The 55,530-nt window shown below is 71.7% G+C and carries 54 protein-coding genes and 1 riboswitch (1 of these 55 only partly in view); of the genes, 22 read left to right on the forward strand and 32 right to left on the reverse strand.

All coding sequences use genetic code 11. The features are described from left to right. Nucleotides 1-393, reverse strand: a 393-nt coding sequence (locus tag VF647_03540; protein HEX8451142.1) for a hypothetical protein, incomplete at its 3' end; no start/stop codon positions are given. A 196-nt stretch (nucleotides 394-589) separates the two neighbouring features. Here VF647_03540 and VF647_03545 point away from each other — a divergent pair. From VF647_03545 to VF647_03570, 6 genes are all read left to right on the forward strand, one after another. Beyond that, nucleotides 590-1,201 carry a hypothetical protein gene (locus tag VF647_03545; GenBank protein HEX8451143.1) on the forward strand — a complete coding sequence of 204 codons (612 nt, stop codon included), beginning with the start codon at nucleotides 590-592 and terminating at the stop codon, nucleotides 1,199-1,201. 32 nt (nucleotides 1,202-1,233) lie between these two features. Further along, nucleotides 1,234-1,878, forward strand: coding sequence for a hypothetical protein (locus tag VF647_03550; protein HEX8451144.1), 645 nt, complete (start codon nucleotides 1,234-1,236; stop codon nucleotides 1,876-1,878). Between the two features lie 133 nt (nucleotides 1,879-2,011). Continuing rightward, a complete protein-coding gene (gene modA, locus VF647_03555) occupies nucleotides 2,012-2,761 on the forward strand; it encodes a molybdate ABC transporter substrate-binding protein (protein HEX8451145.1) in 750 nt (249 codons plus the stop codon). Next, entirely contained in the window at nucleotides 2,758-3,450 is a 693-nt protein-coding gene (gene modB / locus VF647_03560; protein HEX8451146.1) for a molybdate ABC transporter permease subunit, read from the forward strand. Before modA ends, modB begins: the two co-directional genes overlap by 4 nt. A gap of 2 nt (nucleotides 3,451-3,452) precedes the next feature. Further along, nucleotides 3,453-4,094 carry an ATP-binding cassette domain-containing protein gene (locus VF647_03565; protein HEX8451147.1) on the forward strand — a complete coding sequence of 214 codons (642 nt, stop codon included), beginning with the start codon at nucleotides 3,453-3,455 and terminating at the stop codon, nucleotides 4,092-4,094. Between the two features lie 498 nt (nucleotides 4,095-4,592). After that, the gene (locus VF647_03570; GenBank protein ID HEX8451148.1) at nucleotides 4,593-5,003 is read left to right on the forward strand and encodes a hypothetical protein; all 411 of its coding nucleotides are present in this window, start codon (nucleotides 4,593-4,595) and stop codon (nucleotides 5,001-5,003) included. A gap of 570 nt (nucleotides 5,004-5,573) precedes the next feature. On the opposite strand, the gene VF647_03575 is transcribed toward VF647_03570, so the two are convergent. The 4 genes from VF647_03575 to VF647_03590 form a co-directional block, all read right to left on the reverse strand. Then, entirely contained in the window at nucleotides 5,574-6,731 is a 1,158-nt protein-coding gene (locus tag VF647_03575; GenBank protein HEX8451149.1) for a hypothetical protein, read from the reverse strand. 17 nt (nucleotides 6,732-6,748) lie between these two features. Next, on the reverse strand, nucleotides 6,749-7,963 hold the full coding sequence (locus tag VF647_03580) for an aminotransferase class I/II-fold pyridoxal phosphate-dependent enzyme (GenBank protein HEX8451150.1): 1,215 nt from the start codon (nucleotides 7,961-7,963) through the stop codon (nucleotides 6,749-6,751). Then, a complete protein-coding gene (locus tag VF647_03585; GenBank protein HEX8451151.1) occupies nucleotides 7,963-8,934 on the reverse strand; it encodes an NAD-dependent epimerase/dehydratase family protein in 972 nt (323 codons plus the stop codon). Before VF647_03585 ends, VF647_03580 begins: the two co-directional genes overlap by 1 nt. Nucleotides 8,935-9,346: 412 nt before the next feature. After that, nucleotides 9,347-10,501, reverse strand: coding sequence for a glycosyltransferase family 2 protein (locus VF647_03590; GenBank protein HEX8451152.1), 1,155 nt, complete (start codon nucleotides 10,499-10,501; stop codon nucleotides 9,347-9,349). Nucleotides 10,502-10,631: 130 nt separating this feature from the next. On the opposite strand from VF647_03590, the gene VF647_03595 reads away from it, so the two are divergent. Together VF647_03595 and infA are read left to right on the forward strand one after the other, a co-directional pair. Then, the gene (locus VF647_03595; protein HEX8451153.1) at nucleotides 10,632-10,802 is read left to right on the forward strand and encodes a hypothetical protein; all 171 of its coding nucleotides are present in this window, start codon (nucleotides 10,632-10,634) and stop codon (nucleotides 10,800-10,802) included. A 157-nt stretch (nucleotides 10,803-10,959) separates the two neighbouring features. After that, nucleotides 10,960-11,178: a translation initiation factor IF-1 gene (infA, locus tag VF647_03600; protein HEX8451154.1), complete on the forward strand. Its 219-nt coding sequence runs from the start codon at nucleotides 10,960-10,962 to the stop codon at nucleotides 11,176-11,178. Between the two features lie 662 nt (nucleotides 11,179-11,840). On the opposite strand, the gene VF647_03605 is transcribed toward infA, so the two are convergent. The 8 genes from VF647_03605 to VF647_03640 form a co-directional block, all read right to left on the reverse strand. Continuing rightward, nucleotides 11,841-12,422 carry a nucleotidyltransferase domain-containing protein gene (locus VF647_03605; protein HEX8451155.1) on the reverse strand — a complete coding sequence of 194 codons (582 nt, stop codon included), beginning with the start codon at nucleotides 12,420-12,422 and terminating at the stop codon, nucleotides 11,841-11,843. An 87-nt stretch (nucleotides 12,423-12,509) separates the two neighbouring features. Then, entirely contained in the window at nucleotides 12,510-13,202 is a 693-nt protein-coding gene (locus tag VF647_03610; protein HEX8451156.1) for a hypothetical protein, read from the reverse strand. Between the two features lie 49 nt (nucleotides 13,203-13,251). Beyond that, nucleotides 13,252-14,307 carry a hypothetical protein gene (locus tag VF647_03615; protein HEX8451157.1) on the reverse strand — a complete coding sequence of 352 codons (1,056 nt, stop codon included), beginning with the start codon at nucleotides 14,305-14,307 and terminating at the stop codon, nucleotides 13,252-13,254. Nucleotides 14,308-14,423: 116 nt separating this feature from the next. After that, nucleotides 14,424-15,509 (reverse strand): hypothetical protein, encoded by a 1,086-nt coding sequence (locus tag VF647_03620; GenBank protein ID HEX8451158.1) that lies wholly within the window; start codon nucleotides 15,507-15,509, stop codon nucleotides 14,424-14,426. Beyond that, nucleotides 15,506-17,599 (reverse strand): TonB-dependent receptor, encoded by a 2,094-nt coding sequence (locus VF647_03625; GenBank protein HEX8451159.1) that lies wholly within the window; start codon nucleotides 17,597-17,599, stop codon nucleotides 15,506-15,508. Before VF647_03625 ends, VF647_03620 begins: the two co-directional genes overlap by 4 nt. Before the next feature lie 379 nt (nucleotides 17,600-17,978). Continuing rightward, a complete protein-coding gene (locus tag VF647_03630; GenBank protein ID HEX8451160.1) occupies nucleotides 17,979-18,821 on the reverse strand; it encodes an ABC transporter ATP-binding protein in 843 nt (280 codons plus the stop codon). Next, nucleotides 18,818-19,804 carry an iron ABC transporter permease gene (locus tag VF647_03635; GenBank protein HEX8451161.1) on the reverse strand — a complete coding sequence of 329 codons (987 nt, stop codon included), beginning with the start codon at nucleotides 19,802-19,804 and terminating at the stop codon, nucleotides 18,818-18,820. The genes VF647_03630 and VF647_03635 overlap by 4 nt, the downstream gene beginning before the upstream one ends. After that, on the reverse strand, nucleotides 19,801-20,712 hold the full coding sequence (locus VF647_03640) for a helical backbone metal receptor (GenBank protein ID HEX8451162.1): 912 nt from the start codon (nucleotides 20,710-20,712) through the stop codon (nucleotides 19,801-19,803). Before VF647_03640 ends, VF647_03635 begins: the two co-directional genes overlap by 4 nt. Before the next feature lie 147 nt (nucleotides 20,713-20,859). Beyond that, a riboswitch (cobalamin riboswitch) is annotated at nucleotides 20,860-20,958 on the reverse strand. A 233-nt stretch (nucleotides 20,959-21,191) separates the two neighbouring features. Between VF647_03640 and VF647_03645 the strand changes: the two genes are divergently transcribed. Continuing rightward, entirely contained in the window at nucleotides 21,192-22,475 is a 1,284-nt protein-coding gene (locus VF647_03645; GenBank protein HEX8451163.1) for a winged helix DNA-binding protein, read from the forward strand. Nucleotides 22,476-22,778: 303 nt separating this feature from the next. On the opposite strand, the gene VF647_03650 is transcribed toward VF647_03645, so the two are convergent. The 3 genes from VF647_03650 to VF647_03660 are packed head-to-tail and all read right to left on the reverse strand — an operon-like array spanning nucleotide 22,779 to nucleotide 26,482. Next, nucleotides 22,779-23,543 carry a zf-HC2 domain-containing protein gene (locus VF647_03650; GenBank protein HEX8451164.1) on the reverse strand — a complete coding sequence of 255 codons (765 nt, stop codon included), beginning with the start codon at nucleotides 23,541-23,543 and terminating at the stop codon, nucleotides 22,779-22,781. Continuing rightward, entirely contained in the window at nucleotides 23,540-24,034 is a 495-nt protein-coding gene (locus VF647_03655) for a sigma-70 family RNA polymerase sigma factor (GenBank protein ID HEX8451165.1), read from the reverse strand. Before VF647_03655 ends, VF647_03650 begins: the two co-directional genes overlap by 4 nt. 3 nt (nucleotides 24,035-24,037) lie before the next feature. Then, nucleotides 24,038-26,482 (reverse strand): TonB-dependent receptor, encoded by a 2,445-nt coding sequence (locus VF647_03660; GenBank protein ID HEX8451166.1) that lies wholly within the window; start codon nucleotides 26,480-26,482, stop codon nucleotides 24,038-24,040. A gap of 201 nt (nucleotides 26,483-26,683) precedes the next feature. Here VF647_03660 and VF647_03665 point away from each other — a divergent pair, with 201 nt between their 5' ends. The 3 genes from VF647_03665 (at nucleotide 26,684) to VF647_03675 (ending at nucleotide 31,345) form a co-directional block, all read left to right on the forward strand. Continuing rightward, nucleotides 26,684-29,017, forward strand: a complete 2,334-nt coding sequence (locus VF647_03665) for a TonB-dependent receptor (GenBank protein ID HEX8451167.1) — start codon at nucleotides 26,684-26,686, stop codon at nucleotides 29,015-29,017. Next, the gene (locus VF647_03670) at nucleotides 29,017-29,952 is read left to right on the forward strand and encodes a hypothetical protein (GenBank protein HEX8451168.1); all 936 of its coding nucleotides are present in this window, start codon (nucleotides 29,017-29,019) and stop codon (nucleotides 29,950-29,952) included. Before VF647_03665 ends, VF647_03670 begins: the two co-directional genes overlap by 1 nt. Nucleotides 29,953-30,139: 187 nt before the next feature. Continuing rightward, nucleotides 30,140-31,345 carry a DUF2911 domain-containing protein gene (locus VF647_03675; GenBank protein HEX8451169.1) on the forward strand — a complete coding sequence of 402 codons (1,206 nt, stop codon included), beginning with the start codon at nucleotides 30,140-30,142 and terminating at the stop codon, nucleotides 31,343-31,345. Nucleotides 31,346-31,487: 142 nt separating this feature from the next. Here VF647_03675 and VF647_03680 read toward each other — a convergent pair whose 3' ends face one another. Continuing rightward, the gene (locus VF647_03680) at nucleotides 31,488-32,849 is read right to left on the reverse strand and encodes a diguanylate cyclase (protein ID HEX8451170.1); all 1,362 of its coding nucleotides are present in this window, start codon (nucleotides 32,847-32,849) and stop codon (nucleotides 31,488-31,490) included. A 215-nt stretch (nucleotides 32,850-33,064) separates the two neighbouring features. Continuing rightward, a complete protein-coding gene (locus VF647_03685; protein ID HEX8451171.1) occupies nucleotides 33,065-34,168 on the reverse strand; it encodes an ATP-dependent 6-phosphofructokinase in 1,104 nt (367 codons plus the stop codon). Nucleotides 34,169-34,355: 187 nt separating this feature from the next. Here VF647_03685 and VF647_03690 point away from each other — a divergent pair, with 187 nt between their 5' ends. Further along, complete coding sequence (locus VF647_03690) at nucleotides 34,356-34,652, forward strand: metal-sulfur cluster assembly factor (protein HEX8451172.1); 297 nt, start codon at nucleotides 34,356-34,358, stop codon at nucleotides 34,650-34,652. A gap of 118 nt (nucleotides 34,653-34,770) precedes the next feature. Here the strand turns inward: VF647_03690 and VF647_03695 are convergent, their stop codons facing one another. The 7 genes from VF647_03695 to mprF form a co-directional block, all read right to left on the reverse strand. Continuing rightward, a complete protein-coding gene (locus tag VF647_03695) occupies nucleotides 34,771-35,115 on the reverse strand; it encodes a hypothetical protein (protein ID HEX8451173.1) in 345 nt (114 codons plus the stop codon). Between the two features lie 57 nt (nucleotides 35,116-35,172). Continuing rightward, nucleotides 35,173-35,376, reverse strand: a complete 204-nt coding sequence (locus tag VF647_03700) for a hypothetical protein (GenBank protein HEX8451174.1) — start codon at nucleotides 35,374-35,376, stop codon at nucleotides 35,173-35,175. Next, nucleotides 35,373-35,813 (reverse strand): hypothetical protein, encoded by a 441-nt coding sequence (locus tag VF647_03705; protein ID HEX8451175.1) that lies wholly within the window; start codon nucleotides 35,811-35,813, stop codon nucleotides 35,373-35,375. The genes VF647_03700 and VF647_03705 overlap by 4 nt, the downstream gene beginning before the upstream one ends. A 79-nt stretch (nucleotides 35,814-35,892) precedes the next feature. Then, the gene (locus VF647_03710) at nucleotides 35,893-36,426 is read right to left on the reverse strand and encodes a metal-dependent hydrolase (protein HEX8451176.1); all 534 of its coding nucleotides are present in this window, start codon (nucleotides 36,424-36,426) and stop codon (nucleotides 35,893-35,895) included. 219 nt (nucleotides 36,427-36,645) lie between these two features. Next, nucleotides 36,646-36,954: a hypothetical protein gene (locus tag VF647_03715; GenBank protein HEX8451177.1), complete on the reverse strand. Its 309-nt coding sequence runs from the start codon at nucleotides 36,952-36,954 to the stop codon at nucleotides 36,646-36,648. Nucleotides 36,955-37,040: 86 nt separating this feature from the next. Beyond that, nucleotides 37,041-37,757 carry an AcvB/VirJ family lysyl-phosphatidylglycerol hydrolase gene (locus VF647_03720; protein ID HEX8451178.1) on the reverse strand — a complete coding sequence of 239 codons (717 nt, stop codon included), beginning with the start codon at nucleotides 37,755-37,757 and terminating at the stop codon, nucleotides 37,041-37,043. A 106-nt stretch (nucleotides 37,758-37,863) separates the two neighbouring features. Further along, a complete protein-coding gene (gene mprF, locus VF647_03725) occupies nucleotides 37,864-40,416 on the reverse strand; it encodes a bifunctional lysylphosphatidylglycerol flippase/synthetase MprF (GenBank protein ID HEX8451179.1) in 2,553 nt (850 codons plus the stop codon). 368 nt (nucleotides 40,417-40,784) lie between these two features. Here mprF and VF647_03730 point away from each other — a divergent pair, with 368 nt between their 5' ends. The 5 genes from VF647_03730 (at nucleotide 40,785) to VF647_03750 (ending at nucleotide 45,501) form a co-directional block, all read left to right on the forward strand. Next, nucleotides 40,785-41,909 carry a S8 family serine peptidase gene (locus VF647_03730; GenBank protein ID HEX8451180.1) on the forward strand — a complete coding sequence of 375 codons (1,125 nt, stop codon included), beginning with the start codon at nucleotides 40,785-40,787 and terminating at the stop codon, nucleotides 41,907-41,909. Between the two features lie 148 nt (nucleotides 41,910-42,057). Then, nucleotides 42,058-42,642, forward strand: coding sequence for a nucleotidyltransferase domain-containing protein (locus VF647_03735; protein ID HEX8451181.1), 585 nt, complete (start codon nucleotides 42,058-42,060; stop codon nucleotides 42,640-42,642). Nucleotides 42,643-42,884: 242 nt separating this feature from the next. Next, nucleotides 42,885-43,445 carry a sigma-70 family RNA polymerase sigma factor gene (locus VF647_03740; GenBank protein ID HEX8451182.1) on the forward strand — a complete coding sequence of 187 codons (561 nt, stop codon included), beginning with the start codon at nucleotides 42,885-42,887 and terminating at the stop codon, nucleotides 43,443-43,445. A gap of 2 nt (nucleotides 43,446-43,447) precedes the next feature. Then, on the forward strand, nucleotides 43,448-44,005 hold the full coding sequence (locus tag VF647_03745; protein HEX8451183.1) for a hypothetical protein: 558 nt from the start codon (nucleotides 43,448-43,450) through the stop codon (nucleotides 44,003-44,005). Between the two features lie 323 nt (nucleotides 44,006-44,328). Beyond that, nucleotides 44,329-45,501: a PDZ domain-containing protein gene (locus VF647_03750; protein ID HEX8451184.1), complete on the forward strand. Its 1,173-nt coding sequence runs from the start codon at nucleotides 44,329-44,331 to the stop codon at nucleotides 45,499-45,501. A gap of 270 nt (nucleotides 45,502-45,771) precedes the next feature. Here the strand turns inward: VF647_03750 and VF647_03755 are convergent, their stop codons facing one another. Next, entirely contained in the window at nucleotides 45,772-46,152 is a 381-nt protein-coding gene (locus VF647_03755; protein ID HEX8451185.1) for a hypothetical protein, read from the reverse strand. A 172-nt stretch (nucleotides 46,153-46,324) separates the two neighbouring features. On the opposite strand from VF647_03755, the gene VF647_03760 reads away from it, so the two are divergent. The 4 genes from VF647_03760 to VF647_03775 all read left to right on the forward strand — a co-directional run bounded on the left by VF647_03760 (nucleotide 46,325) and on the right by VF647_03775 (nucleotide 51,250). Continuing rightward, nucleotides 46,325-47,119 (forward strand): hypothetical protein, encoded by a 795-nt coding sequence (locus tag VF647_03760; GenBank protein ID HEX8451186.1) that lies wholly within the window; start codon nucleotides 46,325-46,327, stop codon nucleotides 47,117-47,119. After that, on the forward strand, nucleotides 47,116-50,034 hold the full coding sequence (locus VF647_03765; GenBank protein ID HEX8451187.1) for a glutamate-cysteine ligase family protein: 2,919 nt from the start codon (nucleotides 47,116-47,118) through the stop codon (nucleotides 50,032-50,034). The genes VF647_03760 and VF647_03765 overlap by 4 nt, the downstream gene beginning before the upstream one ends. Before the next feature lie 170 nt (nucleotides 50,035-50,204). Beyond that, the gene (locus VF647_03770; protein ID HEX8451188.1) at nucleotides 50,205-50,822 is read left to right on the forward strand and encodes a Uma2 family endonuclease; all 618 of its coding nucleotides are present in this window, start codon (nucleotides 50,205-50,207) and stop codon (nucleotides 50,820-50,822) included. 83 nt (nucleotides 50,823-50,905) lie between these two features. Next, entirely contained in the window at nucleotides 50,906-51,250 is a 345-nt protein-coding gene (locus tag VF647_03775) for a hypothetical protein (protein ID HEX8451189.1), read from the forward strand. A 93-nt stretch (nucleotides 51,251-51,343) separates the two neighbouring features. Here the strand turns inward: VF647_03775 and VF647_03780 are convergent, their stop codons facing one another. The 6 genes from VF647_03780 to VF647_03805 form a co-directional block, all read right to left on the reverse strand. Then, complete coding sequence (locus VF647_03780; GenBank protein ID HEX8451190.1) at nucleotides 51,344-51,922, reverse strand: DUF1003 domain-containing protein; 579 nt, start codon at nucleotides 51,920-51,922, stop codon at nucleotides 51,344-51,346. Further along, nucleotides 51,922-52,818 carry a cyanophycinase gene (locus tag VF647_03785; protein HEX8451191.1) on the reverse strand — a complete coding sequence of 299 codons (897 nt, stop codon included), beginning with the start codon at nucleotides 52,816-52,818 and terminating at the stop codon, nucleotides 51,922-51,924. The genes VF647_03780 and VF647_03785 overlap by 1 nt, the downstream gene beginning before the upstream one ends. A 68-nt stretch (nucleotides 52,819-52,886) precedes the next feature. Further along, on the reverse strand, nucleotides 52,887-53,759 hold the full coding sequence (locus VF647_03790; protein ID HEX8451192.1) for an SMP-30/gluconolactonase/LRE family protein: 873 nt from the start codon (nucleotides 53,757-53,759) through the stop codon (nucleotides 52,887-52,889). A gap of 167 nt (nucleotides 53,760-53,926) precedes the next feature. Further along, nucleotides 53,927-54,241 carry a hypothetical protein gene (locus VF647_03795; protein ID HEX8451193.1) on the reverse strand — a complete coding sequence of 105 codons (315 nt, stop codon included), beginning with the start codon at nucleotides 54,239-54,241 and terminating at the stop codon, nucleotides 53,927-53,929. A 79-nt stretch (nucleotides 54,242-54,320) separates the two neighbouring features. Beyond that, a complete protein-coding gene (locus VF647_03800) occupies nucleotides 54,321-54,662 on the reverse strand; it encodes a hypothetical protein (GenBank protein ID HEX8451194.1) in 342 nt (113 codons plus the stop codon). A gap of 23 nt (nucleotides 54,663-54,685) precedes the next feature. Beyond that, nucleotides 54,686-55,530, reverse strand: the 3' portion of a protein-coding gene (locus VF647_03805) for an amidohydrolase family protein (protein HEX8451195.1). 331 nt of this gene lie beyond the right edge of the window; only the last 845 of its 1,176 coding nucleotides appear in the window; the start codon falls outside the window, past its right edge; it ends in the stop codon at nucleotides 54,686-54,688.

The following is a 55,530-nucleotide window of genomic DNA, read 5'->3' on the forward strand; positions in this document are numbered from 1 at the left end:
CACCACCTCGTCATCGCCATCGGGGACATCCGGGAGCGGGATGGCATCCGCGCTTCCCTCGCCGGCACGGAGGACGCGCGCCACCTCGTCGGCGCGCAGCGGCAGCGTCAGCAGCTCCGCGGCGCCCAGCGACGGCGCGGCGAGCGCCATCCGCAGCGAGGGCGCGGCGGCGGCGAGTACGAGGGCGCCCGTCTTCGACTCGCGCGCCACGCGGCGGATCAGCTCGTCGTCGTCCGCGATCAGGTCGAGCGAGAGGATCGTGGCGGTCCACGGCCCTTCCGCCAGCGCCCGCAGCCCGGCCGCCAGCGTCGCTTCGGCGCGCGCCTCACCCGCCAGCCCGCGCACCGCGTCCGGCAGCGCGACCCCGATCGCCAGGAGGCGTATCCCTGCCATGCCGCCTTTTGCAAAATGTGACGAGCGCCCGATCCAATCTGCTGCAAATTGTAGCGCCGCAGCCTCTCCAAAGAAAGGGCAGAGGGCGAAAACCCAGCATCCATGCGGGTTTTCTCTGCGGCCCCGCCCGTGCCTTACCAGTCCCCGACGCCGACGAGCGGCGGACCACCAGAACGGACAACCGGGGGAGGCTACGATGAACGGCAAGGGACTCTGGATCGCGGCGGCGGCGCTGATGGTGGGTGCGTGCGACAACCCCACGGGTTCGGGCGACGAGGCGTGGATGGAAGTGGCGGCGGTCGGGGAGGACGGGGCCGCGTCGAGGAGCGTGTCGCCGAGTGAATCCGGGACGCGTTCGCAGCAGTCGAGCGCCTCGGGAACGGTGAGCTTCGACGCCCGCGTGTACGTGCAGACCTCGGCGGGCGCGTGGCTGGAGCTGACGGACGGCGCGGCGGAGTCGGTTTCGGTGGATGCGGCGGGGCAGAGCGAATCCCGCGCGTTCGCGTCGGAGCGGGTCGAGGCCGGCAGCTACAGCCGGGTGCGCGTGGTGTTCGAGGACGTGGACGCGCAGGTGAACGGCTCCATCCAGATCGGCACCGGGCTGCTTTCCGGGGCGGTGTCGGTGGACCTGCAGGGCGACAACCAGGTGGTGGTGGAGCGCGAGGTGAACGTGACCGCGCGCACGGCGGCCACCACGCGGCTCCTGGTGAACCTCAACGCGGACGCGTGGCTCAGCCGCGCCAACGCGCAGACGAAGACGGTGAGCGAGGCGGAGTTCGCCTCCGCCGTGGCGGTGACGGCGCGCTGAAGCGCCTCTCAACCTTTGAAGGAGATCTGACGATGAAGCTCGTGATGACGATGGCCGCCGTGGCGGCCCTGGCGATCCCCGCCGCGCTCGCGGCGCAGGTGGAAACGAAGGCGACCGTGGGCGCGCGGGTCGGGGTCGATGCGCCCGCCGCACAGACCGGGCTGAGCGCGGACGCGACGGTGCGCGCCACCGCCGACGCGGGGCTGCCGGACGCGCCGGTCCGCCGGGCCGTGGCGAGGTCGCGCTCCCGCGGCAACTCCGAGGCCGAGACGGCGCGGATCGCGGCGGAGGTGCAGGCGCGCCTCATCGCCTCCCGCGACGCGCTGAGCAACGGCGGCCGGCGCGTGGCGTCGAACGCCGAGATCACGGCCGGCGCCGACGCGATGGCCAAGGGCGCCACGCGCGCCGAGCTGGCCCTCCTTGCCCGCAGCGCCCCGCCCCGCCGCTCGCTGGTGGCGTCGGTGGATGCGCTCGCGCGGCTCGGCACCAGCAGTGGCGACTTCGCCCGCTCCGCGACGACCATCGCGGGCCGCCTGCAGGCCGGCGCCAGCGATCCGTCCATCACCCGGCTGGGCGTGGGCGCGCAGGCCGGCGCCGGGGTCAGCACCGCGACGGGCGGCGTGCTCCGCACCGGCACCTCGGTCACCGGCCGCGTGACGGGCAGCATCCTGCCCTGAACGGCAGGGTCTCACACAGAGACACAGAGCCACAGAGAGAACCGCAAAGGTTTTCTCTGTGGCTTTGCTGTTCCCTCTGTGTTCTCTGTGTGAGGCTTTTGCTGTTTGTTGCCCGCGCCCTCACATTGTCGCGATGCGCCCCTTCCTCCTGCTCGCCCTTGCACTCTCCGCGTGCGCGCCCGACCGCCGGGACGCGCCGGTCACCGTGTCCGCGGCGGCGTCGCTGCGGGAGGTGATGACGGAGCTGGAGGCGGAGTACGAAGCCGCGCACCCGGGCGTCGAAGTGAGGACCAACTTCGCGGCATCGGGGGCGCTGCGGCAGCAGATCGAGCAGGGCGCGCCCGTGGACCTGTTCGTCTCCGCCGCCGCCGCGCCCATGGATGCGCTGGCGAAGTCGGGGCGGGTGGATGCGGCCACGAGGCGGGTGCTGGCCGGTAACGAGCTGGTGCTGATCGTCCCGGCGCAGGGCTCGAGGGTGCACGCCTTCGCCGATCTCGCGCGGACGGAGGTGCGGCGGGTGGCGCTGGGGGCACCCGCATCCGTGCCCGCGGGCGAGTACGCGCAGGAGGTGCTGCGCGCGGCGGGAGTGCTGGAGGCGGTCCGAGCGAAGGCCGTGTACGCGCAGGACGTGCGGCAGGTGCTCGCCTTTGTATCCTCCGGCAATGCGGACGCCGGGATCGTGTACCGCACCGATGCGTCGGTTACGAAGCGCGTGCGCGTTGCGGCGGTGGCGCCAACGGGGTCGCACCGGGCCATCGAGTACCCCGTCGCGATCGTGAACGGCGGGCCGAACACGGAGGGAGCGCGCGCCTACCTCGCGTTCCTCCTGGGCCCGGCGGGACGCGCGGCGCTGCGGCGGCGAGGGTTTCGGGTGGAGGGGTGAGCGTGTTCGACTGGTCGCCGGTCTGGCTCTCGCTGCGGGTGGCGCTATCCGCGCTGGCCATCGTCTTCGTGCTGGGGACGCTGGCCGCGCGCTGGACCGCGCGCCACGCATTCCCCGGGCGCGACGTGGTGGACGGCCTCTTCCTGCTCCCCCTCGTCCTCCCGCCCGTGGTGACCGGCTTCGCGCTCCTGGTGCTCCTGGGGCGCAACGGGCCCGTGGGGCGCTTCCTGGAGTCGGCGTTCGGCGTGCGCGTCGTCTTCACCATCCACGCGGCAGTCCTGGCGGCGGCGGTGGTCGCATTCCCGCTGATGTACCAGAGCGCCAAGGCCGCCTTCCAATCCGTCGATCCACGGCTGGAGGACGCCGCGCGCACGCTGGGGGCCGGAGAGGCGCGCGTCTTTCTCGCCGTCACCCTCCCGCTCGCATGGCCCGGTGTCGTCGCGGGGATGGCGCTCGCGTTCGCCCGCTCCCTCGGCGAGTTCGGCGCGACCGCGATGGTGGCCGGCAACATCCCCGGCGAGACGACGACGGTGCCGCTCGCCATCTACTTCCTGGCCGACGCGGGGGAGCTGAGGACGGCGGGGCTCTATGCGCTGGGGATCAGCGCCATCAGCATGATCCTGGTGGTGGGGCTCAACGTGTGGACGCGCCGGCGCACCCCGCGCTGGCAGCGCAGGGCGGGGCGATAGCGGTGCTCGAAGTACGCGCGGCCAGGCGGCTCCCTGAGTTCACGCTGGAGGTGGACTTCCAGGTGCGCGACGAAGTGCTCGTCCTCTTCGGCCCATCGGGCGCGGGGAAGACGATGACGCTGCGCCTGGTGGCCGGCCTGGAGCGCCCCGACGAGGGAGAGATCCGGCTCGGGGGACGCGTGCTGGTGTCGCGAGAGGCGCGCGTGTGGGTGCCGCCGCGCGAGCGCCGCTGCGGGCTCGTCTTCCAGGACTCCGCCCTCTTCCCGCACCTCACCGTGTCCGGCAACGTCCTCTTCGGCGCGCGCACACCCGCTGCACGGGCGCGCCTTCCGCGCCTACTCGAATCCTTCCATCTCACCCACTTGGCCGCCCGCTACCCATCCGAGCTCTCCGGCGGCGAAACGCAGCGCGTGGCGCTCGCCCGCGCCCTCATGGCCGAGCCCGAAGCACTCCTCCTCGACGAGCCCTTTACCTCCCTGGACGAGGACGCGCGCCGCATCGCGCAGGCCGAGGTGCTGGCGGCGCACGCGGAGTGGCGCATCCCCTTCGTCTTCGTCACCCACGACCGCGCCGAGGCTGAGCGCATGGGCGATCGCATCCTCTTTCTGCGCGACGGGCGGCAGGTGGGGGAGGAAGTGCGTTAGTGCGTTAGTGCGTGCCAAGCCAGTGTCATCCTGAGAGAGCCGCCGACCCCATACTCTGCGGCGTACCCCGGCCTCCCCTGCGGCGAACGAAGGATCTAGCCGGCGCCGGGCCGGGCTTCGCGACTCACCGCCGTCCCCTCGTCACGCGCAGTAGATCCTTCGCTCCGCGCCAGAGATCCGCGAACGGTCGTGGACGGAGCGGCGCGTCGCTCAGGATGACAGGGGGAGGGGCAACGCACTCACGCACTCTACGCACTTTTTCATCCGTCCACGCCGCGCATATTCAGCCACCTGCGAGACAAAGTGGCCGCCCGCCGAAGCCGGTGCGGGGGGCCCACTTAGCGCGTGCGGAGCGGGGGCAAAGTGTCGCAAGTGCGCGCCCCGTGCACTTTTACGAGGTGCGCCAGGACCCTTGATTCGGATTTTCTTCGGTATTATACATCATTCAGCAGGACACGCCGAATTGAGCACCTGGACCGCAGCATGGAGGGAGCTGAGATGGATTTCCAGAGGACGCGGGACCCGCACGAAGCCAACATCCAGCACCTCCGCGACACGGCGTCCGCGCGGGTGGAGGGGACGTCGCTGCGGCGCGTGGCGCGGGAGATCGGGATGAGCCCCACGGGGCTCAAGAAGTTCCTCCTGGGAACGGCGCCGTACTCGCCCACCCTGCGGAGGCTGCGCAAGTGGTACCTGCAGTACGGTGGCTCGCACCCGGGCTCGGTGGGCGAGGAGGAGGTGGGCCACGCGCTCGCCCTGCTCACGCAGGACCTGCACCCCGGCGCCCGCCTCCAGACCACGGACCAGGTGCTGGAGTCGCTGGCCCGCGGCTACGACGCCAGCGGCCGCGAGCGCCCGCGCTGGGTCTCCGAGCTGCGCACCGGCTACCGCGCCCAGCGCTCGGCCTGACAGTGGGGGGTGGTGGGGTGGCCCCGGGCGAGTGAACTCGCTGCAACAACGGCACAAAGTCCGCCTGCGCGGACTCCCGGGCCAGATCCGTCCCCAGCCCGGGTTTTCGGTGCCGCCGCCCTGCCCCCCACGCCCGAACGCGGTAGGGGCGGACCTGCGTGTCCGCCCACCCTCGCCCCGACCCGGGTCCCGCTCCGCGCGCCGAAATCCGTAGGGGCCGCCCCGCGTGGCTGCCCGTGCCGTGCGATGCGCCGAGGCCCGCGTCCCGGGGCGAATGAATTCACCGCTGGAAACACGCGAAGTCCGCCTTCGCGGACTCCGGGTCTGATGCGCGTTGCTCGAGCCCACTTCAGTGGGCTTCGCGTGGTTCCAGCCGGGGGATTCATCCCCCGGCGACCGGGCGCGGACCTCGCACCGGCGACCCACGACCGGGCGCCGCCCCCGCCCCCGAGACCCCGCCGCCGGACCGGCCCTCAACGCCCGCACACCCCCGCTCGCCCGAAGCCTGCGAAGGCAGGCTTCCCGCCGTTGTTGCAGCGGTTTCAACCGCCGGACACCCTCAGCCCCCCCTCACAACCCCCGCTCGTACACCCGGTACGTCTTGTACAGCTCGAATCCCACCTTCTCCAGCGCCTGGCGCATGAGGAAGTTGTCCTCCAGGATCCATGACGCCTCGCCCTGCCTGTACCCGCGCTCGCCGGCCGCCTGAAAGGTGCGCAGGTACATCGCGGCGCCGATGCCGGACGACTTCTGGTACTCGGGGCGCAGGCCCAGCGTCATGATGCGGGCGGAACCGATCTTCCGCTTGTGCCAGAGGAACTTGAGAAAGCCGAACGGGAAGAGCTTGCCGTCGGGGATGTGCCGGATCGCCTCGTTCAGGTTGGGCAGCGAGATGGCGAAGCCCACGGGGACGCCCTCCTTCTCCGCGACGATGCAGAGCGCCGGGTCCACCACGGACTTCAGGTCCTTGGCCATGTACGCGAACTCCTCCGGCGTCATCGGCACGAAGCCCCAGTTGCGCGCCCAGGCGGAGTTGTAGATCTCCTGGATGATGGCCACCTCGTCCTGCAGGCGGCGCAGGTTGATGGAGCGCAGGGTGACCCCTTCGCGCCGCGTCATCCGCTCCACCCCGCGCACGAGCCGCTCCGGGGGAATGGGGCTGCCGATCCAGTAGGCGAGCAGGTCCTTGGCCTTCACCATCCCCACCCCTTCCAGCAGCGCGCCGTAGTAGGGCGGGTTGTGCGACATCGCGAAGGCGGGCGGCGTATCGAACCCGTCCACCAGCACCCCGGGCGACGCGATCTCCTCGTTGGTGGAGAGGTTCATGGGGCCGCGCATCGACTCCATCCCGCGCGCCTTGAGCCACCCCGCGGCCGCATCGGTGAGGGCGCGGGCCACGCGGGGATCGTCCACCGATTCGAAGAGGCCGAAGAAGCCGACCCGGTCCTCGTGGAACTCGTTGTGGCGGTGGTTGACGATGGCCGCGATGCGCCCCACCGTCTCCGCGCCGCGCTCGGCGACGAAGTAGGCGACGTCCGCGTGCTGGTGGAAGGGGTGCTTGGCGCGGTCCAGCGCCGGCTCCACGGCGACACGCAGCGGCGGCACCCACTTGGGGTCGCCAGCGTTGGCCGTCCAGGCGAAGTCGATGAAGGGGCGAAGCGACTCGCCCCGCGGGACCTCACGGACCCGCAGGGCGGTGGACGAAGCGGCGGTGACGGGAGCCGGCATCGGAGATGGAGAGGGGGTTAGCGGAGCCCGAGCTGGCGCCCCACGCGGCCGAAGGCGTCCAGCACGAAGTCGAGCTGGTCGGTGGTGTGCGTCGCCATCACCGAGGTGCGCAGCCGGCACGAATGCTCGGGCACGGCGGGCGGCAGCACCGGGTTGGTGAAGACTCCCGCGTCGAACAGCGCGCGCCAGAAGACGAAGGTCTGCTCGATGTTCCCCGAGGCCACGGGGATGATCGGCGTCTCCGAGGTCGCGGTGTCGAAGCCCAGCGACTGCAGGCCGCTGCGCAGGTAGTCGGCGTTCTGCCAGAGGCGGGCGCGGCGCTCGGGCTCGAGCGCCATCACGTCCAGGCAGGCCAGCACCGTGGCCACCGCGGAGGGCGGCATGCTGGCGCTGAAGATGAGCGGGCGCGCGTGGTGGCGCAGGTAGTGGATGACGTTCTCCGGCCCCGACACCGCGCCGCCGATGGATGCGAACGACTTGGAAAAGGTGACCATGGTGAGGTCCACCCGCTCCTGCATCCCAAAGTGCTCGGCCGTGCCGCCGCCGTTGGGCCCCAGCACGCCCACCGAGTGCGCGTCGTCCACCATCAGCCGCGCCCCGAACTCCTCCACCACGTCGGCGACGGCGGGGAGGTTGACGATGTTCCCCTCCATCGAGAAGACACCGTCCGTCACCACCAGCGCCCCGTTGGCCCCCGCGTTGCGCTCCAGCGCGCGGCGCAGCCCCTTGAGGTCGCCGTGCGGATAGCGCACCAGGTCGCCGGCCGCGAGCTGCGCGCCGTCCACCAGCGAGGCGTGGTTGAGCCGGTCCTGCACCACCACGCTGCCGCGCGTCACCAGCGCGGAGATGACGCCCAGGTTGGTCTGGTAGCCGGTGCTGAAGACGATCGCCGCCTCGGCGCCCATCAGGGCGGCCAGGCGGTGCTCCAGCTCCTCGTGCAGGTCCAGCGTGCCGTTCAGGAAGCGGCTCCCCGTGCAGCCGGTGCCGTAGCGGTACAGCGCCTCGCGCGCGCGCTCCAGCACGTACGGCTCGTGGGTGAGCCCCAGGTAGTTGTTGGAGCCCACCATGATCTTGCGCTCGCCGCGGATCACCACCTCCGTGTCTTCCGAGGCCTCGATGGCCTGGAAGTACGGATAGAGGCCGCTCCCCATCATCTCGCGCGCCGCGGTGTAGCGGCTGCACTTGTCGAAGAGGTCGCCCATGCGCCGCGAGGTCGTCGCCACAGTAGCCATCAAAGCCATCCCTGAGTTCGGTACCACCGGGCCGTCTCGGCCAGACCCCGGCCCAGCGGCATCGCTTCGTCGGCCGAAAGGAGGGCTTCGGAGCCGGAGAGGTCACACTCCCACGCCTCCGCCAGCACCTCCTCCGCCTTTTCGCGGTTGAACACCCCCGCCCCTCCCCACCGCCCCGCCAGCGTCCCCGCCGCCCGGAAGAGTGCCGGCGGGATCGGAATGCGCAGCGGAGTCGTCTCCAGCGCCGCGCCGATCCCGTCCAGCAGCTCGCGGAAGGGGTGGGCGCGGGGCCCCGCGACGGCGTACGTGCCGGGAGCCACGTCGGCGGCGCGGGCGAAGGCGCGCACCAGGTCCGCGACGTACACAAGCTGGGCACGCCGGGCGGCCCCCGCGGGGAGCGGGGCCAGGCGTCGCTTCACCAGCTTGAAGAGGGGGAGAAAGGAGGCACGGTCGCCGGGACCGTACACGGCGGGTACTCGCAGCACCACCACCTCAACCCCCTGCCCCTCCGCCGCGCGGACCTCGTCCTCGCCAGCCAGCTTGCTCCGGCCGTACGCCGAGATGGGCGCGGGCGTTTCGCCGATGCGGCGGGGGCGGCCGTCCACCGCGGGGCCGCAGGCGGCATACGAGCTTGCGTACACCAGGCGCCGCGGCTTCGCACCAGCCCGCAATACCCCGGTGACCACATTTCGGGTCCCTTGGGTGTTGGCGCGGCGAAACTCCGCCTCGGAGGGTGCCGTGGTGGCGCCGGCCAGGTGGAAGACCGTGTCGGCCCCGTCCGCGGCCTGGGCGATGGCGTCCGTGGCGTCCAGGTCGCCGGTGGCGAGCTCGGCTCCCAGGGCGCGCAGGGCGGACGTGTCGCTGGTGGGGCGGACGAGTGCGCGGACCTTCCACCCCTGCCCCGCGAGGTAGCCGGCCAGGTGCCCGCCCACGAAGCCCGTGGCCCCGGTGATCAGCGCGGTTCGGCTCATGGATGACCGGTGAAGATGCGCGCGCGCGGGCCGAAACGCAACGATTTCGGCCCTGGGGGGACAAGAGAGGGCGGGTGTGGGGGAAAGTCAACGGAGGGGGTGCGTGAGTGCGTTAGTGCGTTAGTGCGTTAGTGCGGAACTAGCCCCATCGCCCCCGCCCCGCTTGTCATCCTGAGAGAGCCGCCTGCGCCATACTCCGCGGCGCACACCGAACTCCCTGCGGCGAACGAAGGATCTAGCCGGCGCCGGGCCGGGAATCGCAACTCACCACGATCGCCTCGTAACGCACAGTAGATCCTTCGCTCCGCGCCAGAGATCTGCGACGGACAAAGGCCGGAGCAGCGCGTCGCTCAGGATGACAGAAAGGGGACAACGCACTCACGCACTAACGCACTCACGCACTGCTTTTTCCTCACACCCGGTTCGCGCGCAGCTCGTCCAGCGGATAGTGCGTGCCGCGCCACTCGATGCCGCGGTGGATGAGGGCGTAGAGGGTGGCGTTCCAGACGATGACGATGAAGAGGAGGCTGGCGAAGGGGACCGCGATGCCGCCCCAGACCGGCGCACGCTGCTCCCGCGCGGCGCCGCCGAACAGGCCCAGGATCATCGCGACCGAGAAGGCGTAGATCCAGCGTGTGGGGCCCACAGTCAGGAAGATGGCGATGAAGGGGAAGATCATGAATGCGAGCTGCGTCAGCGTGGCGAAGACCACCATCGAGACGCGGTAGTCGAGGCCCGCGAAACCGTTCTTCCGCAGCCCGCGCACCGCCTCGGGGATGCTGCGGTACCATTCGACGGAGACGTGGGTCACCGCCACGAGGAAGTCCTGCCGCTGGCCGTTCTTCTTCATCAGCTTCCCCAGCTTCATGTCGTCGTCCGGCCGCATGGCGATGGCCCGGTGGGTGCCGATGCTGCGGTACGACGACGCGCGCACCAGGTTGAACGCGCCGATGCCGATGTGGCTGGCCGATCGGGGGTCGCGCGCCTTCCACGGGCGCGAGAAGAGGAGGAAGCAGATCCCAAAGAGCACGCCGAACGCCTGCAGCAGGAAGCCGGGCATGTCGATGCGCGGCGCCATCGTCAGGTGGTCCAGCCGCTCGCGCTCCATGTAGCTCGCGGCCAGGCGCACGGTATCCGGCGCCATCACGATGTCCGCGTCGGTGAAGAGAATCAGCTCGCCCCGCGCATCCGCGGCGCCGAGGTCGAGGGCGTGGTTCTTCCCCAGCCACCCGGCCGGGAGCTCGCGCACGTGGACCACGCGCAGCCGCGGATCGGCGACGGCCATGCGGTCCAGGATCTCGCCCGTGCGGTCGGCGGAGCGGTCGTCCACCACCACCAGCTCGATATTGGCGAGGTCCTGCGCCAGGATGGAGCCCATCGCCTCCTCCACGTTGCGCTCCTCGTCGCGCGCGGCCACCACCACCGAGACCAGCGGCAGCTCGGATTGGGGGAGGGGCTCCACCGCGGCCAGGTAGCGCAGCTTCCCGCGCCCGCGCAGCAGCTCCACGGCGACCAGGAGAAACGACGCGACCGTGACGACCGCGAGCCAGAAGAGAAAGGTGTTCATCGCGCTCCAAGAGGGTTCACACGCCCGGCGGCGGTGAGTCTAGCGGGAGCGCGGCGGGGCGGCCAGCCGTGGCGGGCGCGGAGCTTGCTACCCGACGGACCTACGGAAAGGCGCAAACCAGGGAGGCAGCGTGGCCGATATCGACGTGGAGCGGAACAGGGGGAGCGTGTGGCCGTGGGTGATCGGCGGGCTTGCGGTGCTGCTGCTCGGGGTCGCGATCTGGAGCCTGCTGAACGGGGGCGGCGGAGAGGTGCGCGTCCGCCAGGCCACGCCGGAGACGGTGCCCGCGGCGGGAAGCTGATCGGGCCGCTTGTCTGGCGCCCGAGAGACGCTATATTCCCACGAAAACGCGTGCGGGCCCGCCGGGGCCCGGCACGGCCACTGCGTCGGCGCGCGGGGGGTGCCTCCGCGCGCCGACGCTCGTATCGGGCCCGGCGAACGCATCCACTGGAGGCTGAATGGCGAAGCAGGAAGGGTTCGAGGTCGAAGGCGTGGTGACGGAGGTGCTCCCCGACCGCAACTACCGCGTGAAGCTGGAGAACGGGCACCAGGTTCTGGCCTACGCGGCCGGCCGCATGTCCAAGAACAAGATCCGCGTGCTGGAGGGCGACCGCGTAACGCTCGCCATGTCGCCGTACGACCTCACCCGCGGGCGGATCACGTACCGCCACAAGTAGCCGAGGCTGGCGCCCGCGGGGCCCTCTCCCCCAGCGTCGCTCCGCGACGCATCCCCCTCCCCCAAAACTGCCTGGGGGAGGGGGTTTATTGCATGTATCCGCGCGGGGCGCGTGCCCGCCCCGCCACCGCCGCCCACCTCGCCGCACGATATCCGTAGGGGCAGACCTGCGTGTCTGCCCTCCCTCTCCCCCGCGCAGCTTTCGGACCGGTTGTTTGAGGGCCGGGCGCAATCGGCGAATCTCGTCCGCAAGGCCATTCAGGAGCGCACATACGCTGTCCCGCATCTCGCCTACCTTCGCCTCGGTGACAGTGCGATTCGCGCCGTACTCCAGATCGCGGCGAACGCCCTGCTCCGTCTGCATTGCCGCTATCGATCCGGTGAGCGCTTCAGGAGCCAGGACGGTGCCCGCGGCAAAGGTGTGCTCGTGGTGATTCGCCGCCCCCTTTGCGCGGTATCCATGCGCGGCGTTTAGGGCGACAACCCCCTGGCGCGCCGCATCGTAGAGAAGTTTGAACTGTCCCGTGCGGCTCAGCCGTGGGGTGGCGGCGTCGTCGTACGATTCGATGGCGCGCTGCCAGAACCCCAGAACCTCCGCGTCGTCGGCGTCGAGGCGCTCGACCCACTGGTTGGCGACCAGTTGCTCGATCGTCTGCCCGGTCATCAGGCGAATGCCTCCTCAGGAGTCCCCAGCGCCCACTGAGTCGCGCCGCCGATTGCACGCTTCAGATAGCTCGTTCCAGGCCGCGCGCGCTCTGCCTGCAACTCCGCGGGGGAATAGCGTTTGAGGTCGATCTCCCGGCCGAGGAGGAGACCGGCTTCGAGCGCAGCCATCCCAAGCGCACCCGGATCTGTTTCGTCGGCGATCACGAGCAGGTCGACGTCGCTGTCAGCGCGCATCCGCCCGCTTGCGGCCGAGCCGAAGACGAGGGCGCCCCGCACGCCGGGGAGATCCTGGAACAGGTCGCCGATCACCTCCACGGGCGTCGCAAAGGTACGGATCATCTCGCGGAGGGTGACCCACGCTTCCGGATTGGCCGCTTCGTACACGACGCGCCGCCGCTCGGCCGTTCGTGTTACCAACCCGAGCGCTTCCAACGTGTCGAGCGTATTTTTGAGTGACTGCCGCGCGAGTCCGAGACGACGCTCCAGTGCGCGGAAGTGGAGCCGCGACGCTGGGCGTGCCGCGAAGTGCACGAGCGCTCGACGCATGGCTGCGGAGCCGAGCAGTGACTGCAGTGCCATAGTCTGCACATGTTCCGGGTGAGCGATGTCCTAATATTTAGGACATTTTGAGGGCATGTCAATGGAGATCGCTCAGCATGCGGGCCCTCACCGGGCTGGCAGCGTGGCGGACACGGTGGAGGGGATGCCGCGCTCGGCGGCGGCGTCGGTGAGCGCGGCGAAGACCTCGTCGCGGTTGCGGATGGTGCGCAGGCGGAGGGTGTGCGTGCGGCCGTCGCTGAGGTGGATGTGGAGGGCGGTGCCGTCGCGGCGGATGGCGGCGATCTCGGTCCAGGCGGCGGCGAAGCGGCGGAACTTGCCCGGGCGGATGAACATGCCCTCGGAGTCCAGGCGGAGCACCTGCCGCTCGGCGCGCCGCCGCTTGAGGCGCGGGGTGAAGAAGGCGAGCACCAGGGTCGCGACGGCGCTCACCGCCGCGGGCCGGGGGACGCGGCCCCTGTCGTGGTAGCTCTGCACGCACTCGGCGATCAGCACCACGGCGGCGAAGAGGGTGACCCACGAGATTTTTCCCGCATCGTCGTCCACGCCGGCGCGCATCTCACGCAGCTCGCCCACGATGGCCAACAGCAGCGCGATGCCGGCCACCGCTTCGGCCGCCGCGATGATGGCGCCGGACGCGGTGGTCACCGGGAGTGCGCCCGAAGCCGCGGACAGCACCCCGAAGGCGGCGATCGCGTTGGTGCCGAGGTCCGACACGTTGGCGGCCATCGCGCGCCGGTCGTCCAGGCGGATGATGCGCGTTCCGGCGGTGGAGGCGGAGCTCGTGGAAGGGAGGTGCATCCCGAAAGAATGGGGTGGACGCACGCGGGCGTCCACCCCTGTCGGGCTGTCAGCGGGGCAGAAGAGAGGTGAACTCGACGTCGGCGGGGCAGATGCCGGTGAGGGCGCTGGCGGCGGGGGTGCCGTCCGGGTCGAGCCTCACCAGCGTGCCGGCCCGCTCGCACGCTCCCGGAAGGAGCGCGTAGACGAAGCCGGCCGGGTCCGACGCCACGCGCACGGCGTCGTCCATCCCCCCCAGCGGCAGCGGCGATCCGGCGCCGCGCAGGAAGATGCCCGTCACCGGGTTGAAGATCACCAGCCCCTGCTGCCGGACGGGGACGTAGAGGCCTCCGCGCGCATCGAAGGCCATGCTCTCGGGCGACTCGCCGAAGCCCGCGACGGACGACCTCTCGCGCATCGTCGCGACGTCGACCGCCGAGACCGAGCTGTTGGCCAGCGCCGGCTGGCCCGCCAGGAGCACGTACAGCAGATCGCCCCGCACGACCGCCGCGACCGGGTTCGTGCCGGAGAGCGGCGCGGAGCCCAGCGGGCGCAGCAGCGTGTCCAGCACGGTGACCATCCCGTTGGTCCGCGCCCCGGCCGCGCCGTTCAGCACGTAGACGCGGGGGCCGAAGCGCAGGACGTCCGACGGTGCCTCGCCGCCCGCGTTGGTCGGCGCGCCCACCCGCCCGGTCAGCGGGTTGAGCAGGGTGAGGGTGCCGCGCGCGGGGTTGGTCACCAACACCAGGGTGTCGCTGATGAAGGCGGCGCGGCGCGCATCCAGGCCGGGCGCCATCGCCACCATCCGCTCCACCGTGCCGGTGCGGAGGTTGACGATGGCCACGCCGCCCGCGCCGCCCATGGGGACCACGGCCAGCTCGCCGCGGACGGCCAGGTCCACGGGAGCCCCCGCGGCGCCCAGCGGGATCGTTCGAGACGTTTCGCGCGCGGCGAAAGGGATGACGGTGAGCGTCCGGTCGACGCGGTTCACCACCACCGCCACGCGGTCGACGGTGGGATTGCGGACGCCGTCGGGCGAGGTCAGGTCACCGGCGCACGCGGCGGCGGCGGTGGCCGCGAAGAGGACGGCGAGGGTGCGGCGCCAGCTGGATCGAAGCAATTGCATTCCCGGAAGGGTTGGTCACGTCCTCTGCGCGGGGGGACGCACGAGCGCATCCACCCCGCGGGGCACGATCGATGGTCACGTTCCTTCGTGCATCCACCCCCTACGGGCCGGCTCCGTCAGAAGCTGCGGACCTCGACGGCGCTGGGGCCGTTCACCGACGAGATGCTGTCGGCCAGGGCGAAGTCGCCGGGGCGGTACACGAATACCCGAGGCGCAAGGTTCTCCGCCGGGCTCCCGAAGAACGCCTGGTAGAGATTTCCTTGCACATCGGTGGTCGCATCGAACGCTCCGCGGCAGGCGCCGCTCGCCAGCTTCGCGCACACCGGGTTGTTCAGGCCGCGCACGAACGTACGGTTGCGCGTGTTCCAGACCAGCGTCCCGAAGCCGTAGCCGGAGACGTACGCCAGCCCCGCGGGATCGATGTGGATGCTCTGCGCGCCGGCGCCGAAGCCGCTGACGGTGGCCTCCGCCCGCATCGTCTGGGGGTTGACGATGGTGACGCTCGCGTCGGAGACGTAGTTCCCCGTGTTCAGCACGTAGAGGAGCCCGTCGGAGCCCAGCGCGGCGTCGGTGGAATTGGTGCCGCCCATCTGCACCACGCCCTGGACCTGGAGGGTACGCGGGTCGAGGAAGGTGACCACGCCGTTCCCCGCCGGGACGTAGTTCGCATCCAGGTTGCTGGAGATGATCGCCGCCCGTCCCGCGGCGATCACGATGGCGGTGGGCGCGGGGGCCACGTTCACCGTCTGGCGGATGCTGTCGCTCGCCTGCCCCAGGGTGGCACGGCCCACGTAGTCGTCGATGAAGTTGGCGGCCAGCAGCGTGGTGTCGTCCGCGAAGGCGGAGCCGGTGGCGTTGCCCTTGGGGAAGAGGAAGAAGCGCGTGACGCGCAGCGCCTCCAGGTCCACGAGCGCCACGCTGGCCGCATTCCCCAGCGGCACGGCGGCGCGGCGCCCCTGCACCGAGAGCCCCGTCGGCGTCACCGCCGCGGACGCGCCGAACGGGATCTGGCGCACCTGGGCCGCGTCACCGGCGCGGGCGAGGGTCAGCGAGCTGCCGAGCGAGTTGACCACGATAGCCACCGGCTCGTCGCCGTCCAGGATGAAGGGCTGCTCGTTGCCCGTGGAGTCGCCATCGCACGCGGCGAGGAGTGCGGCGGCGGCGGCGACGCCGAGGCGGCGCAGGATGATGCTGTGGTTCATCGGTCTGTCGATCCTGAGGATGATGATGTGTGGGGCGCGCCCCTGCGCAGGCGCACGCCCAGCGTCCAGGCACGGCCCGGATACGGATAGTCCACCAGCATGGCCGCATGCGTATCGGCCAGGTTCTCGATGGCGAAGGTGCCCTCGCCCGCCCACGCGCCCAGCGCGAAGGGGCGGGCGAGGCGCAGGTCGGCCATCGCGTAAGGCTCCAGCAGGTTGAGCGTGTCGCCCGCCACGGAGCGGCGCTCGCCCACCCATCGTCCCTGCAGCTCGGCCCGGATGCGGCCGGGGAGACGCGCCGCGGCCGCCGCGCTCGCCGTGTGGCGCGGGCGGAATGCCACCTGGCCGCTCAGCACCGGCCCCGTGTACTCCACCGCCGCGCGCGACGCGGTGCCGCGCAGCTCGGCATCCGCCCAGGGGAAGCGCACGCGGGCCTGCACGTCCGCGCCGGCGCGGCGCACGTCGAAGTTGCGCGGGCTCCACTGGAAGCGGTGGTCGGGGAACCAGAGGACCATGCCGTCCACGTCCGCGCGGTAGGCGGCGAGCTCGGCATCGATACGGAGCGCGCCGACGGCGGCGTCGCGAAGCTCCAGCGCACCCTCCACTTCGCCGCGCACGCGCTCGGGGCGGAGGTCGGGGTTGGGCTTGACGAGGACGCCCTCGTGGAAGAACTGGTCGGCGAGCGTGGGCGGCGAGAAGGCGTTGCCGATGGAGAGTCGCGCCGCCAGGGGTCCACGCGTGGCCGACGCGCCCATGCGCGGCGAGAGGGTGGTGCCGCGCACCCGCGTGCTCCAGTCCGCGCGCGCGGCGGGAAGGAGGTCGAGCGTCCACCCCGCGCCCACCGCGCGTCCCCACCGCCCCTGCAGCCAGACGGCGCCTAGCGACTGTCCGTCAGGCGCGTCTTCGAGGAGGGAGGTGGTGACGCCCAGCGTGCGCGCCTCCGCCCCGCCGACCACGTCCAGCGATCCCCGCCCCGCGCGCGCGGAGACGGCGGCGCCTGCGGCCCGGGCGCGAACCTCGTCGTCGTACGCGCCGCCGACGTTGGGCTCCGGATCACGGAAGCGGGCGTGCTGAAGCTGCGCGTCGAGCTCCATCCGCCACTCCACGCCAGCGGCCGGAAGGCGGGCGGAGAGCGCGGCGCCCGCGCGGTCCTGCTCCTGCCGCGCGCCGAGATCCGGCTGCGCTGTCCCGCCCGGCATCCCGCGCCGCGTGGCGAAGCCGTCCACCCGCACCCCCACCTCGCCGCCCCCGCGCTCCGCACGACCGCTGGCGAGGATGGAGAGCGATCCGGCATCCGCGTTGCGCCGCACGGCCGTCCCCCCGCCGCGGAACTCGGGCACGAGGTAGCGGAAGTCGCCCTCCGAGCGCTGCCCCTCCACCGATGCGAAGCCGGAGAGCGCCGTCGCCCCCGCGCCGCGCCGCCCGCCTGCCGAGACGGCGCCGCGCCGCTCGCCCCAGCTCCCCACCGCCGCGCGCGCGGATAGCTCGGTGCCGCGCGGGCGCTTCGTCTCCACCGCCACCACGCCGGCGAGCGCCCGCGCCCCGTAGCGCGCCGACTGCGCCCCGCGCAGCACCGTCACGCGCTCCACCGACTCCAGAGGGACGGTGGAGAGATCCGCATCGCCAGTCAGGGCGGAGTTGAGCGGGACGCCGTCGAGGAGCACGAGCACCTCGTTCGCGCTGCTCCCGCGGATGGAGACACGCGTGGGCGACCCCGGTCCGCCCTGCCGCGTGACGACCACCCCCGCCTGGTCGCGCAGGACCTCCCCCAACTCGCGCGCGCCGGACGCGTCGATGGCCGCGCGGTCCAGCACCGTGGTCCCCGCGGCGTCGCGCGCTGCCCGCACGCGGATCGCCTCCAGCGCGATGGCGGATGGATCGAGGACCACGAGGAGCGTGACCGTGCGCCCGTTGGCCGCTTCCACGCTGAAGCGCCCCTCCCTGAACCCGAGCGCCGTCACCCTCACCTCGCGCGTCCCCGGCGACACCCCGCGCAGCAGGAACGCGCCGTCCGGCCCCGCGACGGCTGCGGCGCCCTCGGCCTCCACGCGCGCGCCGGGGACGGCGGTGCCGGTGCCGCGCTCGGTCACGCGCCCGCGCACCTCCGCCGGGTACTGCGCGGCGGCGGGGGAGGGGGAGGCGAGGAGGATGAGGAGGAGGAGGAGGAGCCAGGCACCCCCGGCGGTTGAAACCGCTGCAACAACCGCGGGAAACCTGCCTTCGCAGGTTGGGCGCGTGGATTGGCGCGCGGTGGCGGGCGTGGCGCGGGGGCGCGCATCATCGCGGGAGCCCCCGGGGGATGAATCCCCCGGCTGGAACCACGGGAAGACGGCTGAAGCCGTCTCGCGCGCCGCACCGGCATCACGCCGCGCGCGCGGACCTCGCCCGCGAGTCCGCGAAGGCGGACTTTGTGCTGTTGTTGCCGCGATTTCAATCGCCCGGACCCGGAACCGGGCACCCACCCCCGTTCTACGCCGCATGTCCGTCCTCCGCGCGCACCTGCATGGTGCCGCACGTCTCGCCGGCGAGAGGGACGACCTGGGGGGCACCGGCGTCCGGGCCGGGGCCGGGGTGCGGGACGACGCGCACCGGCCAGCCGTACACCCGCTCCACCGTATCGCGCGTCAGCACCTGCGCGGGAGTGCCTGCGGCGGCCACGCGTCCGCGGTGGAGGAGGACGAGGTGGTCGGCGTAGCGGGCGGCGAGGTTCAGGTTGTGGGTCACGACGAGGACCGTCGTCCCCGCGCGCGCCAGGTCGCGGAGAAGCTCCCAGATCGCCATCTCGTGGCTGACGTCGAGCGCGGCGGTGGGCTCGTCCAGGGCGAGGGCGCGCGGCTCCTGGGCCAGCGCGCGCGCCACTCGCGTGCGCTGACGTTCGCCGCCGGAGAGGTTCGCGACCGGGCGCGCGGCGAGGTCGCGCACGTCGCAGCGGCGCATCGCCTCCTCCACGGCGCGGCGGTCGGCGGCGCCCTCGCGGCGCCAGGGGCCCAGGTGCGGATAGCGGCCCATCGCCACCAGGTCGCGCACCGATATCGGGAAGGCGGCCTCCTCGCCCTGCGGCACCACGCCCACCGCGCGCGCCAGCTCGGGACGGCTCCACGCGGCCAGTGGACGGTCGTCGAACCCGGCCGTTCCCGCGCTGGGTGTCAGGGTGCCGAGCAGAACGCGCAGGAGAGTGCTCTTCCCCGATCCGTTGGGGCCGAGCACGGCGGTGCATCCGCCGGCGGCTGCCTCCATCGACACGCCCTCCAGCGCATTCACATCCGCCTCGGGGTAGCGGAAGGTGACCCCGTCGCAGCGCCACCCGCTCACGCCATCCTCCGCCGCAGCAGGTAGACGAAGAAGGGGACGCCCACGAACGCCGTCACCACGCCGATGGGGAGCTCGGTGGGAGCGGCGGCGGTGCGCGCGAGCGTGTCGGCGAGGACCGCGAAGGTGGCGCCCAGCAGCACGGAGGCGGGAAGGAGGAAGCGGTGGTCGCCGCCCCAGAGCATGCGCACGACGTGCGGGACCACGAGGCCGACGAAGCCGATCACCCCGCTGACCGCGACCGCCGCCGCCGTCAGCAGCGAGGCCGTGCCGTACGCCAGCAGCTTCGTGCGCTCCGTACGCACACCGAGGAACGCCGCCGTCTCCTCCCCGACCGCGAAGAGGTTCAGCGGGCGCGCCAGGGCGAAGAGGAGCAGAAGGGCCGGTACCATCGCGCCAGCCATCGTCCCGATGCCGCGCCAGGTGGCGCCGCTGAAGCTCCCCATCATCCAGAACATGGCGGAGCGGAAGCTCTCCGTGTCCGCGAAGGTGAGCGCCAGGAGGATGCAGGCGTTGAAGAAGGCGCCCACCACCACGCCCGCCAGCAGCAGGACGCGGGTGTCGAGCGCCTTCCCCACCGACGCGGCCACGCGAAAGACGAGGAGGATCGCCAGGATTGCCCCCGCGAACGCGGAGAGCGCCACCATCGCGCCGGACGCCGGGGCGCCGGTGAGGACGATGGCCCCTACCGCGCCCACGGCGGCCCCGCCCGAGACGCCCAGGATGTACGGCTCCGCCAGCGGGTTGCGGAGGAGCGCCTGGAAGGTGGCCCCGCTCGCCGCCAGCGAGCCGCCCACCAGCGCGGCCAGCAGCGCGCGCGGCAGCCGCAGCCGCCGCACGATGGCGATCGTCGTGGGGTCGCCATCTCCCCGTATCCCGGCGACGACCTCGCGCACGCTCAGCGGCACGGCGCCCATGCGCACGCCCAGCAGGAGCGCGCCGGCGAGGGCCGCCACTAGCAACGCGAGGCGAAGCACGGGCCTCACCGGCGGGCCCGCTCTGGGTGCAGCGCGTCTCGAAGCCGCCGCGCCGTCTCGCCCACGCCTGGCCCGGGAAGGTTCACCAGCTCCGCCGGGATCAGCACGGGGCCGCGCATCGCCTTCAGCTCCCGCCAGCCGGGCGAGCGCGCGTCGAAGCGCGGCGTGCGGCTCTCGCCCACTGGGATGACGACGACGTCGGGCTGGCGGCGAACGATCTCCTCCATCGACACGGTGGGCCACAGCTCCGTCACCTCGGGAAAGACGGGCCTCCCGCCGGCCACGCCGATCAGCTGCATGACGAACGTGCCGGGACCCGCCGTCATGGGGGGATCGTTCCACACCACGAAGAGGACGGACGGGCGCGGCAGCCCCTCGACGGAAGCGCGCACCGCATCGATCTCGCCGCGCAGGCGCGTGGCCAGCGAGTCGGCGGTGGGGGCGCGGCCGGTGAGCCGCCCCAGGTTGCGAATGGTGCGGAAGACGTCGGTGGTGTCCTCCGTCTTCACGGCGAACACGGGGATGCCCAGCTCGGCCAATCGCTCGCGAAGCTGCGGCTTGTGCGTCTCCCAGCCGATCACGAGGTCCGGGCGGAGGGCGGCGAGCTTCTCCAGGTTCGGGTCCAGCCCGCCGCCGACGGAGGGGAGCGAGTCCAGCGCCGGGCCCTTGTCGAAGTCGGTGCGCCCCACGAGCTGCCCGGCCGCGCCGAGCCCCACCAGCGTCGCGTTCGCGCTGGGGACGAGCGACACCACGCGGCGGGCGGGGCGCGGCAGCGTCACCGTGCGCCCCGCGTCGTCGGTCAGGGTGATGGCGCCCTCGGCCGCGGCGTCCGCGCGCACGTCTGCCCGCCCGCACCCGCCGGCGAGGGCGAGCACGGCCGCGAGGGCGGCGATGCGGAGGCGTGGCGCGATGGACAACAAAAAAACCCGTCCTTTCCTCGGGCGGAAAGAGACGGGGTTGCGAGGGGCTGCCTGCATCGCGCGCTCGGGGGAGCGCACCGGCCCGGTGCGAACCCCGCCCCCCTCCCGCGAGGGGGTGTGCGTGCGGGAGCGAAGGGGGCCGGGGTCTGACTCGAGGCAGCCGCGCTCGCCGTTCCGTGGGAACGGTTGAGCGGGCCGGGCCTCTCACAGTGGCGGGGCCGCGCCGGATTCACACCGGCTTCCGAAAGGCCCCCTCGCGATTTATGTGGGCGCAAAGGTAGCCGCGGCTCCGGCGCGGGACAAGGGCACCACCACACGATCCCCCGCCGACCTCCCTGCCCCGGGATTTCGGCGCACTATTATCAGCCAGGGTACCGACCCATACCAATGATACCCTATTATTTGCAGGTCACCTAATAATAGGGTATTATTAGCCCAGAGTCTCCATCAGCAAATAATCGCCATTTGACGGTCCAATGACGCCGCTGCATAACCACTGGCACGCCTACAACCTTTCAGAGAGCCCCTTCTTACAGCGTGATCTGCAGCCCAGCGGCGTGCGGTACCCCATCGATCTGTTCGTAGGCCGGGAAAAGGAAGCGGAACGGCTGCTGCGCGCGATCGGCGGCGCGGCCAGCTCACGCCAGACGATCGAGGGCCTCCCCGGGATCGGTAAAACGACGCTCGCCCAGTTCGTGAAGAGCAGGGCAGCCGACGCCGGGTACGCGAGCTACCCGGATCCGGTGAGCGCTGCGCGTGTCGGCACGACCGAAACACTGCTCGTCCGCCTCCTCAGCTACGTGTACGACGCCCTGACGACGCACCTGGGTGAAGCGGTCCTCGATGAGCCCGCTGTCGAGGCGGCGCGCCGCCTGGTGCTGGACACACGCGTACGTGACCTCAAGGTGGCGGCGCAGATCGCGGGCTTCGGCTTCGACCGCGAGACGGCCACGCGCAACGAGCCCGCGGCCTTCCGCGTGGAGCTGCTCGCAATCCCGCCGATCCTCCGGGAGCTGCCGCGCGTCGCGAACCGGTATGGGCTGTCCGGGATCCTCGTCCACATCAACAACGTCGAGAACCTGGTAACCGACGCGGATCGCACGCGCGCAGGCAACGCGCTCCTCGATATCCGCGACCTCTTCCTGATCGACGGGCTCCACTATCTGCTCGTCGGCACCCCGGACGCCGTGCGCGCTCTGATCGCTCCGCACGCGCAGTTGCGCAGCGTCTTCGGCATCGGACGCCCTCTCGCTCCACTCCCGCGCGACGGGTTCCTGAGCCTCCTTGCGCGCCGGTACACCCACCTGCGGCTCGACCCGTCGCAGGAGGTGCGGGCACCGGTGAACCACGACGCGGCCGCTGAAGTGTACCGGGTCTACAGGGGCGATCTCCGGGGTACCTTGCGAGCCCTCGACGAGGCCACGCAGGAGCTCATCGGCTACACCGGACGCCCCGGAGCGCCGATCAGTGCGGACGAGTTGTTCGGTGTGCTGGTGCCGATGCTCCAGGCGGAGGCGGACAGCACGCTGGGGGAAACTCTGCAGGACCGGTTCTACGCGTTGCGTGACGTCACGGGCGAGGTCACCCAGAAGGACCTGATGGATGTCTGGGACGTGACGCAGGGTTACGTGTCAGCTTCCGTGCGCGAGCTGCAGCGCCTTGGCTATGTTCACGAGACCCGCCGTGAGGGGAGGCGAATCTGGTACGCCCTTACCGGACCGGCGCGCTTGGTGCTGGGGCTCGAGCACCTCCCGGGCTGACCGCATTCCGGTGAAGCTGACTGGGCGAGCGGGAAATCGATGGTCGCGGAGAGTCGGGCGCTGAGACCAATGGCCTGGTGATGTCGCAAGCCGGACCAGGATCCCTCCAGATTCCCGGCGGCGGAAACGCTCACTACGATTCAGCTCAGCCTCCATCCCCCGGCTTCCTGGCCTACATCCTAACCACTCTCTAGCCCACATCCTAACTACTTTCCCGCGTACATCTGAACCACGGGTGTGCATCATTGGCACAGCCGCGAGCATCCTCTTCCGCGTCTCTGCGCCTCCGCGTGAGCCTGCTGTTTAGCGGAGCTCGATGCGGCGCCCGCGCGCGAGCTCGGCGGCGGAGACTGTGATGGAGGGGGCGGTGCCGATGCGGACGCGGACGCGCTGCACGGTGATGGGGACGGCGACGTGGTACTCGGCCGCGGACGGCGAATTCGCGCGGTTGGCGATGCGCAGGCCGGTGGGGAGCACCAGGAGGTCGCCGAGCGCGCCGACGGGGGCGCGGACCTCCGCCGTGGCCGTGGAGGATGACGCACGCTCGAGCACCAGCGCGCTCCCCGCCTGCGGATGCGCGATCTCGACCCCCATCTCCTCGCCCTGAGGGGTGAAGCGGATGCGGGCGCCCGATGAGGGGGATGACGCGTTCGGGGCGGACGCGGGTGGCGGCGCGGGCTGGGTTGCCACGGACGCGCCGCTGCCCGCCCCGCCCAGGATGTCCCGGAACCATGCGCGCACCGGGCTCGAGAAGAGCCCCGCGCCCACGACCACCAGCGCCGCGACCGCCGCCGCACGGAGCCAGGACCGCGGAGCCGCACGCCGCGCCTCGCGCCGCGCCGCCAGCTCGTCGGACGGGGCAGCGGGGACGGCGAAGTCGCCGCGGGCGAGGAGGACGCCGAGGTTGACGGAGCGGCGGCGCAGGGAGCCGAGGCGAGCCGCGCACACCGGACACGCCGCCAGGTGCGCCTCGACGCCGGCGCGCTCGCCGTCCGCGGCCTCGCCGTCGATGAGGCGGACGAGGGCGCCGTCGTCCAGGTGCTCGTCCGCGGGGGGTGCGTGCATCATCGTGCTTCCTCGTCCAGTTGGAGCCGGGCCGCCAGCTTGTCCAGCGCCCGCGCGATCATCGTCCCCACCGATCCCGTCGTGGTTCCCACGGCCTCCGCGATCTCGCGGTGGCTGAAGCCTTCCTCGCGCATCAGGAGCATCGTGCGGTCGCGCTCCGAGAGGACCTCCATCGCCTCGCGCACGCGGCGGCGGGTCTCGGCGGCTTCCAGCGCCACGTCGGGGGTGGGCGGGGTGTCGCCGATGGGGGCGCGCTCAGGGCGGTGCTCCAGCAGGCGGAGGCGGCGGCCGCGTGTGCGCTCAGCCAGGCGCGCCGCGTTGGTGCCCACGCGAAAGAGCCAGGCGCGCGTCTCCCCCGGCTGCGGAGGCTTCTCCAGGAGCTTCACGAACGCCTCCTGCGCGGCGTCGGCGGCGACGTCCGGATTGCCGGTGAGCCGCGACAGGTAGCGGAAGAGCGATGCGTGGTGCTCCGCGAAGAGCCGGGCGGCGTCCATCCGTCAGAAGCTCAGCCGGAAGCCGATCACCGGGAGCGTCGGGAGCCCCGGATCGAAGTCGTCGAAGCCGCTGGCCAGCCCCGGCGCGCACCCCACGCCAAACTCGCCGCAGGGCACGCTTCCCTTGTAGCGCCCCCTGTTCTCGTTTCCCAGCGCGTTGCGAAGCTGGAGGTACGCCCCCAGCCGCGCGCCCCGCAGGTGCCCGCTCCACTCCGCCAGCAGGTCCAGGCTGCGGTAGCCCCGCGCGCGCTGCGCCCCCGGCGCCTCGGCGATCGGCGGCGTCCCCACCTGGCACTCGGTGGGCGAGGTGCAGAAGTAGGTTCCGCCGAAGCGGCGCGTGTACGGCACGCCGCTCGACGCGGTGTACGCCGCGCCAAGCTGCACGCCGCGCCCCGCGCGCAGGTAGGCGGTCGCGTCGAAGGTGTGGCGCTGCTCCTCCGGCGCCGGATAGGTGAGCCCCCGCGCCGTGATCTCGGAGCGGGCGAAGGCGTACGACGCGGACGCCGTCCAGCGCCCGGCCAGCCGCCGCGCGGAGAGCTCCACGCCGCGAGCGTTCCCCCCGCCGGACACGAAGAGCGGGCGGTCGAGCTGCGGGCCGGGGGTTGGGTCCTGCACCGCCATCCCGACGGTGTGGCGCACGTACGCCGTGGCCGAGCCGAGCCAGCCCCCGCCCAGCCACCGCTCCGCGCCCAGGGTGGCGATGTCCGCCCGGGCGGCGGGGGCGTCGCTGCCGGCGAGGGCGTAGACGTACTCGGAGGGGTGCTCCCGGTACGCCGGCACGCCCGCGGGAGCCAGCGCCTGCACGTACTGGAAGCTGCGCCCTGCGCCTGCCGAGAGGGAAAACGCCGGATCCACCTGGAAGCGGGCGGCGACGCGCGGGGCCAGCCGCACCGGGCCGCCGTTGCGCACCGCGGGTCCCGCCTCCACGCGCATCCCCGTCTCGACGGTGAGGCGGCCGATAGGCCTCCAGCGCCGCTCGCCCCAGAGCGCCGCCCATGCAAGCGCCTCGTCGCGCACCAGCGGCTCGTTGTCCAGGCCGGGGAGGTACTCGCGATTCAGCGCGAAGCCGCGGAAGCTCACGCGCTCACTCACCAGCGCGTATCCGGCCCTCCATGGCGCGGGGGCAGCGCCGGCCACGCGCGGCGTCACATCGCCCGAGAGCTCCAGGTGCGTCGCGCGGTTGGACGAGGGCGGCACGCTGGGCGCGCTGTACACATCGGAGGTATCCGCCGGGTTCGACCGCAGGCGCGAGCGGAAGCGGCTGATGCCGAGCGTGTGCGCCGCCTCCAGCCCGCGGAACGGGGTGCGCAGGGTGGCGCGCGCCGCCTCGCTCCCCCAGGAGCCGGAGCCCTCGTCCACGATGTCCGGGATCATCCCGCCGAGGCGGTCGCGCGAGACGAGGGCGCTGGCCTCCAGCGTGCGGCCGGCTCCCAGCCGCCGGTCGTAGCGCGCGGCGACGTCGTGGAAGGAGTAGGGGACGTGCTCCAGATCCGGCACGCTGCCAGCCACGGCCCGGGTAAGCCAGTCCAGGTAGGTGCGACGCCCCGCCACCATCCAGGCATCCCTCCCCTCCGCCGTCTCGCCGTCCAGTGCCAGCCGCGCGCTCACCAGCGACAGCTCACCGACGCCCGCCAGCGATCCGCCGCTTCCGCCGCGGCGCGACCTCACGTCCAGCGCGCCGGCCGCGGCACCGCCCAGCGATGCGGGCTGCACGCCGGGGTGCAGAAAGGCCGCGCCCACCGCGTCCGCGTTGACGCCGGAGAAGGTGCCGAGGCCGTGCACGGGGTTGAGGAGGGGGAGGCCGTCGAAGTACACCCGCGTCTGGTCCCAGCGAGCGCCGCGGGTCCACAGCTCCGCGCCGTAGTCGTCGCCCGCCGCGATGCCGGGAAGGCGCTGCAGGGCGCGGAAGAGGTCCGACTCGCCGAGCGTGATCCCCTCCTCCACGTCCGCGTGGGTAATGGAGCGCACGTCGCTGGACGCGTGGAGTCGCTGCCGCTCCCGCTCGGCCGCCAGGCGGTACTCGCCGCGCTGCGTTGGCTCGGCGGTGCGGGCGTAGCGGTCCGCGGCGGCGGCGGGCGGGGCGGTGGCGTGCAGCGGCGGGAGCGCCACCGGCTGCACCGTGAGCCCCACCGAGACGCTGGGGTCCGCCCCGCCGTGCAGCTCCACCTCCACCGATGCCGCCTGGTAGCCGATCCGCCGCACCCGCAGCGTGTAGGCGCCCGGCGCGAGGCCGGCGAAGGTGTAGCGCCCGGCCGCATCCGTGCGCACGACGCGCCCCTCCCGGGCCCGCGCCGCGTCGCGCGGCTCCAGCGCGACGGTGGCGTCCGCGAGCGGGAGCGACGTCGATGCGTCGATGATCATCCCCGAAACGCCGCCCGCCGCCTGCCCCGCCGCCGGAAGCGCGAGGAGGAGGATCAGGAAGAGCGCGAGGCGGAGCGGACGGATCACGATCGTTCGGCTGGAAGGAAGTGCCGCGGCGGAGCGCCCGCCGGCCACGAAGCTACAATGCCCCACCCGTGTGCCTTCTGACGGACGCCCGGTTGTCATAAACCCGGACGGTCGCGCATTGACGGGGTGCAGGAACAGCGCCGGGGCGGGCTCACACCCGCCCCGCGCTCCTTTTATCGCGACAGCACCCGGATCCTTGAAGTGATACTCGCAGCCATCATCGCCGCGCTCCTCCCCACGGCCACCGTGCGCGGCACCGTGCACGCCGAGGGGTCGCGCGAGCCCGTCGCATACGCCACCGTGCGGCTGGTGGAGCCACGCCGCGCCGCCCGAACCGACGAGCGCGGCCTCTTCGTGGTACCCGATGTTCCGCAGGGAAGCTGGCGCGTGACGGTCACCGCCGCCGGCTATCAGCCAAAGGACACGGTCCTGGTCGTACCCGCCACCGGCACGCTGGAGGTGACGATCGGCCTGCGCGCGGCGGCCATCGCGCTGCCGGGGATCGAGGCGCGCGGCCGGCAGGAGAGCCGCGCCGCGTCGACCGCCGGCCCCGGCGCCACCCGCATCGAGGCGCGCGAGATCGACGCCGCGCCGGCGCTGGCCGAGGCGGACGTTCTGCGCACCGTTCAGCTCCTGCCCTCCGTGGCGGCGGCGAGCGACTTCAGCAGCGCGCTGTACGTGCGCGGCGGCTCGCCAGACCAGACGCTGGTGATGCTGGACGGCACGCCCCTCTTCAACCCGTACCACCTGGGCGGCCTCTTCGGCGCCATCGACCCGGACGCGGTGGCGGCGGTGGACGTGCTCCCCGGCGCCTTCCCCGCGCGCGTGGGCGACCGGCTCTCCGGCATCATCGACATCCAGACGCGCGACGGCGGGCGCGACCGGGTGCGCGGCTTCGGCGGCACCTCGCTGATCTCCAGCCGCGCGGGCGTGGAAGGGCCGCTCCCCGGCGCGCGCGGCAGCTACCTGGTCTCCGTGCGGCGCACCTACCTGGACCTGTTCACGAAGGCGGCGTACGGGCTGGGCCTCATCGACGGGACGCTCCCCTACGCCTTCACCGACGGGCACCTCAAGCTGACGCACGACGTGGGGACGCTGGGCCGCCTCTCCGTCGCCGCGTACGTGGACGAGGAGGGGCTCGGCATGCCGCGCGAGCGCCCGGACCCGGAGGTCACGCCGCGTCCGGGGCCGCGCGACGACATCAACTTCGGATGGGGCTCGCGGGTGGGCTCGCTCCGCTTCCGGCGTCCGCTGGCGCCCAACGTGGTGGCCGAGCTGCGCGGCGCCGTCAGCACCTTCCACGGCGACTTCAACGTGGCCGAGGCACGCTACGCGGGCGATGAGCGGCCGGACACGCTCGTGAAGGTCCTGGGCGCGCGCATGCGGATGCGCGACGTGATGGCCGGCGCGGACCTCACCTGGCACGCGCGTAGCCACCAGCTTCGCGGCGGCGTGCAGTGGGACGGGTACCGCTTCTTCCACGACGTGGCCGAATACGACGACGGCGCCGGCCCCTTCTTCACCGGCTCCTTTCGCCGTGAAGACACGCCCGCCACCATCGCGGCGTACGTGGAGGACGAGTGGCAGCCGACGCCGCTGCTGCGGGTGCGGGGCGGCGTGCGCATGCTGGCCGCGGGGGAACGCGGTACCGAGATCCTCCCCCGCATCGGCGCGCAGTACACGCTCACGCCGTCGCTGACGCTCACCCTGGGCGGCGGGCGCTCGGCGCAGGTGATCCAGTCGCTGCGCAGCGAGGAGTCGCTGGGCGCATCGGTGATGGCGTACGACTTCCTCGCCGCCGTCCCCACGAGCACCGGCCTCTCCACCGCCACCGACGTGGTGGGCGGCGCGGAGTGGGTGCGCGGCACGACGTCGGTGCGGCTCGACGCATTCGCCAAGCGCCTCGGCAACGTCCCCCTCCCGCAGCTCCCCGGCGACATCACGGAGGCGCCGATCATCGTGAACGAGGGCTTCCTGGCGGCGACGGGGACGGCCCGCGGCGTGGAGCTGCTGGCCCGCCACGCGCGCGGCCGGGCGCTCTATTCGCTCGCCTACGCCCTCAACGGCGTGCGCATGCGGGTGGCGGGCGAGGAGTACACGCCGCGCTTCGAGCGGCGGCACACGTTGGATGCCGTTGCCCTCCTCCCGTGGGGACGGCGCGGCGAGGTGAGCGGGCGGCTGGCGCTGGCGTCGGGGCAGCCGTACACCCCGCCGGCCGGCTACGGCTACTCGGTGCGTTACGACCCGTACACCGGGCGCTACGTGCAATCGGGCGCCACGGTGCTGCTGGATGACCACAACAGCGGCCGCCTTCCGGGCTACTTCCGCGTGGACGTGGGAGTGCGGCGCAGCTACGAGCCGCGCTTCTTCGGCCGCAGGACGACGGTTACGCCGTTCCTGCAGATCGTGAACGTGCTCAACACGCCCAACGTGCTGGCGGGCCTTCCGGAGCTCTACGGCGAGGCGGGGCCGCAGATCGAGTACGCTCCGCAGCTACCCATCCTCCCGACGATCGGATTCGAATGGAAGTTCTGATGAAGCGAATCGCGGCGGCCGCCCTGGTGCTGGCGGCGGCCGGCTGCTCGTTCCTGCGCGACCCCAGCCCGATCGAAGCGCTGGGGGAGAACACGGTCGTGCACGCCGTGCTGGTGACGGGCACGGACACGGTGCAGGTGCTGGTGATCCGCGCCGGCCCCGGCACCGACCCCGCGACGGGCGCGAACGTCACCGTGCGCCCCGTCATCGGCGCGGACGTGCGGCTGGGCGACGTGCGGCTCACCGAGTCCGCGCCCTGCTACGCGGGCTACGACCCCGGCGGGCCTCCGGGCGAGCAGCCGCGGACCGCGGGGTGCTACACGACGGTCATCCCCGGCGGCGTGCGGCCGGGGACGGTGTACGCGCTCCGGGTGGGGCTGCCGGGGGGCGGCACCATCGAAGGCCATGCGACCGCGCGCGCCGCCCTTACCATCCACGACCCGCAGCCGGGCGCGCGCATCCAAGTCCGCTCGCCCAACGAGAGCCCGCAGAGCGTCGCGGTGCGGCTGACCGGTGTGGGTCGGGCGGCGGCGGTCTACGTGGACTTCCTCACGCTCGCGGCGTTCCGGGGCGGGAGCGCGGTTCCAAATGGCATCTGCTCCGTGGTGTACCCGCGCGATCTCCAGCTGGAGGCGAATGCGGAGGGCGTGGTGCGCACCGATGTGTATGGCGCGCACTGCGTGGAGCGCACCAACCCCAACGGCACGGGCGACAAGCCCTTCCGCCCGGATTCGGTCCGTGCGCGGCTCCGGGTTATGGCCTTCGACAGCGCGTACGTCCGCTACATCAGGCAGACGAGCGAGGATGCGGTATCCGTCCGCGAGGCGCGGGTGGGGCTCACGAGCGGCCTCGGCCTCTTCGCCGCCGCCGCCCGCGCCGACCGCGACGTCGTGATCATTCCGTGCGCGTCGCAGGCGGCCTGCCCGCAACCCTGAAAAGCAACAGCGGCCTCACACAGAGACACAGAGACACAGAGAGAACCGCAAGAGGTTTTCTCTGTGGCTTGCAGTCCCTTCTGTGTACTCTATGTGAGGCTTTTTGCTTGTTGGACTTGTGCGCGAGGCGCGCGGACGGCAAGCTACACGCCGCCGTTCGCGTGAACCCCTCAGCACACGAGTCCCGATGACCAGAACGTTCGTTCGCCCGCTCGCCGCAATCGCGCTCGCACTGGCCGCCGGGGCGTGCGGCGGAGGGGCGGCGATGGAGACCCCGGCCCCCGCGCCCGCCGCCGCGCCGCAGAGCGAGAGCGCGGCGTTCGTCGTCACCATCGGCACCGACACGGTCTCGGTGGAGCGCTACACCCGCACCGCCACCACCCTCACCGGCGAAGTGGTCACGCGCACGCCGCGCACCACCGCGCGCTCGTATCGGGCGCAGCTCCGGCCTGACGGCTCCGTGTCGTCGGTGGAGGTGACGACGCGGGTGCTGAACGCGCCGCCCTCCACGCCGCCCACCATCGCCACCGTCACCTTTGGCAGCGACACGGCGTCGGTGCGTGTGGCGCGGGGGGACAGCGTGCAGAACCAGCGCATCTCCGCGGGCGCGAACGCGTTCCCGCAGCTCGGCGCCTACGCGCTGTACGAGCAGGCGATCATGCACACGCGCCGCGCGGGGATGGGGGAGGCGCGGCTCCGCTTCCTGGCTCCGGGCGCTCCGCAGCCGGGCAACGTCGGGATCCGCACGCTCGGCGCCGACTCGCTGGAGCTGACCACCGGCGCCGGCCCCGCGACGGTCCGCATCGACTCGGCGGGGCGGCTGCTGGCGCTGAGCGGCCTGCAGAGCACGCAGAAGTTCATCGTGCGGCGCCTCCCCTCGCTGGACGTGGCGGCGCTGGGCGCATCGTACGCGCAGCGCGAGGCGTCCGGCAGCGGGCTGGGCACCCTCTCCCCGCGCGACAGCGTGCGCGCGACGATCGGCGGCGCGAACATCGTGATCGACTACGGCCGCCCGCTGAAGCGCGGGCGCCGCGTGCTGGGCGAGGTGGTGCCGCTGGACCAGGTGTGGCGCACGGGCGCGAACGCCGCCACCGGCCTGCGCACCGACCGGGACCTGGTGATCGGCGGCACGCGCGTCCCGGCGGGCTCGTACACGCTCTTCTCCCTCCCCTCGCGCGACGGCTGGAAGCTGATCGTCAGCCGCCAGACGGGCCAGTGGGGCACCGAGTATCACCCCGAGCAGGACCTGGCGCGCATCGACCTCCAGCGCCGCGCCGCCACCCCCGCCGTCGAGCAGTTCACCATCCGCATCGATCCCTCCGGCGCCGGCGCCGGCACCCTGCGCATGCTGTGGGACGACTTCGAGCTCGCGGCGCCCATCGAGGTACGGTAGAAGGTGCGTTAGTGCGTTAGTGCGTTAGTGCGTGAGTGCGTAAAAAAGACGGGGCGGCGCCGGTGTGGCGCCGCCCCGTTCTACGTCCGATCCTTTGGTTTGTAACGCACTAACGCACTCACGCACTCACGCACTTCTGTTCTTACGCCGGCTCCACCCGATTCCGCCCGTTCGCCTTGGCCTGGTACAGCGCCCGGTCGGCGGAGCGGATGAGGGCGGCACTGTCCGCGCCGTCCTCGGGGAAGGAGGCCACGCCGAAGCTGGCGGTCATGGAGCGCGGGACCTCGGCCGTGGGCGGGAGCGACTCCACCAGCTCGCGCAGGCGCTCGGCCATGGTGAGGCCGTCCTCTTTGGAGGTGGCCGGGAAGACGAGCGCGAACTCCTCGCCGCCGTAGCGGCATGCGCTGTCGCTGGCGCGGAAGGTGTGGCGAACGACGCGCCCGATCCGCTGCAGCGCCTGGTCGCCGACCTCGTGGCCGTAGTCGTCGTTGATGCGCTTGAAGTGGTCGATGTCCATGAACACCAGCGACAGCGGGTGCTGGTGGCGCAGCGCGCGCGACAGCTCGTTCGCCAGCACCTCGTCGAAGCCGCGCCGGTTGTGGCACCCCGTGAGCGGGTCGAGCGTGGCCTGCGCGCGCAGCCGGTCGTGCAGCTCCGCGTTGCGCATGGCGATGGCGGACGAGTCGGCCAGGGCGCGCAGGAGCGCCAGGTCGTGCTCCTCGTACGGCGAGTCGGATAGGCGGCGGCCCAGGATCAGAACCCCCGCCCCCGCGCTCCCCAGGTCCAGCGGCGCCACCACCCCCACCTCGGCCGGGACGTGGTCGCGGATCGGCGCGTCGTTGGGCGGCACCACCGGCGCGCCGCCCGAGGGGGCGATTTCCTGCACCACCCTGGCCGGAATCCCGCGCGCCACCAGCGACCCGCGCGGCGAGCGCACGGCGCGGCAGGTGTACTCGTCGCCCTCGGTCAGGTAGAGCGCGGCCCACCAGGCGAAGAAGACCTCGCCCACCGAGTCCAGCACCATCTTCACCGTCTCGTCCGAGCTGCGCACCACGGCCAGCGTGCGCGCCACCTGCTGCAGGGCGTTGAGGTGGAAGCGCAGCTGGTCCAGCTCGTCGGCGGTGGCGGCGCGCTCGGCCTGCACGGCCCACACCCGCGCCAGCTCGCGCTCCACCGCCGCGCGCAGCGGCGCGGGAAGGGCGTGCGCCTCCTCGTCCGCGCAGAGCGTCCCCTCGCCGCCGGGAGCGGCGAAGCGGGCGAGGACGGCCAGGTCCGCACCCGTGTCGCCCACGGCCAGTGGCACCGGGCGCCGCGGCACGCGCAGGCAGAGCCGCCCGCCGGCCAGCCGCCGCACCGCGTCCACGCACCCCTGCGCCACCTCGTCCACCGTGCCGGTGAGCGGCACCCGCGCGAACGCGAGCGCCACCTCCGGCGAGAAGGGCGCGACGTGCGCGGCTTCCGGCCGGTGGGCACCGATCAGGAGGGCGGAGGAGGAGAGGCTCACGGGAGGGACGGGTTACAGGGAAGGATCCAGGCGGGGAGCCGGGGGTGAGGGGCGAGTAGCCTCATGGCATCACCCGTTCCACATCGGAGCCACGCATCCGCCACCCCGCGCAAATCCACCCGCCGCAACGAAGTACACGCCGCGGAAGCCGCGCCCGCCGTCCCGCGCCACCCGGCAGCGGCGCGGGAGAACGCGGGACCTCCTGCAAAATGCCGTCAGTCGCCGAAGGAGATGCCGAGCTGCCGGGCGGACATCACCAGGTCCATGTCCATCGTCACGCGCTTCAGCTCGGAGATGGCATCGGCGAGCGGCACGGAGGTGACGCTCTGGCCCTGGAGCGCCACCATCGTCCCCAGCCGCCCGTCGCGGATGCAGCGCACCGCCGCCGCCCCGAAGCGCAGCGCCAGGTTGCGGTCGAACGCCGTGGGCGAGCCGCCGCGCTGGATGTGGCCCAGCGTCAGGGTGCGCGCTTCCTTGCCGGTGAGCTCCTCCAGCTCGGCCGCCAGCCGGTCCGCGATGCCGCCGTAGCGCCCCGTGGAATCCGCGTACGAGGGCTCTTCGCCGGCGGCCTTCGCGCCCTCGGCGATCACCACGATGCTGAAGCGGCGGCCGTGCCTCTCGCGCTCCAAGATCTTGGCGGCCACCTTCTCGGCGGAGTACGGCACCTCGGGAAGGAGGATGATGTCCGCCCCGCCGGCCAGCCCGCTCTCCAGCGCGATCCATCCCACGTGCCGCCCCATCACCTGCACCACCATGATCCGCTGGTGCGCCTCGGCGGTGGAGTGAAGGCGCCCGATAGCGTCCGTCGCCACCTCCACCGCCGTCTGGAAGCCGAAGGTGAGGTCGGTTGCGCGCAGGTCGTTGTCGATCGTCTTGGGGACGCCGATCACCGGCAGCCCCTTCTTCTGCAGCTCGTGCGCGATGTTCAGCGACCCGTCGCCGCCGATGGCGATCAGCGCGTCGATCTCCATGGAGCGGAAGGCGTCGACGATCTCCTGGGAGCGGTCCACCGTCCCCCAGGTGCCGTCCGGCTTGCGCACCTCCAGGCCGAAGGGATTCCCGCGCGTGGTCGTCCCCAGGATGGTGCCGCCCAGGTGGTGGATGCCGCGGACGGAGGTGGCGGTCAGGGGGAAGATGCCGGGCTCGCCGTCCACCTCGCCCTCCAGCAGCCCCATGTAGCCGCGGCGGATGCCGAGCACCTCCCACCCTTCGTGGAGGGCGGCCAGCGTGGCGGCGCGGATGACGGCGTTGAGCCCCGGGGCGTCGCCGCCCCCCGTGTTGATGGCGATGCGGCGGATGCCGCCCTTTCCTTGACTCATCCGGGCGTTGATCTCACGAAGGCGAAGCGCGGCCCGCCGGTGCGGTGGGCGCGGAGCCCCAAAGATACGGGGCGCCCCGGCACGTGCAAGCGACGCTCCACCCGGGTTGACAGGGGCGCGCCCCCGCCGGTATGCTCCGGCAGAGCGGCCCGCTTCACGGCCGCACCCTCGCCGCAAGGATTTGCAGATGGTCAAGGAAGCTGACGTGCGCAAGGCGCTGCGCAAGGTAAAGGACCCCGAGATGAACCTGGACCTAGTGGTCCTCGGGCTGATCTACGGCATCGACGTCAAGGGCTCGCACGTGGACGTCACCATGTCGCTGACCTCCCCCGGCTGCCCGGTGGCGGGCGACCTCCTGAAACAGGCGCAGGAAGCGGTCGAATCCGTGCCCGGCGTGGAGAGCGCCGAGGTCGAGCTGACCTTCACCCCGCCGTGGACGATGGACCGCATCCCGCCCACGATCCGCGCGGCACTCGGGTTCTGAGAAGGGCGTCACACAGAGAGCACAGAGGGAACCGCAAGGCACAGAAGAACGAGGGTGCGCCGGCAGCAGCGCACCCTCGTCGCTTTGTCCCCGCACCCGGAGGGACGATGTTCCGTAACTACGAGAGGGACCGTACGAGGAATCCTCTTCCCGCGCGAAACGACCCGAGGAGCTTGCAATTGCCTCGCGCGAGCTCCGACTTCATGTCAGGGCTGCCGAAGTCTTTCGAGTTGCGGTTCAGGAACACCTTTGCCGGCAGCGGGTCCTGCTGGAGGTTATGCGCCACAGACGCGTACACGACGGCATCCTGGGGCGAGAGGCTCAACTCGCCTTCCACCGTGGACGCGCGGTCGAGAATCTCTCCCGTCGTCGGGAGGATGTGCGCGATCCGGTGAACGCGCTCCACCACCTGGTCGAGGCGGCGGCGCTCCTCGTCGCCACTGCCGAGGAGCGCCGAGGTCACATCGCGGCTCTTTAAGGCAAGGCCGGCGTACGGTTTCGACCTGGCCAGCTCGCGAACCTACTGCTCGAGCCAGTTGTTGAATTCCACCCGCCGGCGCGCCTGGCGCAGCACGCTCATCCTTGCCTCGACGACGGCGAAGGCCGGCAGCAGGAGGCGGATGCGGCCGCTCTCGGCCAGCGCCAGGATCTCCTCACAGCTTTCATGCTCCTCCTGGAGGTAGGCGAGCTCCAGGAGGAAGTTGGATTCGGCGTAGACGATCATACGCCGGCGGGCATGACCACTGTAGCGTTGCGGGCGCACTCGCGGAGCCCGGAATCCGTGAGCCATTCCGACCCGCCGTTCAGAGTGCCGTGCACCAGGTCGTCGAGCCAGAGGCCCACGACCGCCTCGAATCCGACCTTGCTGAACTCGTGCAGAGGCGTACGGAGATTTTCCAGGTATGGCCGCAGGACTTCTCGGGTCGGCGCCTGGTAGTCGGGCGGAACCAGTTGAAGCAGAGGAGGCTGCTTCCAGAGGAAGAAATGATCGCGGAGCGCCAGCAGGAAAAAGGGCGCGTCCGGAAGGAAGCCGCGTACGGCGAGGTCGTGCCTCATCTCCGCAGCCCACTCCGGTGAGGCGTTGGGGCGGTTCCTGGCCTCGACGGCCAGCACAAGCCCTTCGTTGGGGGCCCGGACTACGAAATCGGGTGCCGTGCTCATGCAAGCCTCGCTGGTACGGTCGCGTGTGTTCGTGAGGGTGCGTGCAATTGAATACCCCGGATGCGCCCCGCGGTATCCCTCACCCCGCGCGCGCAGACCCCATGCCTCCGCGCGACCCTCCAACAGAACGCAACCGCCGGTACCGCCACAGCGCCGCAACGATCAGCGCCATCTCCAGCGCAAAGGTCCAGTGCAGGACGAAGTTGAGGACCCACGGATCGTACCGGGCGCGCACTGTTGTGAGAGCAAGCTCCACGTCCGAAAAGGGCCACAGCCACCGGATCCCGCCCGCGACGGTGTCCAGCACGAGGTGCAGGAGCACGTTGATCCCCAGGATCGCCAGCGCCAGCCACGCCGTCCGCCGCGCGCGGAGGACGCCCAGCACGGCCGCCGCCATCCCCAGCGCCGCCACCCACGCGAGCGGCAGGTGCGGCAGATAGGCGTGGTGGACGTGCCGCCGCTCGTCCACGAAGTAGAAGTAGAACAGGTCCAGGTCCGGCAGCACGCTCGCCGCGAGCCCGAGCAGCAGCAGGCGCCGCCGCTCGCGAGGCGCCGATCTCCCCAGCAGCGGAGTGGTAGCGAGGTACCCCGCCGGAAGGTGGCCGATGAACAAAGATGCCCGGGATGGCGAAAGGGGATGATACTCCAGCGTCGAAGATACGCCTCCACAACGTCCCCTACCAGCACCCACAACCCTCGCAGTTTCCTCTCTCCGCGCCTCTGCGTCTCCGCGTGAGGCCATGCAGTAGAAGCTCGCCACGCACCGGCCCCAGCAAACGCAGAACGGCCCGGCGAGGATGCTCCCCCGCCGGGCCGCCTCACCACCGCGTGCTCAGTCGAGGAGGAGCATCGCGAGGATCACGCCGATCGCGACCGCCGCGACCGTGTACCAGAAGTTCGTGCCGAGCTGCTGCTGCCTGCCCTGGTTCCGCTCCTGCGCCACCGCACGGATCGTCGCGTCGGCCTGCTCCGGGGTCACGCGGAGCGACGGCGTGGCGTCCTCCGAAGCCGGCTCCTTCTTCGGCTCGGCGGCCTGCTGGGTCGCCGGAGCGGGGGTGAAAGGCGACTTCTCGATCTGCTGCGCCGCCGCGGGGGCGGCGCACAGGGCGAGCACTGCGGCGGTCCAGATCACCTTGCGCATGAGTCCTCCGGGTGATGGAAATACGCGATCCGCTCACCGTTCGGGAGCGGATGCACACTCCCTTGCAATCTCCGTGCGTCGGCCGCTCACCTGCCCTCCACCGAGCGCGCCAGATCGAGCACGACGCGCTTCAGCCGCGGATAGTCGCCGCGAAAGTGGTGCCCGCCGCGCAGCTCCACCACCGTCGCGCCGGAGGTGGCCATCTCGGGACACGCCCCGTTCTCGTCGCCATGGCCGTGGATGCACAGCACGCGCAGGCCGCGCAGCTTCTCCATCTCCGGACGCACGGCCCGGGACGGCGCGGAGGAGCGGGTCCACCACTGCCGCACGCGGAACTCGAAGACGGCGTCGTTCGCCAGCGCCAGCAGCGCGACGCCGTCCACCCGGGCGTGCGTCTCCTTCGGCAGGCGGTTGAGGAGGAAAGGAGCGACATCCGCGCCCATCGAGTACCCCACCACCAGCACGCGCTCCCGGTGCCACCGCGCGCCGAAGTGGCGGATGACGAGGTCCAGATCGGCGGCCGCCTCGTCGGGGGTGCGCGGGGTCCAGTAGTACGAGGCGCTGTGCCACACCACGGCGGGGATGCCGGCCGCGCGCAGATCCTTCGCCACGCGGTTTCCCAGCCCGGCGAATGGACCGTCGCCGGAGAGGATCACGGCCATCGAGCGCCCCCCGTCCTCCACCGGGAGCACCCGCAGCGGCAGCGTGCGCGGACCGTGCGGCGGCGGACTCGGGAGCGTGACCCGCGCGCATCCCGCCGAGGCGGCCAGCAGGGCAACGGCGGCCCGTGCACGAACCTTCATTCAGCGTACAACTCCAAAACCAGGGCTCACACAGAGACACAGAGACACAGAGAGAGACCTTCTCGTCTTTCCTCTGTGTCTCTGTGTCTCTGTGTGAGATTGCTGTTCAATGTTCGCCCCGGCGAAAGATTCCGCGGTACCCGCCGGCGATCAGGGCGGAGACGTCGGCCATGATGCGGGCAAGGGCGAGGCCGCCGGGGTACGCCAGGTAGCGCGGCTCCCACACCGGGTGGAACTTTTCCTTGTAGCTGCGCAGCCCCTGGAAGTTGTAGAACGCCTCCCCCTGCTCGAAGAGGAAGTGGCCCACGCGCGTCCACACCGGCGCCACGGCGGAGAGCTCCAGGCCCGAGAGCGGCGCCATCCCCAGGTTGAAGCGCCGGAAGCCCTCCTCCTTCCCCCACGCCATCAGCTTCAGCAGGAGCACCTCCATCACGCTGCGCGGCGCGTCGTCGCGAAAGCGCATCAGGTCCACCGAGAGCTCCTGGCGGTCCGCGCCCGGCCACACCGTGGCGAAGGCCATCACGCGCCCCTCCTCCTCGATGACGGCCACCGGAAAACGCCGCACGTACTCGGGGGTGAAGAAGCCGAGCGAGAAGCCTTTCTCCGCCGCGCGCTTGCGCACCAGCCACTCGCGCGACACCTCCTCCAATTGCCCCAGCAGCGCGGGGACCTCGGCGGCGGGGACGACGCGAAAGGTCATCCCGCTGCGCGCGAAGCGGTTGAGAGCCAGGCGGAAGGGCTTGCGGTCCGCGCCGTCCACGTGGAATCCATCCAGCTCCACGAACGCCTCCTCCCCCAGCTTCACGAAGGTGAGCCCGAAGTCCGCGTACTGGTGCAGGCGCTCCTTTCGAACCTGGTAGAACACGGGTACACCGCCGAAGTCGTCGGTGCGGCCGAAGAACTGGCGGATCAGCTCCGTCGCCTCCCGGTGCTCGCCCACGGGGTCGCCCATCGCCACCCACGTGCGCCCCTGCACGCCGTACATCAGGAAGGCGGAGCGGTCCTCGTTGAAGAGGAGCGACTTGTCGCGCAGGTACACCAGGTACGGCACGGTGGAGGGCTGCCGCGCGATGGCCGCCGTCGCCGCCGCCAGCTCGTCCTCGGTGGGCGGGTGGATCTCCGGCGGAGCGGGGCGCAGGAGGCGGAAGACGCCGAAGGCCATGATCGCCACCGTCGCGCCAACGGAGGCGCGGAGGGCGCGCGGGGCGTCCTGGTTGGCCGCGAAGCGCCACCACAGAGCGCTGGAGTACTCCACGTGCGAGAAGGCGAAGAAGGCGAGCCACACCGAGGCGCCCACCACCGCCACCATCGCCAGGATCCACCCCGGGTTGAAGCGTGCGTCAAAGAACTCGGCCTTGCGGTCGAAGGCCGGGCGGCTGAGGATGAGCCCCACCAGCACGAACGCCAGGAGCGACGCCTCCTCGTAGTCGCCGCCCTTGAGGATGGAGGCCGCGATCCCCGCCGCCAGCCCCGCCGCGGCCAGGTAGTACGCCAGGTCCAGCCGCCGCGCCACGCCGTTGGAGACGATCAGCAGCCCCACCCCCACCACGCTTCCCAGGAAGTAGCTGGCCTCCACCACCGCCAGCGGCAGCACACGGGTGAGGGCGTACACGCGCCCCTCCTCGCCCGGCGTGGCGCCGGAGAAGAGGAGCACGCCGCCGCCCACGAAGGTGAACGCCGCCAGCACCTTGGGCGCCAGCTGGAGCGACAGCGCTCCAAAGGTGCTCGTCCAGCGAGCGAAGTAGTGCCGCCGCTGGCGCACCTCGTCCGCCACCAGGATCATCAGCGCCACTCCCAGCGGCCCCACGTAGTACACCAGCCGGTACAGCACCAGCGACGAAAGGAGCTGCTCCGGCGTCAGGTAGCCGCCCAGAAGCACGGCCATCGTCCCCTCGAACACCCCCGCCCCGCCGGGCACGTGGCTGAGCAGGCCGATCATCTGCGCCGTCAGGAAGGCGCTCATGAACTCGGCGTACGAGAGCTGCGAGTGCGGGATCAGCACGTAAAAGATCCCCGCCGCCAGCGCCCAGTCGATGGTGGAGAGGACGAACTGCATCGTCACGATCAGCGGCGGCGGCAGCTCGAACGTCCAGCGCATGAACCGGATCGGGCGGCGCCACACGGCGGAGGCCGTCAGGTACAGGACCGCCGACGCCAGGAGCGCCCACCCCAGCACCCGCGCCGTGACGTCCCAGGTCGCGTTGAGAGTGGGGTGGGGGTCCAGCGCGAGGCTCCATCCACCCAGCACCAGCAGCCCCAGCCAGAAGGTGCTGAAGTAGAAGAGGACGATGCGCGAGATCTCGCCCGCCGTGAGGCCCCAGCGCGAATAGAAGCGGTAACGGACGGAGGTCCCCGAGATCAGGGCGAACCCCACGCTGTTGGAGATGGCGTAGCCGGTGAACGAAGCGATCGACACCTTCCACCAGGGCACCTTGCGCCCGATGTAAAAGAAGCCGAGGAGGTCGAAGCCCGTGAGGATGAAGTAGTTGACCGCGCAGATGAGCACCGACGCCAGGAGCGCGGTGCGCGGAAGCGTGCCGAGCGTGGCGCGCACCTCCCGGTAGCTGACGCCGCGGAGCTGGTAGTGCAGCACGTACCCGGCGGCGGCGAACAGGAGCAGCCCCAGTACCGCGGGCCCCCACAACCGTAGGCGGTTCATGCGCGCGGGGAAGCGACCAGGTGAAGGAAAGGCATCGGTGCGGCTGAGAGGATTCGCGGGTCCGGGGCCAGAATGTACGGCGCCCGCCGGGCAACGGGAAAGAGCCGCGATGGCTTCCACGCGGGGCCCCGCCGTCCGGGGCCAGCCGTCCGATGGCGCACCATCCCGCTTCAAGTGCACCATTCTGGTGCAGTCCGCGGATCCAGCCGGACTCCGCCACAACCCGCAATCAATTGCGGCGCATTCACTTGAAGGGGGCGCGGAACGCACCCCGGTGCGGCCCCCAGCTTGCCGGGATCATAGGCAGCCACACCCGCGCGGGGCCTTCCCTGCCCCCGCATCCCTCGCCCGCCACCCGGAGGACGTACATGCGTCGCAGCACCCCCATCGCCGCCCTTGCCGCGGCGCTTGCCGTCGTGGGCTGCCAGGACAACCGCCTGAGCGCCCCCGAGACCCCGGTCGCCGCCCGGTCCGAGAACGCGCCCATCTACCTGGTGACCTTCCGCGACGGCGTGGACGTGGACGCCGCCGCCGCCGACCTGGCGCGCGGCAACGGCTTCGCCATCCGCCACCTGCGCCACTTCGCGGCCCGCGGCTTCTCGGCGGTGATCCCGGAGTCGCGCATCGCGGCGGTGAGCGGCGATCCGCGCGTGGCGATGGTGGAGCGTGACGGCCCCGTCTCCCTCATCTTCCCGGTGGAAGGCCAGGCGCGTCCCGGCGGCGGCGGCGGAAGCACCGGCCAGACGACGCCGTGGGGGATCAGCCGCGTGGGCGGCTTCGGCGACGGCACGGGGAAGACGGCGTGGATCATCGACAGCGGCATCGACCTGAACCACGCCGACCTGAACACCTCGCGCGCCTGCCACACCTACTTCGCCGGCACCTCACCCGCGGACGGCAACGGGCACGGCACGCACGTGGCGGGGACCATCGCCGCCAAGAACAACTCGATCGACGTGGTGGGCGTGGCGGCGAACGCCTACGTCTGCTCGGTGCGCGTGCTGGGCAACAGCGGCAGCGGCTCGTGGGAAGGGGTGGTGAACGGGGTCAACTACGTGGCCGCCAAGGGCGCCAGCGGCGACGTGGCCAACATGAGCCTGGGCGGCAGCGGCTCCAACGCCACGCTGGAGAAGGCGATCGTGGACGCGGCGGCCAAGGGGATCAAGTTCGTGCTGGCCGCCGGCAACGAGGGCGTGGACGCGAGCACCACCACGCCGTCGCGCACCAACGGCAACAACGTCTACACCATCTCGGCGACGGACGTGAACGACTGCATGCCCTCGTGGTCCAACTGGGGCAACCCGCCGGTGGACTACGCGGCGCCGGGCGTGAGCATCCTTTCCACGCGCAAGGGCGGCGGCACCACCACCATGAGCGGCACCTCGATGGCGGCCCCGCACGCGGCCGGCGTGCTCCTGCTGGGCGGCGCCCGCACCAGCGGCTCCGCCAAGTGCGACCCCGACGGCAACCCGGACCCCATCATCAGCCGGTAACTGCGGGGAATGGGGAATAGGGAATAGGGAATAGAGAACACCGAGCCCCACCTTCCGCACGGAGGGTGGGGCTCGCCTGTTTTTGTGGCGGGTTGACCGCGGCGCCCCGGCGTACCAACTTTGGGTACACCCGTGAACCCGCGATGAGATGGCGAACCTCCGAGAACTGCTCAGTGGCGGGACGGTGCGGCTGCTGACCCACTTCCTCGTACACCCCGACCAGCGCCTCCATCTCCGCGCACTCCAGGAGCGCACCGGGATGGGAACGGGCGCCCTGCAGCGCGAGCTCCGCCGCTTCGAAGCGCTCGGGCTCGTCCGCCGCGCCGAAGAAGGTGGCAGGGTCTACTTCGACCCGGTGCCCGGCCATCCCAGCTGGAACGCGTTCCGCACCCTGCTCCGCGAGCACGGGGACCCGGTAGAGGTCGTGCGCGAGGTGCTCCGGGACGTCCCCGGGATCCAGGCGGCCTTCGTGTTCGGCTCCACCGTGCGCGGCGGCGCCCGCCACGGAAGCGACGTGGACGTGCTGATCGTGGAGGAGGGGATGCCCACCGCCGCCATCGGCCGGGCGATGATCGAAGCCGAGTCGCTGCTGAACCGCCCTCTCGACGTGCAGCGGTTCACCCCCGCCGCCCTCGCGGAGAAGCTGCGCCGTGGCAGCGCATTCCTCCGCGACGTGGTGAGCGGGCCCAAAGCGTGGCTGATCGGATCGGAAGATGTCCTCCTCGCCCCCTGACCCACTGGCGAATCCTATCGCAGCTACATCCAGCCCCCGTCCCCGCCGTCCGTGGGGGGGAGGGGCTCTTTTTTGCCTCACAGAGAGACACAGAGGAAACTAAAAGAACGCGGAGGAACTCCACGGAGTTCTTCTTATCCTTTCTCGTTGTTTCCTCTGCGTCTCCGCGTGAAATGCTGTTTCCTTTCCGCTAATCAACGCCTCATACAACCTTTTGCCCCCGCCACGCCACTTATCTGGCGATGACAACCGCGACCGCTGCTCCGCCCGCCTCTCCGGACCGCGAACTCGCCGACGCACTCCTCCTGCGTTGCGACGAGGCCGCCTTCCGGGCGCTCTACCGGCGCCACACGCCGCGCCTCTTCCAGGTGGTGCTGCGCGTGCTGGGCGGCGCCGAGCAGGATGCCGAGGACGTGGTGCAGGAGACCTGGATCCGCGCCACCGAGCGGCTGGCGGAGTTCCGGTGGGAGGCGGCGTTCGCCACGTGGCTCACCGGGATCGGGCTGAACGTGGCGCGCGGGCTCCTGCGCCGCCGCGGCCGGTGGGAGGCGGACCCGGAGCACGTGCCGGAGCCGTGGCGCGCTCCCCCGCCGCTGGGGGAGCGGATCGACCTGGAGCGGGCGCTCGCGCTGCTCCCCGCCGGCTATCGTGCGGTGCTGGTGCTGCACGACGTGGAAGGCTTCACGCACGAGGAGATCGCGGAGATGCTGGGCGTGGTGCCCGGCACGTCCAAGAGCCAGCTATCCTGCGCGCGGCGGGCCATGCGCCAGCTGCTCGACCCCGCGCCCACGAGGACCGTATGACGATGCAGGACGCAGGACACGACGACGAGCTGACCCCGGCCGAGCGCAGCCTCTTCGCGGCGCTCCCACGCGAACAGCAGCCGGGGCGCCTCCTGGAAGAGCGCACGGTGCACGCCCTCCGCCAGCGGGGCGCGCTGGAGCCGCGGGGCCGGCGGCTGCGCTTTCCCGCGGCGTGGGTGGGGAGCGCGGTGGCGGCCTCGCTCGCCCTTTTCGCCAGCGGGGTGGCCGTGGGGCAGTGGGTGGGCGCCCGATCCACCGAGGTGGTGGTGGCGCGGGTGCAGGCCGAGAACTCGCGCCAGGCCGCCCTGCTGGTGCAGCAGACGGGCTCCGCGTACGTCCACGCGCTCGGGCAGCTCGCGCGCATGGCGGACACGGCCCAGCCCGCCCAGGCCGCCCAGGCCCGCGAGGTCGCCGTCCGTGGCCTCCGCTCCGCCGCCGACGAGCTGGTGCGCATCGCCCCCGACGACCCGGTGGCGAGCGGCATCCTGGCCGGCTACGACCGCGCCCGCGCGCCTGCGCGGCAGGACTCGTCGGCGCAGCGGAAGGTGGTTTGGTTTTGAACGGAAGTGCGTGAGTGCGTGAGTGCGTGAGTGCGTGAGTGCGTGAGTGCGTGAGTGCGTGAGTGCGTGAGTGCGTGGAGTGACCGTGGATCGTCATCCTCTGTCATCCTGAGCGACGCGCCTCACCGTCCTCGCCCCGTCCGCGAACTGTGGCGCGGAGCGAAGGATCTACTGCGCGTGCCACGAGGCCTGGCCGGTGACGTCCCGATCCCGGCCCGGCTCCGGCTGGCTGACAAAGAAGCGCCAGATCCCTCAACGCACTAACGCACTAACGCACTAACGCACTAACGCACCTACATCAACGACATAGCGGAGATCCAACCATGAACATCCCAATCATCCGCTGGACCATCGCCCTGGCGGCGATGGCGGCGGCACCCCTGGAGGCGCAGAGCTGCGCGCGGCGCTACCCCGACCTCGGGCTCCAGGGCTTCGAATGCCGCAACTGCCACATCCAGGTGAACGACGAGAACGGCGTGCGCACTGTTCGCTTCGGAACGGAGCTGACGCTGGGGCGCATCCGACCCGGCGGGCCCACGGCCGGGGTGCTGCGCGAGGGTGACGTGGTGGTGGCCGTCGACGGTGCGCCGATCACGACGGCGGAGGGCGGGCGGCGCTTCAGCGAGCTCGCGCCGGGACGGGCGGCCACCTTCACCATCCGCCGCGACGGGCGCACCCGCGACGTGCGAGTGGTGCCGGGGGCGCAGTGTAGCTCCTCGCTCTTCGGCCCGCGTCCACCCGCGCCCCCGCGTCCCCCGGCGCCCCCGCATCCGCCGCGGCCCGCTCACGCGCCTGCGCCGCCTGCACCGCCCGCCCCGCCGCGCCCGGGCGCACGCGGGGGGACTCTCCTTGATGAGGACTTCCCCGCGCCGCCGACACCGCCCCAGCCCCCCGCTCCACCCCGGGCGCCCAGCGCGGCCAGACCACCGCGGGCCCCCGCGCCCCCGGCTCCGCCCACGCCGCCGACTCCGCCCCTGCCGCCGGTCCCGCCGCCGCCCCCGGAGTTCCTTCCGGACGGATGGTTCGGGTTCGGGATCGGGTGCCGCCGGTGCGACGTGGTCCGCGAGAACGGCCGCACCACCTTCGCCTTCCGCTCCACGCCGCTGGTGGAGAACGTGGAGCCCGGCACCCCCGCCGCGCGCGCCGGCATGCAGCGCGGCGACCAGTTGACCCACATCGACGGGATTCCCCTGACGACGCCCGCCGCGTGGCGCCGGTTCAGCGCGGTGCAGCCGGGGCAGCGCGTGAGCTGGACCTTCACCCGCAACGGCCGCCAGCAGACGGCCGCCATGTCGGCCATGCGGCGCCCGGACGCCAGCAACCCGGTCGCCTCGTCGCGGGCGGGGCAGCGGCTGCGGTACTCGGGCGCGGTGGGAGGCGCGGAGGTGGAGGTGCGCGGCGCCCCCGTCAGCGTCACCCGCGACTCGCGCACCGGCGAAACCGTCATCCGCAGCAGCGACCTCACCGTCCGCATCCGCCCGGACGAGCGGCCGTAGACGCGGACGCAGGCGCGGTCGGAGCGCGGGGCGGCACCGGCGGCAGCGAGGGGATAAATCCCCCCGCTGAAACCACGGGAAGCCCACTGAAGGGGCTCGGTGCCGTGTGGTGGCGCCGAGCCCATTTGTGCGGCGGCTTAATCCGACCCTGATGCGGGCTGCGGAGAATAGCGGGGCACGGGCAGCCACGCGGGGCTGCCCCTACGGGATTGGGGGGCGGGCGCGAGCGTGACGGAAGGGCGAGGGTGGGCGCGATGAATCGCGCCCCTACTATGGGCGGCGCAGGCTTTCCTCGATGCCGCTGGCGAGCACCTGCGGGACGGCGCGTTCGCCTTCGCGCCCCACCGACACCTCGTAGTAGTAGCCCTGGCCGGTGAGGGCCTCCATCTCCTCCGCCGTGATTCCCATCTCCCCCGCCCCGCCGAGGACGCGGACCTCGCGGCCCGCCTCGATCTCGCGCGCGGCGAAGAGCTGGGCGAAGTAGAGCGCGCCCGGCGACCCCTGCGTGATCATCTGGTGCGACGTCTCTTCGATGAAGATGCTGAGCGGATCCATCACCCCATCGGCACCCACTGGCTGGCCGTTCTGCGTCCGGCACAGCGTCGCTTTCCGCTCGCCCGCTTCGAGAAACTGGATCACCGCATACGCCATCTGTCGATCTCCCTGGTTGTCTGCCGATCGTGGAGCGCCGCCGTGATGCGGATTCCGCGCCACCGATGCGCACTCGACCACCGCCGAGGAACGAGCGGGGGTGAGGGCCCTCCCGTGGTACGCCGGTTGCGCAGCACCCGCGTTTTCCGTTGCCGCCTTTTGCCGAAGCTCGATGGCCACCGCGCTGCCCGAAGTCGTAATCCCCGAAGACCGCCACGTGGAGCACGGGCGCGTGGCGCACGAGCTGCGCGTGCAGAGGTTCCTGCAGCCGGACGACTCCACCTGCGGGCCCACCTGCCTGCGCAAAGTCTACGACTTCTACGGGGTGGAGGCGGACGAGGCGTCCGTGCTGGGCGAGATCGACCGCAACGAGGACGGCGGCACGCTGGCCGTCTTCCTGGGGATCGCGGGGATGCGGCGCGGGTTCAACGCGCGCATCTACTCGTACGACCTGCAGATCTTCGACCCAACGTGGGCGTCGCTCCCGCGCGAGGCGCTGATGGAAAAGATCCACGCGCGCTTCCCGTACCTGCGCGACTCCAAGCGGCTGCGCGCGGCGCGGGCGTACCTCGATTTCCTGGCGATGGGCGGCGAGATCGCCATCTTCGAAGAGCTCACGCCGTCGCTCATCAAGGAGATCCTGGACCGCGAGCACCCCGTGCTGGCCGGCCTCTCGGCCACGTACCTGTACCGCTTCCGCCGCGAGCGCTGGATCCCCGAGACGGACTCGCTGGTGGACGACGACGAGGCCGGCGATTCGACGGGGCACTTCATCGTCATCGTCGGCTACGAGCACTGGGGGCGGCACTTCTCCATTCGCGACCCATCCGTGCACGTCCCCGCTTCGCCCGACGGGCGGGTGGTGGTGGATGCGCAGCGGCTGATCAATTCCATCCTCCTGGGCGACGCCACGTACGACGCGGTGCTCCTGGAGCTGTGGCCCAAAGACCAGGAGCAAGAACGGTGAAGCGCAGGCGCGTGATCGTGGTGGTGTCCGACCCATCGGATGCGGCGGGGCTCCCCGAAGGTCTGGTGACATTGGCCGGGCGGTACCTGGAAGGCGGAGCGGAGGTGGCGGAGCCCGGCGCGGTGGTGGTGAACCTGTGCCGCTCCTTTCGATACGGATCCACGGGATACTACGTCTCCCTGCTGGCCGATGCGCGCGGGCAGCAGGTGCTCCCGCGCGTGGAGACGAGCGAGGGGATGGGCGAGCCGTACGGCCTCTTCCGCGCGCTTCAGGAGGCCGGCGTCCCCACCGTCGATGCGGCGGAGATGAGCGTGCGGCGGCGGATGGCGGACGTGCCGCAGCCGCCCGCGCCGCCACCCGCGGCCGGCGACGACGCCCCGCGCGCCGCCTTCCATCCGCCGCTCGTACGCTGCCCCGAGACGTCGCTCCGCGCGGCCACGGAGGGCGAGGTGGCGGAGACGCTGGCGGTGCTTGGGCGCACCGAGGACCCGCGCTTCCGCGTGGCGGCGCGCACCGTATTCCGCGAGTGGCCGGTGCCGCTGCTGCGCATCCAGCTCGTCTTCGAGGAGGAGGAGTGGAAGGTGTGCGGCGTCGCGCCCGAGTCGCCGCACCACCTGGACGACGAGGGGCGCCGCCTCCTGGCCGGCGCGCTGACGGACACGCGCCGCGTCTTCCGGCGGGGGACGGCGGAGCCGCGCGAGACCCGCCGCGCCTCCATCGCCGTGCTGGTGGACCCCGACGACATCTTCTCTCCGTCATCCCCCGAGACGATCGACCGGCTGGAGCGGGTGGCGGCGCGCATGAACGTGCACGTGCACCGCATCACCCTCGGCGAGATGCGGCGCCTGTCCGAGTACGATGCGCTCTTCATCCGCGTCCTCACCGGGGTCAGCGAGCCGGCCTTCCAGTTCGCCCTCCGCGCCGAGGCGCTGGACATGCCGGTGGTGGACGACTCACAGTCCATCATCCGCTGCGGCAACAAGGTCTTCCTCGAAGAGCTGCTGCGGCGCGAGGGGATCGGCACGCCGCGCTCTCGCATCATCACCCCGCACACGCCGTGGGAGGCGGTGGCGGAGCTGGGCTTCCCCTTCGTGGTGAAGCTCCCCGACGGCTCGTTTTCGAACGCCGTGCACAAGGTGGTCTCGCGCGAGGACTACGCGGTGCGCAGCGAGGAGATGTTCCGCCGCTCGCCGCTGATCCTGGCGCAGGAGTGGCTCCCCACCGACTTCGACTGGCGCGTGGCGGTGCTCGATGGGAAGCTCCTTTTCGCCGCGCGCTACTTCATGGCGCGCGGCCACTGGCAGATCCGGTCCGAGCAGAAGGGGACGGAGCGCTACGGCCGCGTGGAGGCCGTGCCGCGCGCCCAGGCCCCGCGCGACGTGGTCGATGCCGCCATCCGCGCCGCCGCCCTGATCGGCGACGGTCTGTACGGGGTCGATCTCAAGGAGACGCCGAACGGGCCGGTGGTGATCGAGGTGAACGACAACCCCAACCTGGACGTCGGCTACGAGGACGCGGCGGACGGGAACGCCGTCTACGAGGACCTGGTGGAGTTCTTCGTACGGAGGATCGAGGCGGCGGCCCCGCCCCCGCGCCCCGCGCCCGCCCCCGACGCGCTGGAGCGCCTGCGCGCGCCCATCCGCATCCGCGGGGCGGCGCGGACGGAGCGCGCGTATCGTGCGTTCGAGGTGGCGGGGATCGAGCTGGAGTACCCCACCGTGGACCGCGACCTCAACGTGGTGCCGCTGGTGGAGGAGGCCTTTCGCGTCCTCGCCGGCCGCGGGACGAGCGACGTGGACCTGGGCGCCGTCGGGTTCAGCAACGAGATCGCCGATCACGTCTTCGAGGTGAAGACGGGCGCCCCCCTGCGCTCCCTCGCGGACGCGGAGGCGGCGCTGGTGGAGGGGATCGGTCGCTTCAGCGCGGTGCTGCGCGACGAGTGGGGCGCGCGCCTCCTTCCCACGGGGATGCACCCCTGGTTCAACCCGAGCAAGGGGCGGCTCTGGTCGCGCTCCAACGGGCGCATCTACGGCACGTACGCGCGCCTCTTCGACGTGCGCACGCACGGGTGGATGAACGTGCACGCCACGCACCTGAACCTCCCCCTCGGCGGCGAGGCCGACGCGGTGGCGATGCACACCGCCGCCTCGCTCCTGATCCCCTACCTCCCCGCCCTCGCCGCATCGTCGCCGATGCACGATGGCGAGCTGCAGGGGTCAGCGGACGCACGCCTGGCGTGGATCCTGGAACACCAGGCCCGCATCCCGGAAAGCTGCGGCGAGCTGGTGCCGGAGTACGTGGAGAGCTTCGGCGACTACCGGCGCAGCATCCTGCAGCCTATGTACGCCGCGCTCGACCGCCTGCCGGACTCGGCGCCGATCCGCCACGACTTCTTCAACGCGCGCGGCGCGGTGCTCAAGTTCAGCCGCCGCGCCATGGAGGTGCGGGTGCTGGACACGCAGGAGTGCGTGAAGATGGACATCGCGGTCGCCGCCTTCGTCCGCTCGGCGCTCAAGTTCCTGGCGGCGCGCGTGAAGGCGGGGCGCATCGTCCTTCCGCCGCACCCGCTGCTGGTGGAGGACTTCCGCGCCTGCATCCGCGACGGGAGCCGCGCGCTCGTCACCGCCCCGCATCTCCCCGGCGACCGCGACACGGAGGGCCGCACCCACGCGCGCGACGTCCTGCGCACCCTGCTGGACGGCGCGCGCCGCGCCGTCCGCCGCGACGAGGCGGAGTACCTGGACCTCGCCGCGCGCATGATCGAGTCGGGGAGCCTCTCCGAGCGCATCCGCGCCGAGCTGGCGCCCTACGTGGAGGGCGACGACGAGCAGTTCACCGAAGCCGCGCGCCGCATCTACATCGAGCTGGCGGATTCGCTCGACGCGAACGTGCCCTGGCACGGGCGCGGGCTGTAGCCGCGGCCGGCCCAACGCTTTGGAAAATCGCGCACCAATGCGTGCGCTCCTCTAGCGGCAGCGCGCGCCCACAGCGTCCGATTTGTGGCGGTACATCCTTCTGGTGCAGCGGTTTAGCGGGGACTATCCTCTGGGTGTGGTCTGAACCAGCCGCACGCACCCGAGGGAAGATGGACACGGCGCCCGACCAGCGATTCACCCCACAGGAGTACCTCACCCTGGAGCGTGCCTCTCTGGAGCTGAAGAGCGAGTACGTGGATGGACATATCCTGGCGGTCGCGCGCGTGAACCTCACGCACAATCTGATCGTCACAAATCTCGCACGCGAGCTGGGTACCCGGTTGCGAGGCGGGCCGTGCAGCGCGTTTCTCAGCCGGATGCGCATCAAGGTTCGAGCGACCGAGATGTACGCCTATCCGGATGTGGTCGTCGTTTGCGGCGAGCCGCGACTGGAGGACGACCACTTCGACACGCTGCTGAACCCCACCGTCATCATCGAGGTGCTCTCCCCCTCCACGGAACGGTACGACCGCGGGGAAAGGTGGGCGCACTTCCGCCGGTTGGAGACTCTCCAGATGTACGTCCTGATCGCGCAGGATCGAATGCGCGTGGAGACGTTCACGCGCCGAGGCGACGAGTGGATTTACGCGGAGTCGAGCGGGGCGGACGGGGTGCTGAACCTTCCGGCGGTAGGTTTCGCGGTGCCGCTGGACGCCCTCTACGAGGACGTGCTGACGGGTAGCGCCGCGCCGAAAACCGGCGGCGGCGCGGGTGAACGGACGGCGTAAGCACGGGTGCTACAAGCTGTTACGGGATTGTTCCGGCACGGGTCGTGCGTCCCCGCGCGGTGAACCCTTTATCGTCCAAGGTGATGCCGCTACGTAATTTCGAAGACTCGCGAGGACAGGCCTGCACGGTGTGGAACGTCACGCCCTTTGCGGTGCAGGGCGCGGAGAGGCGGATGGTGGAGCGCCGCGTCTCCACGGGCGTGGTGTACAGCGGGCCGGAGCGCCGGACCAGCCGGGACCGCCGTCTGCGCTCGCCCGGGCTGATGATGCCGGGGCTGGGGTCCGGGTGGCTCTGCTTCGAACGGGGAGAGGAGAAGCGCCGCCTCAGCCCTATCCCGGCCGGCTGGGAGGCCGCGCCGGACGCGGAGTTGGAGGAGCTCTTCGATCAGGCGCGCCCGGTCCCCCGCCGCTCGCTCGCGCTCTCGTAGGAAAGCCGCAGGGCATTGGAAATGAAGGAGGCGCGGGAAAAAAGCTCCCGCGCCTCGCGTATCCGTGCGCGTACGACGTCCTGATACCCCGGCCTAACGTCCCCGGCTGTTCACCTGCCGCTCGTGGTGCTCGATGTGGTCCAGCACCCGCTCGGGAGCCACGTCCTGCGCCAGCTCGCGCAGCTCGGGGTGCTTGGCCGCGTCCACGTCCATCCGGCGGGCGATCTCGGTCACCAGGGTGATGAGCTGGGTGATCTCGTGCTCGGACAGGAGGGAGACCTGGAGGTCCAGGTCGGCGCGCTTGTCCGCCTGCGCCTGCATGCGGTTCTGCGAGATGAGGACGAAGGTGGAGAGGAAGATCGCCTCCACCGACGCGATCATCGCCAGCACCACGAACGACGGATCGAACCGCGGGACCGGCGTCCACCCCAGGTTGACGACGATCCACGAGCCGAAGATCGTCAGGTGGATGTACACGAAGAGCATACTCCCCGTGAAGCGCGTCACCCGGTCGGCGATGCGGTCCTGCGTGCTCTTGCGTAGCTCGTCCTCGCGCCGTCGCTCGAGGAGCGCGACGATGTTGCGGTCCACCACGCCGGCCATCTCCGGCGTCTGGTCCCGGTCCGGGATCAGGCGCTGGTGGCCGAGCTGCGGGTCCTTGGCCGCGTCCATTAGGTGCCGGTCCCCACTTCGGCGGTGCGGCTCCCCGCGCTCGTAGGCGTAATCGGAGTGGGCACGCGCTCGCCGTTGGGGAGGATGGGGCGGTGCGTCGCGAGGTCGAAGCCGTACCCGGTCGGGAGGACGTGGACCAGCGTGTCGGTCAGCGCCAGCACGTCCTCGTCGCTCGCGTTGGGAGCGCTGGAGTGGGTGACGTGGCCGTCGAAGACCAGCACCGCGTTCTCCCCCAGCACCGTGAAGCTCTCCCCCAGCTCCACCTCCACCGCGGTGTTCTCGTCGATGCCGATGCCCAGCACCTGCGGATTGTGCGCGAAGACCGTCATCAGGCGGCTTACGCGGCCGCGCTGGCTGAAGTGGGTGTCCACCACGGTGTCGCGCCACAGCCCCAGCCCCGGGGCAAGCGAGATGTCCGCGCGCCGCACCGAGCCCTCGCTGGTGCCGCCGATCAGCATCACGCTGCTCATGGCGGCGGCGCCGGCGCTGGTGCCGGCCACCACCAGCCCGTCGTGGAAGAGCCGTTCGCGGATCCCCTCCGCGAAGTGCGTCCCCGCGATCAGCGCCACGAGCTTCAACTGGTCGCCCCCGGTGATGAAGAACCCGGTCGCGCGCTTAACCGCGTCCAGCAGCTCGGGAGTGTCCGCCTCGTTGCGCTCTTCGATGGCCGCGGGAATGACCTCCGCCACGCCGATCTCCTCGAAGATCTTGCGGTAGGTCTCGAACGCCTCCTCCGCCTCGCCCGACGGCGACGAGCAGACGATGATGCGCGCCTGGTCGCCCCCCGCCAGCTCCACCACGCGGCGGAGGATCACCATGTCACCGCCCTCTTTCTCCTCGGCGCCGCCGATCACCACCAGCCGCCCGATCTTCCCCGACCCGTCCGTCTTCGACATTCGCTCCCTCTCGGTTCCGTCACCCGTCTTTCGCATCGCGCGGTTCAGAGTCAAGGATCAAGCCACGCTCAATACACGAAGGAGGAGACCGGCTCTCCGGGCACATCCATCTCGAGGCGAAAGAGGTCGCCGGACTCCCACGCGGCCTCGATCTGCTCGTCGCCCAGGCCGATCTGCGCGGTGGTGACGTACAGCTCGCGCCGCCCCTCCCCGCCGAACGCGCAGCTCGTGGGGATGGGCACGGGGAGCTCGATCCGGCCCGCCCGCCGCCCGTCCGGCGCGAAGCGGAGGACGCACCCGCCCTCCCACTGCGCCGACCAGAGGCACCCCTCGGCATCGGTGGAGGCGCCATCCGGGAAGCTGTCCTCCTCCGCAAGATCGGCGAAGAGGTGGCGCTCCCCCAGCGTGCCCGCGTCCGCGTTGAACGGGTAGGCGTAGATACGCTTCGCGGGCGAGTCGGAGAGGTACATCGTGCCCTCGTCCGGGCTCCACGCGAAACCGTTGGCGATGGTGAGGTCGCCGCCCATGCGCTCTAGGCCGGCGCCGTCGAGCCGCCAGAGGGAGGCCTTGCCGTCCTCTTTCGCCTGGGTGCCGAACCAGAGGCGGCCGCGAGGGTCGCACTTGCCGTCGTTGATGCGCTCGCGAGGGTCGAGTCCCGGAACCTCGGCGAGCGTCTCCACCTGGCCTGTCGCCACGTCCAGGCGCACGACGCGCTGGCGCAGCCCCACCACGGCGCCGCCCCGTGCGGGGACGGCGAAGGCGGTGGCCTCGCCCATGTCGAAGACGCGGTCGTCGCCCGTGCGCGGGTCCCAGCGGTGCACGCGGTAGTCCCACACGTCCACCCACCAGAGCACTCCCTCGGCGGCGTCCCACGAGGGGCCTTCGCCGAGGCGGGCGCGGGCGCGGTGGACGGCGGTGGCGGTGGGGTGGGGGTCGGGCATGGCTATTTGCGTGGCGGCGGAGGCCCTCACCCCCGTCTCGTTACACTCGACTGCCCCCTCTCCCGATAACAGGAGAGGGCTGCGCCCTCCTGTCATCGAGAGAGGGGGCTTGGATAAGCGACGGGGGCCGTTGCGGGACCCCCTCCTGGGTGTGATTCGTTGGGCGGTTACGGGGTAGTGCCGGTGGTTCCACCCGTGGTGCCGCCCGTCGTGCCGGCGCCGGCGCCCATGCCGGTCGTGTCCGCGGTCAGGCCGGTGCCGGTGGTGCCGGTCGCCGTCGTGCCGGCGGCGCCGCCGGCGGCCGCGGGGTCGGTGGTGCCGCTCATGGCGGGGTCCGTGGTCGTGCCGCCGGTGCCGGCATCCGTCGTGGCCGCGCCGCCGGTGTCGCCCGCGGCGCCGCCCTCTCCATCGTCACCGCCGCCGCCGCACGCCGCGGCGCCGAACATCGCGGCCAGGGCCAGGGTCGATAGAAGCTTCTTCATTGCGTTCTCCAGTACCTGATACGGTGAATCGCCGCGGCTCCACGGCCGCGACGCGGGACGAGCTCGCAACATCCGCGCGTCAGGGCCGGGGGGCCGGGGCGGGGGTCTCCGCGGGCGTGGATGCGCCGCTGTTGGTGCCGGCCGGCCCGCCCGCCGTGGATGCGTCGAATCCGGGGCTCTGCCCGGCCGTGTCCGCGGTCGCGGCGGTGGTGGCGCCGCCCGTGGTGCCGCCGGTCACGGTGGGATCGGTGGTGCCCGTGGTGCCGCTGGTCATCGCCGGATCCGCGGTGGTGGTGCCCGCCGCGCCCGCGTCGGTGGTCGCCGCATCGCCCGCCTTCCCGCCCTCGTCGCCGCCGCCGCACGCGGCCGCGCCCAGCATCGCCGCCAGCGCCAGCGCCGGGATCATCCGCTTCGTCTTCATCGCGCCTCCAATCGGTTGAACGTTCACTGCCGCGACCCTTCGGTGCCACGGTCGGGGCACTTCCCTCCCACCAGGTGGATCGCCCGCATGCTGTCCTCCAGGAACTTCTCTTCCACCACCGTGCTCCCGTCGCGCACCATGAAGACGCCCTTGGACAGGACGTGGACGATCTCCAGCGTGCCCTTTTCCAGGAGGAGGATGTCGCCCCACTTCCCCTTCTCCAGCGTCCCCTTCATCTCCAGCTTCAGGATGCGCGCGGTGTTGCGCGTGACCAGCGAGAGCGCCTGCTCCAGCGGAAAGCCGTGCTTCGTCACGCACGAGCGCACCTGCTCCGACAGCACGCGCGGGCTGCTGATGGAGGCGTCCGACGACGCGGTGAGGCACGCGGGGTCGCCGCCCGCGTCCAGGTAGAAGCGGAGCCACTTCGCCAGGTCCTCCGCGATGGTGTCCACGTCCACGTTGCACCCGCGCTTGGTGAGCTCGACGGCCTCGGCCATCAGCTTCTCGTTGCGCTGCACGTGCGTGGGGTAGACGCAGCGGGGGTCGATGTCGTGTTCGTCCAGGATCAGGCGCAGCGGCTCCAGGCGTCGGTCCATCTCGCCCACGTGGAAGTGCGTCACGCCGGACTTCCTGGCCAGCATCCCGCCGATGTAGGTGTCGCTGACGACGCGGGCCAGCTCCACCGCGCTGGTGTTCATCGCCCGCCGGTCGGAGATGGCGACCTCGCCGGTGCCGATCACCTCCTCCAGGAACATGATGTCGTCGCGCACCGAGTTCATGATGGAGGTGGGCGGGACGTTGTAGCCCCCCGTCCAGAGGTACGCGTTGAGCCCCTGCTCGTTGAGGCCCTTCACCTTGGCCAGGAGCC

The organism is Longimicrobium sp., assembly GCA_036387335.1.
Taxonomy (GTDB): Bacteria; Gemmatimonadota; Gemmatimonadetes; order Longimicrobiales; family Longimicrobiaceae; genus Longimicrobium.

What these genes read in the sequence shown, in the direction of transcription:
- VF647_03580 (HEX8451150.1), bottom strand. Translation starts at nt 7,963, where the DNA reads ATGGCTACTGTGGCGACGACCTCGCGGCGCATGGGCGACCTCTTCGAC.
- VF647_03740 (HEX8451182.1), top strand. Translation starts at nt 42,885, where the DNA reads ATGACAACCGCGACCGCTGCTCCGCCCGCCTCTCCGGACCGCGAACTC.
- VF647_03715 (HEX8451177.1), bottom strand. Translation starts at nt 36,954, where the DNA reads ATGCGCAAGGTGATCTGGACCGCCGCAGTGCTCGCCCTGTGCGCCGCC.
- VF647_03585 (HEX8451151.1), bottom strand. Translation starts at nt 8,934, where the DNA reads ATGAGCCGAACCGCGCTGATCACCGGGGCCACGGGCTTCGTGGGCGGG.
- VF647_03785 (HEX8451191.1), bottom strand. Translation starts at nt 52,818, where the DNA reads ATGTCGAAGACGGACGGGTCGGGGAAGATCGGGCGGCTGGTGGTGATC.
- VF647_03645 (HEX8451163.1), top strand. Translation starts at nt 21,192, where the DNA reads ATGACGCCGCTGCATAACCACTGGCACGCCTACAACCTTTCAGAGAGC.
- mprF (HEX8451179.1), bottom strand. Translation starts at nt 40,416, where the DNA reads ATGAACCGCCTACGGTTGTGGGGGCCCGCGGTACTGGGGCTGCTCCTG.
- VF647_03750 (HEX8451184.1), top strand. Translation starts at nt 44,329, where the DNA reads ATGAACATCCCAATCATCCGCTGGACCATCGCCCTGGCGGCGATGGCG.
- VF647_03590 (HEX8451152.1), bottom strand. Translation starts at nt 10,501, where the DNA reads ATGAACACCTTTCTCTTCTGGCTCGCGGTCGTCACGGTCGCGTCGTTT.
- VF647_03545 (HEX8451143.1), top strand. Translation starts at nt 590, where the DNA reads ATGAACGGCAAGGGACTCTGGATCGCGGCGGCGGCGCTGATGGTGGGT.
- VF647_03690 (HEX8451172.1), top strand. Translation starts at nt 34,356, where the DNA reads ATGGTCAAGGAAGCTGACGTGCGCAAGGCGCTGCGCAAGGTAAAGGAC.
- VF647_03570 (HEX8451148.1), top strand. Translation starts at nt 4,593, where the DNA reads ATGGATTTCCAGAGGACGCGGGACCCGCACGAAGCCAACATCCAGCAC.
- VF647_03735 (HEX8451181.1), top strand. Translation starts at nt 42,058, where the DNA reads ATGGCGAACCTCCGAGAACTGCTCAGTGGCGGGACGGTGCGGCTGCTG.
- VF647_03755 (HEX8451185.1), bottom strand. Translation starts at nt 46,152, where the DNA reads ATGGCGTATGCGGTGATCCAGTTTCTCGAAGCGGGCGAGCGGAAAGCG.
- VF647_03575 (HEX8451149.1), bottom strand. Translation starts at nt 6,731, where the DNA reads ATGCCGGCTCCCGTCACCGCCGCTTCGTCCACCGCCCTGCGGGTCCGT.
- VF647_03800 (HEX8451194.1), bottom strand. Translation starts at nt 54,662, where the DNA reads ATGAAGACGAAGCGGATGATCCCGGCGCTGGCGCTGGCGGCGATGCTG.
- VF647_03720 (HEX8451178.1), bottom strand. Translation starts at nt 37,757, where the DNA reads ATGAAGGTTCGTGCACGGGCCGCCGTTGCCCTGCTGGCCGCCTCGGCG.
- VF647_03780 (HEX8451190.1), bottom strand. Translation starts at nt 51,922, where the DNA reads ATGGACGCGGCCAAGGACCCGCAGCTCGGCCACCAGCGCCTGATCCCG.
- VF647_03550 (HEX8451144.1), top strand. Translation starts at nt 1,234, where the DNA reads ATGAAGCTCGTGATGACGATGGCCGCCGTGGCGGCCCTGGCGATCCCC.
- VF647_03705 (HEX8451175.1), bottom strand. Translation starts at nt 35,813, where the DNA reads ATGAGCACGGCACCCGATTTCGTAGTCCGGGCCCCCAACGAAGGGCTT.
- VF647_03790 (HEX8451192.1), bottom strand. Translation starts at nt 53,759, where the DNA reads ATGCCCGACCCCCACCCCACCGCCACCGCCGTCCACCGCGCCCGCGCC.
- VF647_03675 (HEX8451169.1), top strand. Translation starts at nt 30,140, where the DNA reads ATGACCAGAACGTTCGTTCGCCCGCTCGCCGCAATCGCGCTCGCACTG.
- VF647_03760 (HEX8451186.1), top strand. Translation starts at nt 46,325, where the DNA reads ATGGCCACCGCGCTGCCCGAAGTCGTAATCCCCGAAGACCGCCACGTG.
- VF647_03770 (HEX8451188.1), top strand. Translation starts at nt 50,205, where the DNA reads ATGGACACGGCGCCCGACCAGCGATTCACCCCACAGGAGTACCTCACC.
- VF647_03745 (HEX8451183.1), top strand. Translation starts at nt 43,448, where the DNA reads ATGCAGGACGCAGGACACGACGACGAGCTGACCCCGGCCGAGCGCAGC.
- VF647_03775 (HEX8451189.1), top strand. Translation starts at nt 50,906, where the DNA reads ATGCCGCTACGTAATTTCGAAGACTCGCGAGGACAGGCCTGCACGGTG.
- VF647_03700 (HEX8451174.1), bottom strand. Translation starts at nt 35,376, where the DNA reads ATGATCGTCTACGCCGAATCCAACTTCCTCCTGGAGCTCGCCTACCTC.
- modA (HEX8451145.1), top strand. Translation starts at nt 2,012, where the DNA reads ATGCGCCCCTTCCTCCTGCTCGCCCTTGCACTCTCCGCGTGCGCGCCC.
- VF647_03655 (HEX8451165.1), bottom strand. Translation starts at nt 24,034, where the DNA reads ATGGACGCCGCCCGGCTCTTCGCGGAGCACCACGCATCGCTCTTCCGC.
- VF647_03730 (HEX8451180.1), top strand. Translation starts at nt 40,785, where the DNA reads ATGCGTCGCAGCACCCCCATCGCCGCCCTTGCCGCGGCGCTTGCCGTC.
- VF647_03685 (HEX8451171.1), bottom strand. Translation starts at nt 34,168, where the DNA reads ATGAGTCAAGGAAAGGGCGGCATCCGCCGCATCGCCATCAACACGGGG.
- VF647_03795 (HEX8451193.1), bottom strand. Translation starts at nt 54,241, where the DNA reads ATGAAGAAGCTTCTATCGACCCTGGCCCTGGCCGCGATGTTCGGCGCC.
- VF647_03615 (HEX8451157.1), bottom strand. Translation starts at nt 14,307, where the DNA reads ATGCAATTGCTTCGATCCAGCTGGCGCCGCACCCTCGCCGTCCTCTTC.
- VF647_03670 (HEX8451168.1), top strand. Translation starts at nt 29,017, where the DNA reads ATGAAGCGAATCGCGGCGGCCGCCCTGGTGCTGGCGGCGGCCGGCTGC.
- VF647_03620 (HEX8451158.1), bottom strand. Translation starts at nt 15,509, where the DNA reads ATGAACCACAGCATCATCCTGCGCCGCCTCGGCGTCGCCGCCGCCGCC.
- VF647_03650 (HEX8451164.1), bottom strand. Translation starts at nt 23,543, where the DNA reads ATGATGCACGCACCCCCCGCGGACGAGCACCTGGACGACGGCGCCCTC.
- VF647_03605 (HEX8451155.1), bottom strand. Translation starts at nt 12,422, where the DNA reads ATGGCACTGCAGTCACTGCTCGGCTCCGCAGCCATGCGTCGAGCGCTC.
- infA (HEX8451154.1), top strand. Translation starts at nt 10,960, where the DNA reads ATGGCGAAGCAGGAAGGGTTCGAGGTCGAAGGCGTGGTGACGGAGGTG.
- VF647_03610 (HEX8451156.1), bottom strand. Translation starts at nt 13,202, where the DNA reads ATGCACCTCCCTTCCACGAGCTCCGCCTCCACCGCCGGAACGCGCATC.